The sequence below is a fragment of the Haloferula luteola genome (assembly GCF_014201715.1).
Lineage (GTDB): Bacteria > Verrucomicrobiota > Verrucomicrobiia > Verrucomicrobiales > Akkermansiaceae > Haloferula > Haloferula luteola.
Map to the genome: position 1 here is coordinate 115,057 of NZ_JACHFD010000012.1, position 56,768 is coordinate 171,824.

Below are 56,768 nucleotides of genomic sequence, written 5' to 3' on the forward strand. Positions count from 1 at the left end.
CGTAATGCCACCAAAATGACCTTCCAGGCTTCCGTCGCTGAGTCGCAGCAAATCCGGAGGCTCGGCGGAGGCCATGCCCAGGATCAAGGGAAGCAGCAGGAGGAGGCGAATCATTTTTCGTAGATAGGGAGGTAGCGGTAATTGAGGGCGATGGAGAGAAGGGCACCTGCGGTGCTGAAGGCCTCTCCCTTGTCTCCAGGCCATGATCCATCGGGCTGTTGAAGCACCCCAAGATAGCGAAGGTTTTTCTCATTCCATTCGGCCCACAATTGGTCGTTGGATTGGAAAAGCGCCTGCGACATATAGTATTCGTAGTAGTAGGGGTAATGCTGGTCGCGGTAGTCGAGATTCTCCGCAAGGTAGTCGACACTCTTGGCAAAACCTTTCCCCTCCCGTTGTTTAGCAAGGCCGAGGCAGGTGACGCCAATGGCTGTCAGTGTGGGCTTACCTCCGCCGGAGGAAGTGTAGCCGTAGGAGCCGTCTTCCGCGCGACACCGGGCCATGAACGCGAGACCTTTTTGGATGGCTTCCTGTGGGACGCCGATGCCGGCATTGCGGGCCCCCAGCAAGGCGACAAGTTGGCAACCGGAGACCGTGGTGTCGGCATCTCGGCTTTCCGGTGAATAACGCCAAGCGCTCGCGGGGTTGCGTTCTTGGGCATTGAGAATGAGATCGACCGCTTTTTTAAGGGCGGGAGCGAGCTTGGGCTCATCGACCATGCCGTAAGCCTCGGCAAGGGCGAGGGTACAGAAGCCATGGTTGTACATCGAGTTGCCGATGTATCCATTGCGGTCTTTTTGATTCTCTAGGATGTATCGAACGCAGCGATGAATGGCTTCGGCGTAGGGGCCGTGATTGGCGTCGTCTCCGTGGGCGAGAAAGGCTTTGAGGCAGAGGCCGACCACGGCAGGTTCGCCGCCCATGGTATCGTTCCAGGAGCCCCCTTCGTTTTGAGTGCGGACGAGGTAGGCAAGACCGCGTTCATACATCGATTCCACTTGGGCGGGGATCGGATCAGTAGGGCGGTTTGGAAGTACTTGGGCAGACAGGCCGGAGTTTCCTGCAACGATGATCCAGGTGAGAGTGACGATGCGAGGGATCATGGTTCTAGGCGCCGCAGCCCTCGGTTGTAGGCTTTCAGAGCCTCGCTGAATTCATCGGGCAGGGATTTTCCGGCCACACCGGCGCCCTTGGGCACACGTCGGGTTTCGGAAGCGCCGCTGGCGGTTCCCTGGACGTTCTGATTGGCGAGGTCGGAGTCACCGGTCATGCCTTCGCCGTCTCCTTGCTGGGAGGGTTGCTTGCCCTGTTGCGGTTTTCCGGTTTCGCCATCGATGCCGAGCATGCGTTCCAACATTTTCATCATGGCACCCGATTCGGGTGAGCCTTCGCCAGACTGTTGCTGACGTTTTTTGGCGGCTTGATAGATCTTCTCGATGACATCGGTTTGGGCCGCGAGGGTTTCGCCACCGGTTTCATGTTCCCAAAGTCGCTCGCTGGCTTCGTCCATGGCGTCTTCCACTTCGCGGAACAGGAGGATCACTTCCTCCGCAGTTTGCTCGATGGTCAATTGCTGCACATCTGCGGCCAGTTCGTCCTGTTGGTCCGAGAGCCGTTGCGAACTCTCTTGGTGGCGCAGCGTGGCGTCCTCGTGAGAGGGGGAGGGGACCGGTTCGGCGAAGGCCCAGGTGGTGGTGAGGGCCAGAATCCAATAGATGCATCTCATGGGTTTTCCTCCTTCGCTCGCCGCAGTGTTTCCAGAGCTCGGGTCCTTGCCCGCAGGTCTTGCTCTTCCTGCACCATGCGCATGACCCGCAGCATGAACTCGAAATCTTCGTCTTCGTCAGATCCGCCGCCACCACCACCGCCTCCTCCACCCCCGGCCTCGTTGGAGGCGCCTTCCAACATTTTGGCCCATTCGCGCAGTTGATCGGACCATTGGTGAGACGACGAAGCGGCGAGGTAACCTTGGTTGCGCTCGATTTGTTGGCGGATGTTCTCCAGTTCGATCTGAATCCCTGAGTCCTGCATGGCTTCGAAGACTTTGCCGTAGTCAGGATTGGCGGTTCGGGTGAAAAAATGGCCGAGGTCTTCCTGAATCCAGCGGATCTCTGAGCCGGTAGCCGACTGTAGGCGGACGAGATCATCGCGTTCTCCAAGTTCAGCGGGGTCGAGTTCGTCGGGTCGCAGGCCGAAGCGTTCGAAGCCGGCGAGGGAGGTGCGGGTGATGCCCTCTTGGTCGCCAGCGGCTTTCTTCAGTCGGCTCACGAAGGTGCTGGCCTCGAAGCGTTGATTGGCTTCGTTGGCCTCTTCGATGGTTTTGCGAATTTTCTCAAGGGCCTCCTTCTGGCGTTCGACGGCGTCGCTCATGTCGCGTTCGGACTTTTCATCAGAGTTCTTGGCGTCACCTGCTTCGCCGAGTTTGCCGCTGACACCGGGGAGGTCTTGGTTGCCGAGTTCTCGCAGCGATTCCATCATCTCACTCATCCGACGGAGAGTTTCCGGATCGATGGTGTCATTGCGTGCGCTGTCTTTCAGAAGCTCTTCGACTCGATCTCCGAGTTCTTTGAGGGCCTCGGCTTGGCGATCTTCCAATTGCTGCTGTGATTGGAGACGCAGGAGGTTTTCAGGGGTCCGGAGTTCAGTCGCGTCGAGCCGTTCGATGCGCTGATTTTCCTCGTAGAGACTGCGTTCCTTGCGGGCGAGGTCTTCCAGTTCACCCACGGTGCGGTCGAGGCGATTTTTGAGCATCTGAGCATGCTCGGCAGGTGTCAAAATATAGAGCGTCAGCGGCTGGGAATAGGTGCGTGTGCGACCAGGAAGATAGTCCGTGGACCAGGCCCGGAGGGTGAGCTTTTGCGGGGCGATGCCGAGGGTGTCTGGGGAAAAGGCTACGGGAAGTCCTGCTCGTGTGAGATCGGGTGACCCTTGTTGCAGGGTGAGTTCGCCCGAGGCGGATTCGGCGTCTCCGGGACGGGTGGGTTCTCCTTGCCACTCCAGTCCGATGGATTGGAGGCCGAAATCATCGGCTGCGGAAACGGTGAAATCGATCGTTTCGGAAGGCAGCATCGCACGGTTTCCGGAGAGGCCTTCGATGTAGACGATAGGGGCTTCGTCAGGAACCGCTTCGATTCGCAGTTCGAACCCAGGTGCCCCATCGAGACCGAGGGTATCCGTCCATTGCAATGGGATCTTCAAAGAGGTGGCGCCGACCTCGATCGACGGTGCGGTGGCCTTTGCCCCATCGAGTGTCATCGGTTGAGAGGGCGTGAGTTCAGGAGCTTCTCCAGAGCCGGCCTGAAGGGCGGAAATCGGGCCGGCGGAGGCTCGCACCAAGGCCCGGTCGGCCTCAACAGAAAGTTGCACGTTGGCCCCCTCGACGGCCCGGACGGTGCCGGTGGTGAGAACCTGGGATTCTTGTTCGCGCCGGAGATAGGTGGGAAATTCAATCACCGCCTGGCTGCGAATCAGCGAGGGGCGAAGGGATGGGGTGACGAAGATCTTATGGATGGCATCGCCGACCTCGAGGCGCAGAAATCCGGGCTGAAGTTGGCCGGGGAATTCGAAGTGGTAACGCTGGCCGTGGAGGGACGTTTCCAGCGGATCTTGGGAGGCAAAGCGAGCACGAGCCGTCGGGGGCTGCCAGCGGCTGCCCGAGGCCAAATGGAGTTCAAGGGAGAAGGCTTCGCCTACGGGAACCGCAAGTTCACTCGGCAGGGCTTCAAGCTGGGTGAATGTGTATCGAGGGGTTTCAGAGAGGGGGAACAGCCATCGCTTGAGGGAATTCAATCCTGCTTCCGGAACCGCGATCAGGGCGATGCCGGCGATTAGAAACAACAGGATGACCGCCAGCGACCAGCGCTTGTGACGGGAGAGCGGGAGCAGGTCGTCGAGTTTGCGGCGCTGGGTTTCTGCCGCTACTGCCTCCATGGCGGCGGCGCGCAGGCGCGGGGAAAGGGAGTCGTCGGACTCAATCTGATTGGCTAAGTCAATGACACCCAGAAGACGATCGCCCAGTCCGGAATGCTTTTTGGCAATGAGGCGGGCGAGTTGGTCATGATCGCGATGGCGCCAGACCCAGCGGTGCAGCCAAATGGGTGCGAAAATCGCGGACAGCGAGGTGCCGGCGAGAAGAATGATCAAGCGACCCATAGGAGGGGTGGCCGAAAAGCGATCGATGGCGAAGACGATCAGAAACGACAGCAAAAGCCCGAAGATTCCTGCAAACACGGCCTCGGCGATCTTCGTGCGCCAGAGCTGCCGACGGTATTCCTCCAGCTGCACACGGAGGGACTCCGGCAGTGGGGAGCGTGTCGGTTTCGGCTCAAGCATGGGCAGGTGAAAGTCGGGTCAACCGGGTGTGCGGCAAACTCCCAGAGGAGTGGTCAGTTTGCCAGCGGAAATGAGATGGCGTGATTTTCAGGAGATTGAAGATGCAGAACGGGGGTTGACCGGGTAAAAGAAAGAAAGCGGAAGGTTCCGGCTGTCCCTTCGAGATTTCCATGAACCCCTACGAAGCGTCTCGAGAAAGCATTTCGCAGACCGTGCTGGGCAAAGAGCTGCCGCCGAAGAGCCAACGGATGCTGCATTCCGTCAGGCTAGGATTGTTGATCGGGCAAGTTTTGCTCTCCTTTGTGGGGGGCTATGGGGTTGCCAAGGGCCGGGGGGATGCCCTCCTGGCGGTGGCGATGGTGGGGGTATTCCTGATGCAAGTGCTGTTGGTTTGGATTCCTGGAAGAAAGGCTGTGGAGGGTTGGCAGATGTTAAGGTGGGCGACGGCGGTCTTTTTCATCACCTTTCTGGGTTGGGGAGCCGTGTCACCGCTCGGCATGGGGTGAATTTTGTTCTCCTGAGGATTTCCGTTGAGCTTTCTCTGATCGATAGCAGGCTGCGGGGACCCTGGGAAAAGCAGATGAAAACCTATGAGCTGAAGATCAACGGCGGGGTGCATAAGGCCGAAGTGGAGGAGGACACACCCATGCTGTGGGTGTTGCGGGACGCACTCGGGCTGATGGGCACGAAGTTCGGCTGTGGAGTCGGCCAATGTGGGGCTTGCACCATTCACCTGAATGGCCAAGCGGTGCGTTCCTGTACGCTGCCGGTGGAATCCGTGGGGAATGCAGAGGTGACGACCATTGAAGGTTTGGCGGAGGAGGGTGAGCTGACGCCTCTGCAGGCGGCTTGGTGTGAGCACGATGTGGCTCAATGTGGATACTGTCAGGCCGGGCAGATCATGAGTGCGGCCGCGCTTCTCAAGGCCCATCCTCATCCTGAGGATTCCCAAATTGACGAGGCCATGGCGGGGAATTTCTGCCGTTGCGCCACCTATGCTCGCATTCGTGAAGCCATTCATACTGCTGCCGCTCGATGAACACGCTGGATCGTAGAAGCTTTTTCAAAGTGTCGGCTTTGGCCGGAGGTGGATTTTTTTTGGTGAGTGGGCTGCGGGCGGAAACCGAGCCGGAGCTTCGTGACTTCTCGCCTAGCGCCTTCATTCGCCTCACTCCGGATGGCCGGGTCACCATCATGGCTCACAAGCCCGAAATCGGGCAGGGGGTAAAGACCTCGCTGCCCATGATCGTGGCCGAGGAGATGGAGGTGCCGTGGGAAATGGTGACGGTGGAGCAGGCCCCCATCAATCCGGCTTACGGCGGGCAAACGGCGGGAGGGAGCACCTCGGTTCCGAGTAGCTACGAGCGCCTTCGGAAACTAGGGGCGGTCGCCAAAACGATGTTGATTGCGGCTGCCGCGGAGGCGTGGAAAGTTTCTCCTACGGAGTGCCACGCGGAGGCGGGAGAGGTGGTGCACGGTGCGAGTGGTCGCAAACGATCGTATGGTGAGTTGGCACTTTCAGCCGCCCGCCAACCTGTCCCTGCTGAGGATTCAGTGGTGCTGAAAGATCCGAAGGATTTCAAGATCCTGGGTCGCCGCATCGGCGGTGTCGACAATCGGGCGATCGTGACGGGGCAACCCCTGTTCGGCCTCGATCAAGTGCAGCCCGGAATGCTCCACGCATGTTTCCTGCGCTGCCCCGTATCGGGCGGGAAGGTGAAATCCGCCAATCTGGCAGAGGTGGCGGCCCTGCCGGGAGTTCACAAAGTATTCGAAGTCGAAGGCTCGGGGGACCGCTATGGACTTTATCCGGGAATCGCAGTGGTGGCCGATTCGACCTGGAGGGCGATCAAGGCCCTGCGGGCCTTGAAAGTGGAGTGGGACGATGGTGGCCATGGCGAAGAAAGCTCCGCTGCGCATGCCGCTAGGGCAACTGAGCTGATGAAAGGAGCTGGTGCCGCGCGACTCTCCGAGCGAGGTCAACCGGAGTTTTCCGAGGGGTCTCTGGATGTGGTCTATTCGTATCCGCATTTGGCCCACAACACGTTGGAGCCCCAGAATTGCACCGCGGTGTTTCGAAATGGGGAGTTCGAGTTCTGGGCGCCCACTCAAAATGGGGGAAGCGCCATCGATGCAGTGGCCCGGCAGTTCGGCGTGCCCAAGGAAAATGTGAAGATCCATCTGACTCGCATCGGGGGTGGTTTTGGACGGCGCTTGATGGTTGATTCGATGGTCGAATGCGCAGCGATCGCTCGGCAAATCGAAGGGATTCCCGTGAAGTTGACGTGGACTCGCGAGCAAGATCTGGCCCAGGATTACTACCGGCCGGGAGCTTGGCATCGGTTCCGTGGAGCCGTGGATGTCGAGGGCAAGCTATCGTCGTGGGCCGATCATTTTGTGACCTTCGGGCTCCATAGTGACCAGCGGCCGGGCAATGGTGCCGGGATCGGAGGCGATGAATTTCCGGCCCATTTCGTGCCGAATTTTCAACTCGAACAAACCGTGATGCCCAGCAACCTGCCTCTTGGTTGGTGGCGGGCCCCAGGTTCCTGCGGACTCGCGTTTGCCATCCAAGGATTCTTGGACGAGATGGCCCATGCGGCCGGAAAAGATCCCTTGGATTTCAAGCTCGAGCTTTTGGGCGATCAGGAGGAAGTCCACGGGTATCACGTGCTGAGGATGAAAGGTGCGTTGCGCGCAGCAGCGGAAAAGGCAGGCTGGGGGAGATCACTCCCGAAGGGGAGCGGTCAGGGCATTGCCTTCCACTACAGTCATCGGGGATACGTGGCCGTGGTTGCCGAGGTGACGGTGAGCCCGGATGGTAAACTCTCGGTGGATCGACTGATTGCGGGGGTCGATGTCGGGCCCGTACTCAATCCGAGTGGAGCGGAGAATCAGGTGCATGGATCGATGCTGGATGGCCTCAGTGCGGCGTGGTTTCAGCAGGTGAAGATCGAGGCCGGCTCGGTCGCGAATGCCTCCTTTGCGGCCTACCCAGTATTGCGCATGCCGGATGCGGCGCGGGTGGAATCCGTTTTCGTGAACTCCCCGTTTTCGCCAACCGGACTCGGCGAGCCTGCATTGCCTCCTACTGCCCCGGCGGTGTGCAATGCGATCTTTGCCGCGACGGGGAAACGCGTTCGTGATCTTCCCTTGCAGGGGCAGGATCTTCGCTGGTCTTGAGGAGCCCCTCGGTGTTTGCGCTTCGTCATGAACCACGATTGGACTCTCCTCAGCGCCTTTATCCGAAGGCATGCTCACGAGCCTCTGGCGATGGTGACGTTGGTGTCTCGGGAGGGAGCCAGCTATCGTCAGCCGGGTGCTCGGATGTTGGTTTCAGCAAGGGGCGAAAGAGTGGGTTCGTTGAGTGGTGGATGCTTGGAGGAAGGTCTTGCCGAAGTTGCCCTACGGGTTCTGTTAACGGGAGAAGTGCGGAAGGAACGCATCGACACCCGGCCGCACTTTGGCTGTCCAGGGGTACTCGAATTCCTGCTAGAGCGCGTTGAGCCCCGGGGGCTTTTCGAGTGCGTGTTGCGGAAGTTGCAGCATCGGGAAACATTTGAGGTCACCACGGGTCCCCGAGGAACGGTGGTGGGGCGCGCGGCGGGTTTCGTTGAAAAAGTCGGGCCTGCGCCGCGTTTGTTGGTGGTCGGTTGGACCTCGGATCAGGAACCCCTTTTTCAACTGGCTGCTGTGTTAGGGTGGGAATGTCATCGATTGATCCGCGATGCCCGGATGGAAGTGCCATTGGTCGCAGAAGAGCACGTGAGGGTCGGAGTTGCGGACGAGTTGATCCGTCATTTTCCACCGGATTCGATGACGGCGGTGCTGGTGATGAGTCATCATTTGGCAACGGATCTCGGCTATTTGCGGGCGGCATTTGGGGCAGGCTATGGTTATGTGGGTTTGCTGGGTTCGAGGCGTCGACGTGAAAGTCTTCTGGCTGAGCTGGGAGAATCGGGGGCTTTGGACGACGAACGGGCAATCGAGCGATTTCATGCTCCGGCCGGTCTTGATCTTGGTGCGGGGCACCCGGCGACGATCGCACTTGCGATCCTCGCCGAAGTGCAGGCGGTTTTTGCCGGCCACGATGGCGGGTTTTTGAGAGATCGCATGGGCTCAATTCATCGGGTGGTGGGAGCATGAGAATCGGTGCGATGGTTCTGGCTGCAGGTGCTTCCCGACGGTTTGGCCAGCCAAAGCCGTTGCTCATGTTGGATGGTGAAAACCTGGCTCAGAGGACATGCCGAGTGGCTCTTGAGGCGGATGGTTCGCCGGTCGTCTTGATGCTGGGAGCTCGTGCCGAGGAGGTGCTCCAGGCTGGCACGCCGAGCGGCGTTCGAGTGCATGTTCACTCCGGTTGGGCCGAAGGGATGGGAGGGACCATCGCCGCGGGCATGGACGGCCTCACGACCGATCCCCTCGACGCAGTGATGCTCCTTTTGGCGGATCAGCCAGCGATCGATGCATCCTGTTTGCGTCGGTTGGTGTTGGCTTACGAAAGGGGGGCATCGATTGTCATCAGCGACTCAGGCAGATCCTGGGGGCCGCCGGCATTGTTTGCTCGTCGACATTTTCGAGCCCTGCGGGCATTGAAGGGAGATCAAGGTGCCAAGGCGATCGTGCAAGAGAATCCCACCGATCGTGCCGTGCTTGCCATGCCTGAAGCGGCCTGGGACGTGGATGAACCTGACCGGTGGCAGGCGTTCCTCGTTTCACGGGGCATGGGGTGGGGGAATCGTCCCTGCGAGTCGATGGGAGTCGAACCTTAGCCGGCCATCAAGTATGGCGCCTGGCCTGCCATTTTCATAAAAGCACCATGGCAATCCATGCGCAGAGGAGGCTGCCCGCGATCCGCCATGAATGTTCTTCGTTGGGGAGCTAAGCGGAGTCAGATGAATTTCTGGGACGTTCGGGAATCGGAGTGCGGAGCAATAGAGTATTTCAAATAAACCCGTAGCCACAATAGGCAAACCCATGGGCGGCGTCCTTGGCGGTAACACGGGACAGGGCTTTCTCGATCTCCAGCAGCAACTGGTCGTTGTCTAGGGCCTCAGCTCCACGGAGCAGGTTCTTCACTTTGCTCCACATCAACTCGATCGGATTGAGGTCGGGAGAATACGGCGGCAGGAAACGCACCTCCACATCGCGGGCGGCGAGCATTTCAAGCGCGCGTGAATCCTTTTGTGCGCTGAGGTTGTCCATCACCAGGATGTCGCCGGGTTTGAGGGACGGCAGCAGGACCTCCTTCACGTAGGCTCGAAACACCTCGGCGTTGGTAGCGCCTGTCATGCAGGCGGTGCTGCCGTCGATACACACCGCGCCGATCATCGTGGTGGTCCGCCAGCGGCCGCAAGGCGCGCTGGCGTGGAGCCGCCTGCCGCGCGCGCAGCGGCCGCGCAAACGGGTCATGTTCGTTTTTGCCGCCGATTCGTCGAGGAAGACGAGCCGCCCGGGTTCGAGACCGCCCTGCGCTCTTTTCCACCTGCGGCGGTCTCGAGCGACATCCTCGCGGTCCTGTTCGGCAGCGCGGAGCGTCTTTTTTTATATGTCAGTCCCATGCCGGAGAGCGTGTAGTGGATTGCCAGCACGCTGCATTCCAGACCCGCCGCGGCGCGGATCTCCTCGAGTGTCAGGTCCGGATTCTCGACGAGTAGCGCCTTCATCATGCGGCGGTGCGAAGCCTCGATCTTCGGCTTGCGCCCGCTGCGGTGGTGCTGCGGCGCGATGTCTCCGGTATGGCGCCTTTGCTGGAGGAGCTTCTTGACCATTCCAAGCGAAACTTCGAAACGCTGGGCCACTTGGTCGCGCGTGACATCCCCGCGGTCGTAGGCCTTGAGGATTCTTTCGCGCAGGTCGATCGAGAGCGTTGCCAAACCTAGAGTGTATCAGAACGTATCTCACACGGCTACGGTAATAGTTAAAATGCTCTAGGCGAATTTTTGCGAGGGGGTGGTCAAAAACTCTGCTACCTCGGAAGCACCCACATGGAGTCGTCCAATGTCGCTCTTGCCCGAGGTTACGACGGGTTCATTTTTCCGGGCCTCGTCACCATCGAAAACGTCCGCCTTGAGCCGATCGGATGGGGCGAGTTCAGGAGCATCGTGAGCCCTTATCGCGCCGTGTCGTTTGCAAAGACGCCGGAATGGAGCTTCCTTCTCCGATGGGGTTTCCGCCGGTTGGTGATCGCTTGCGAAATTCCGAACTACGAGGGGGCTCGTACGACTCCGTTGCTCTGCCGTTCCAAGCCGATGGTGGTGGCGCCCCCGTGTCCGGGAAGCACCCGGGTATTCTCAGGAAGCGGGTAGAGTTTTTCTGTGATGCCGCGGCACAAGACTTCCATATCTCCTCCGGGTAGATCCCCCCGTCCGGTCGAGCCATGAAATAGAGTGTCGCCTGCAAACATCAGGTGGTGAGAAGGGAGGTGGAAGACGACGCTGTCCGTCGAGTGTCCGGGAACATGAAGGAGATCGAAGTTTAGCCCCTCCAGTTCAAGCGTGGTCTGACCTTCAAGGGGGTGGTCCACGGTATATGGGGTGACGTCGAAAGGCATGCCCCACTGGCGCACGACTTCCTCTAAGGTCAGCTCTCGAGCAAAGGGGTTCCATGCGTAGACAGGGACCCCGCGGGCAGCAATCGCCGCTGCGCTCATGACGTGATCGAAGTGTTGATGGGTCAGCAAGAGAGCACCGGGGAGGATGCCACGTTCGTCCAGCCACTGATCGGCATCGATGGGAGCGTCGATCATCAGGTGCCCCCCGGTGGGTGTTGCGATCAGGTAGGAATTGGTCAGGAGATACCCTCCTTCAAAACGTTGGATGCCTTCCACGGCGCAGAGCGAAACCGTGGAGGAAGGGGATGTCAAACTCCTGGGGGGAATACGAGGCCCATCATCGCGGAGCACGCTGCCGGCGGATGAGGAGCAGGGCTCCGGGGAGGGAAAGCAGGAAGATGGAGGGCTCCGGGACGATGGTCAGCGCATAGAGGTTCTGAGCGAGAGAGTTGCCATTGTCAGAGATGAGGAGGAGGGAGGTGGAGCCGTCGTCGAGTTCAGGCCCGAAGGCCATGCCTTCGAAGTTGGAGTCGGAAAAGTTTCCTTCCCAAAGCAGGCTCTTGGTCGCGGGCGAGTAGCCACCCGATGCGAGCGATGCCATTGAGCTGACATCACTGGCTGCAGAAAGGTCGACGAGGTAGAGTCGGGATCGAAAATCGGGAATCAGAGCCCCCCCGAACTCGCGTTCGAGAACGAGGAGCTCGGTATCGCTCCACGGTAGGAGGTCGACCACGCCGCTGCGTTCCGTCGATACCCACGGTGACATGCCGGTGATCGCATCGGTTTGATAGGCCCACTGTCCGCTGGGCGATAGGAGGGAATCGAAGCGCTGGATGCGTATCCAACTGCCGGATGAGGTGGTGGATTGCGCTCCATCGGGAAGCAGCGTCTCTTCATTGGCAGTCCAGAGGTTTCCGGCTCCGTATGCCAGGGATTCAAGCCCCATGTTGTTGGCGACGTTGGATGCTTGGAAGATCGATGGTAGGGCGACGGATCCTGTGGTGCTTCCGGAGAGGTCGTAGCTAAGAATGCTGGATCCGACTTCGTCCGAGACATAAAGGGTGCCGAGGGAGGGAGCATAGGCGATCCCCTCGGAGTCCGTTCCCAGTCCGGAGGCGGAAGTCCCCCCGGTGACGCCGGAAGAGGTGATCCAGCCTGTGGAAGGGTCTACGGAGATCGAAAGATTCCAGAAACTTTTGGCCCCATTGTCGCCCACGGCCCAATAGGTGTCTCCGCCAAGACGAGTGAATCCGCTCAATTGTTCAGCTGCCGTGGCCCCGGACAGAAGTTGTTGGGCCCCTTGTCCTGGATCGGTGACCATTACCCCTTGGGCGCCGGCATGGGCTCCGCAAAGGGTGATGCCAAAAGCCAGCAGTCGGCGTTGCCGTTGCGAACGTTGGATGGTGGATCGAGAAGATGTAATGTCAGCCAGAGGAGGGGATTGTGACATTTCGCGAGAATGTCTTGAGGAGGGCGAAGGTCAAGCATCTGGAAAGACATGTGGATCGGTGCGGGGAACCAGAAAAGGGGCTCGCCGAAGGTGCGGGTTTCGTTGGGGGAACGACTCCCAGATCGGTGGCTCGCGGAATCGTCGTGAGGGAAGTTCAGCGGGAAGGCTCGAACTTCGTGCTTTCCGTCATGGTAATCTCTCAGGTTTTTGTTGCCGGATTTCGGATAGGGGGCCTATCCTTCCGCCCCCCGAATCGACCTCGGATCGGAGAGGAAAGGGGTCCTCTCCCATCCGCGGTTGGCCGGGTTGTGATCAAACCATGAATCCAGACCGCGCGACCCTTAACTTCCTCAACGGATTTCCCGAGGAATCCCGCAAACTGGGAGAGACCCTGCAGCAAGACGGCATGGTCACCCAGATCTTCGGCAACCACCTGTTCATCCAAGGGCGCGTCGAACACGAATCAGGCACTTTCCGTACCAGCCTGCGCCTTCAGGGCAATCGTTGGTTCGGTTCATGCACCGCGGAAGATGAGATCATTTCCGGTGCGTGCCAGTATGCGACGATGATGGAGCGCATGCATCGTGGCGAGGCGCTGCCAGAATCTCCCAACGAGTTCGACGATACGCCGATTCTCGACATCATCGAAGACAAGCTGGGTCGGGAGCTCGACGACAAGGAGGCGGACTTCGTCTCCAAAGTGGAGAAGCGTTATCGCCGCTATGTGATCGAAGGTGAGATCCACGACCACGACATGGTGCGGCTGACTCCGCGCTGGGAGATTACCACCTACGAGCCGCTGGAGCTGTGGCCGATGCCGCCGGGGGATATCCTCGAGTTCTGGAACTACCTCGCCTACGCCTTCTACAAGCGGAAGCTCCCGTTCCCGGACTTCATGAACGTCATCACCGACCTGAACTACGTTCAGAAGAAGATGGCGGATTGGGAGCAGGAGCGCGAGGTGGCGGCTTGGTATGACCGGATCGAACAGGTCAATGAGCGCCCGCCCCAAGGTTCCCCCATGGATATTTCCTTCCGGTTGGTGGCGACCATCAACGAGGCCCGTTTGGAGGCCCAGGAAGGCAAGGGTGAGTGGATGCAGCTGCGCGAAAAGAATGAAATCGAGCGCTACCTGCCTCTGTTCGCGGAAGCGGCGCTGCGCATGGATGCACCCAGCCAAGTGCTGTGGGAGCACTTCCTTGCTTACTACCGCGAGACGGGTGAGACGACTTTCGACTTCGACCAAGAGAACGCCTGTCGGTTCATGAACCGCCTGTTCCGCCAGCCTGCTCTGCGCGGCTACTTGGTCAACCTTGATGAAAAGGAGTTCAAGGTGGTGGACCGGCCCTTGAGCTGGGTGTGTGAAGATGATCCGTATGATCCCAGCAGCTATGCTTTGCAGTTGGTGACTCAGGAAGGGGAGAATGTCACCCACTCGGTGCGAATGTTGCCGGGTCGCAAGGAGCTTTATCAGTCAGACGAAACCGTGTTCCCGGGGCCACCGCGTTGGCTTGAGGAAACGGAGATCATGCCTCGTTATCAGATCCCCAAGAAGGTCATCGACTCTCTCGAAGGTGTCGAGTTCCTCCGCAAGATCGGAGCGTCGCTGCCGGAATCGCTGAAGAAGCGGGTCGTGGATCTTGAGCTGAAACCGAAGTTTGAGCTGAAGTTGGTGGCAGGTTTGACGGCCGCGGAAACCGAACACTTGGTGGTGGAAGTCACCGCCATCGAATCGAAGGACCGGCGCACCGAAAAGCTGACCCGCGAGGGCTGGGAGGTGGTGGATCAGCAGTCATTGAAAGGCCGCCAGTTGCTGCGTTTTGCGCGGGAGGATCTCTATCCCGTGCCTTCGGTGCTCGAAGAAATGGGGCTTACCTACGACGAAAAATTGGGGGCCTTCAAGTCGCGCATCACCAAACAGTTCCCGGAGAAATTTGCGGAATGGATCGAGACGATGCCGGAGGCAGTGACGATGGACATCGATATCCGCCTGAAGTCGATTCTCGCAGACCCGGTGACGGCGGCGGTTCGTTTCGAGGTGGTGAATCAGGATATCGACTGGTTCGACCTGCGGATCGTCATCGACGTCGAAGGCGTCAATCTTTCGAAAGCACAAATTCGCCAACTGGTGGCCGCCCGCGGAGGCTACGTGCGGATGGAGGACGGGTCTTGGATGCGCTTGGAGATCAAGCTCGACCCGGAGCAGCGCGATGCGGTGACTCGTTTGGGCTTGGATCCGTTCGACCTATCGGGAGAAACGCACCGGATGCACGCGTTGCAGTTGGCAGATCCCAAGGCGGCCGAGGTGTTCGACCCGAAAGCATGGAAGCGGATCAAGGACCGCGCTGGCGACATCACCATCGATGTGAAGCCCGAGGTGCCGACGCGTCTCGATGCCACCTTACGTCCCTATCAGGTGGAGGGGTATCAATTCCTGGCTTACCTTTCCACGAACCGGTTCGGCGGCATTTTGGCGGACGACATGGGTCTCGGCAAAACGATCCAGTCGCTCACCTACATCCTCTGGTTGCTGGAGGAGCGGGAGCGCAACAACCTCAATCACCGGCCGGCATTGATTGTGTGTCCGAAGTCGGTGCTCGATGTGTGGGCCAGTGAGGCGGTGAAATTCTGCCCCGGGATCACGGCGAAGATTCTCCGCAATCGGGACGACCTGGATATCAAGGATACTCAGGAGAACATTGACATGTTGATTCTCAACTACGCGCAGCTGCGGGTGTGTGGGGATCTGCTCAATGAGATCAAGTGGCTCACGGTGGTGCTCGACGAAGGTCAGCAGATCAAGAATCCGGACTCGAAGGCTGCAAAGTGTGCCCGCGAGTTGGATTCGGAAAACCGCTTGGTGCTGACGGGGACGCCGATTGAGAACCGACTGCTCGATATGTGGTCGCTGATGGCCTTTGCCATGCCGGGGGTTCTTGGGAGCCGGGCTTACTTCAAGAAGCGTTTCGACAAGCGGAAAGATCCGCTTTCGCAAAACCGCTTGGCAGCCCGCCTGCGACCTTTCCTGTTGCGTCGGACGAAGCTCCAGGTCGCCCAGGATCTCCCGCCGCGGACGGAAGAGGAGGTGTATGCCAACATGGATGGAATTCAGCAGGAGCTTTACAAAGCGGAGCTGAAGCGGATTCAGAAGGCGTTGCTGGGACTCGATTCCGACGAAGCGGTGAAGAAGAATTCATTCGCGATTCTGCAGGGTCTGATGCGTTTGCGGCAGATTTGCTGTCACCCGGGTTTGATCGATCCGAAGTATCTGAAGGAGGAATCCGCGAAAATGGAATCGTTGTTCTACCTTCTCGATCAGCTTTACGAGGAAGGTCACAAGGTGCTGGTGTTCTCGCAATTCGTTTCGATGCTGGACCTCATCAAGGCGCGTCTTGAGCTTGAAGCGCGTCCCTTCCACTACCTCACCGGGCAGACGAAAGACCGTAAGGGTGAGATTGAGAGCTTCCAGACGACCAAAGATGCCTCCGTGTTCATGCTTTCGCTGAAGGCTGGGGGAGCGGGCCTTAACCTGACATCGGCGTCCTACGTGATTCTCTACGATCCGTGGTGGAACCCGGCTGTGGAAAACCAGGCCATCGACCGGACGCACCGGATCGGCCAGAAGAATAAGGTGATCGCCTACCGATTGCTGACTCGCGACACGGTGGAAGAGAAGATCCGGATCCTGCAGCACCAAAAGACCCAGTTGGTGACCAATGTTCTTGGGGACGAAGGCTTTGCTTCGAACTTAGGTCTGGAGGATCTGCAATTCATCCTGAGTCACGGCGGGGAAGACGAAGAGGATTTCGTTCAGCCCGCTCGCAAGACGACGAAGAAGGTGGCTCGTCCCGAGGAAGGTGAGGATTCCGCAGAAGCGAAGCCCGCCAAGAAACTTCCGAAGAAGTTGCCTAAGAAAAAGATCGCCAAAGGCGAATCGACCGAAGATTAGTAGCCGATCGGTTCAATCGATCCTAAAAACCCAGAAGAAAGAGCCCTGCCCTTCGGATTCCGGAGGGTGGGGCGCTTCATTTCATAGGGGTGTCCCAGCTGCGAGCTCGCAAGTGGAATTGGCAGGGATGTGGCTTGCCAAGCTGGGGTTCGTGTTCGCACATCGCGGTGTGCGGCGATTCGTTTCGATCCAGGAAGTCCAGGAGTCGGGGGTGCCGGTTCATCTCGCGTTGGGGGTTTTTGATGGCGTCCACCTCGGGCACCAAGCGGTGATCGGGCGTGCCATTCAGGCCGCTCGTGAACGAGGCGGGTGGGCTGGAGTTTTGACCTTTGATCCCAATCCTTTGCGTGTGCTGGCTCCGGAAAAAGCTCCCGCTCGCTTGTTGGCCTCGCTCGACCATAAGGCCGAGATTCTGGCGCCGATGGGGGTGGATTTCCTGCTTGCCCTGCCATTTGACCGGCAGCGTGCGGAGGTTGAGGCAAAAGCGTTTGTCCTGGAACTTGTGGACGCCGGCGCCATGACTTTGGTTTCGGGAGAGGATTGGCGATTTGGTCGTGATCGGAGGGGTTCGAAGGAGATGCTCGTCGAACTCGCTCTAGCCAAAGGATTTGACTACCACGCCATTCCACCGGTCATGGTGGATGGCGAGCGGATCAGTAGCACGCGGATTCGCCAAGCCGTGCGGGATGGCAACATGGATGCTGTGGAGCTCATGTTGGGCCGCCGCTATTCGGTGCGCGGAACGGTGATTCACGGCCGGCAGTTGGGGCGCCAACTTGGGTTTCCCACCGCCAATCTAGAGCCGGGAGAAGAGCAGTATCCCAGTGATGGGGTTTGGGCCGTGTGGGCCATCGTGGAAGGAAACCGGTGGCCTGCGGTGGCCAATCTCGGGGTGCGGCCGACGGTCGATGGGCAGTCTCGCCAGTTGGAGGTGCATCTGATGCATTTCGACGGGGATCTCTATGGCAAGGAGTTGGAGGTCGAGTGGGTGCGTCATCTGCGGGGAGAAAAGCGTTTTGCTGACGTCGCGGAGCTTGCAGAGGCGATTGAGATCGATCGGGCAACCGCAGCGGCTTGCCTGGGAGTGGCGCCTGAAGCATGAAATTTCCCGGATTTTCGGCTTACGCTGTCCGTCGTGCCTCCCTATAAGCCTCCGAAAACCCCGGCATGCTTGAACCAAATATTGCGTCCCATCGCGGTCTAATGCGCCATGTCCTGTTGATGACGGCCCTGCTTTGCGGTCCGTCGCTGACTTCTGTTTCGGCACAGGGAACTTCCCTTGCGGATTCGGAAGTGCTGCGTCGGGCGAATGCCTCGGCCGAAGCCCAACAGTTGCTGGTCAATGGCGATGAGGCATACGAGAAGGAGAATTACGAAGACGCCGCCGCCGCGTATCGCGGTGCCGTGGAGTTGTTGCCAGAAGGGGCGCCTGCCTTTGCGGAGCAGCGACAGGCAGCCGTGCAGCGCTTTGCCCAGGCTTCGGTTGAAGTCGCGCGCAAGGCTCGCCGCCTCGGTGATCTTGAAAAGGCGGAGTCGGCCCTGAAGGCGGTCCTGCAACCCGGGATGGCTCCGGGAGATCCGTCGGCACTGGCCGAAAGTGAGGCTCTTTTGGATCCGATCCGCACGAATCCTGCCTCAAGCAAGGAGCACACCTCGAATATCGAGGAGGTGAAATTCCTGCTCTACCGTGCCGAGGGGGCCTATCAATTGGGCAAGTTTGACGAGTCTCAGGCCGTGTATGAGGACGTGTTGCGCATCGACCCGACCAATACGGCAGCCCGCCGTGGCATGGAGAGGGTCGCGAGTGCTCGTTCCAGCTATTATCAAGCGGCCTATGATCACACCCGGGCAGAAATGCTTTCGATGGTGGATGGCGCCTGGGAGTTGCAGCCGCCGGCGCCGAGCGATTTCACTTTCGATGACGTGCGCATTGATGGAGCTGGGGAGACCGTCGACTATTCCCTGAAGGTTCGCCAAATGGAGATTCCGGCCGTGGTGATGGACGATGTGACCATTGGCGAGGCCGTGGAGTTTGTGCGGGGCCAGGCGACCGCGTTGGACAGCACTGAGGTGGATCCGGCTCGTCGAGGCGTGAATATCGTGGTGGATGTGGGAGGCAATGAAGAAATTCTCAACCGCCGCTTCAGCCTGAATTTGCGGGCAGTGCCCATTCTTCAGGTTCTCCAATACATTTGTCAGGAGACCGGAACCGTGCTGGTTGAGCAGCCGTTCGCCATCGTGATCCGGCCGGCCGGAACCCAATCGCAGGACATGGTGAGCCGTGTTTTCCGCGTGCCCCCTGATTTCCTGAGCTCGGGAGCTGGGCAAGCATCTTTGGGTTCTTCAGCATCCAACGACCCGTTTGGTTCGGGCGATGATGCTTCGAGCGGCTTGGTGGCACGCCGTTTGACGGCTCAAGAGGTGCTGGAATCCCGTGGTGTGACTTTCCCTGAAGGTGCCATGGCGACTTTCAATGCGGCACGCAGTGAATTGCGGGTGCAGAACACCATGTCGAATCTTTCGATGGTGCAGCAGGTGGTGGATGCATTGGCCAGCAATGAGCCGACTTCGGTGATCGTGGAGGTCAAGGTGATCCGGACCAGTCAGCGCAATCTGGAAGAACTGGGCTTCGATTGGTTGATGAGCTCCTTCGGCTTTGCCGGAGAAGGGGGGCAAGTGGGCATGAAACAGCTCTTTCTCGCCGGGGGAACCCAAGGCAATGGTGGCAGCCTTTCCGACGTATCCGTGGGGAGCATCTACGAGACTCCCGTGACGGCCGGAAATCGCAGTGGCCAAGAGGCGATCCCCTTGAACTCGATTGATGATCTGATCGCGAATCGCGATCGGATCAGTCAGAGCACGGTCCCACGGGCCCCTGGATTCCTCACCGTCAATGGGTACATTGATGATGGACTGGTGACGATGCTGATGCGTGGCATGAGCCAAAAGAAGGCGAAGGATGTGCTGGTTCAACCCTCCGTGATCACCCGCAGTGGCCAAGCCGCTTCGGTTCGGGTGGTGAGGGAGTTGATCTTCCCATCGGAGTATGAACCGCCGGAACTCCCCAATTCCGTGGGCGGATCGGATTTCGTCGATTTCGGGACCGGTGGCGGTGGACTCGGCACCAGTTCGGGATCTGCCGGTAGTTTCCCGGTCACACCGTCCACCCCAAGCAGCTTTGATATGCGGGAAGTCGGGATGGTTCTCGATGTGTTGCCGACGGTCAGTGCCAATAAGGACTATGTCGATATCACCTTGAAGCCCAGCCTCGTCGAATTTGATGGGTTTGTGAACTATGGTTCTCCGATTACCTCGGGCAGTTCCTCGACATTGACGATGGGCACCGGCTTTGTGCCGAGTTTCTCTTCTGAGCCCCAAGTGCTCACCAGAAACGAGATTCTGATGCCGGTGTTTTCTCCGATGCGAACGGAATCTTCGCTGACGGTGGCGGATGGAGCGACCATCGTCGTTGGTGCAATGCTCGATGAACATCGGCAAAGTGTTGACGACCATACGCCTATTTTGGGAGAGCTACCTCTGGTGGGTCGCCTTTTCCAAAGTAAGGTGGACGCGCCGGTGAAAACCGCCGTGATGTTCCTCGTCCACGTCAAAGTGGTGGATGCGGCAGGGCGGCCGTTCAAGAATAGGAACTGAGGAGGGTGGATCGTCCAGATACAACATGTCGGAATCGGAGAAGGAGAATTACAGCATCGATGAGATGCTTGATCGGCTGAAAGGCCGCTCAGGAGGACAAAGCGAGAACGAACCCGAATTGGTCACACGACCCGACGGTTCCCAAGTTTACCGAGTGCGGAAGCGCAAGCGCCGCAGCAAGCAGCCCCATAAAGAAAAAGAGACTCGTCGTCGCCGTCAGGTGATGGTGGGGGTGAGCTTGGGCACGCTCGCCGTCATCGCTGCTGGGGTCGGAACCTTGGGATGGGTGCTCTATCTCAATGGAAGCGGCTACGAGTCGAAAGTTCAGAGCCGGATCGCTGAGGTCAGTGGCGCTGAGGTCGACCTGTTGAATTTCCGTGCGACGCCCATCGGCGCCGAATTCACCAGTCTGAAGCTGGACTGGGGGGATGCCTCGCCGGTGAAGAGTCTCACGGCCCTGATTGGCAATGGAGATCTTGATCTCACCAGTCACCTCACCGGAACCTGGAAAGGGGACTTATTCGGGGCCAATTCGGTGAACCTCGTCTTAGGGAAATCCACGGGTAAGACCACTGACGCAGAATTCTCCGGTCGTTTCCCATTCCTTTCGCCGATGCGTGCCCGAACGCTGGCGGTGAAGGCGGGGAATCCCAGCTCTCCAGAGTTTGATTTTTCCGAAGGGTTGGGAACCCTCACTGTCACCGACGCGGATCATCTCCAAGCGACTCTTGTCGTCGAGGGGGGAAAATTGCGGTTGGTCAATTGGGGCAGTTTCAAGCTCTCCGTTGCGAGTTTCAAGCTCACTCGTGAAGGCCTCTATTTGGGAACTGCGGTGTTTAGTCCTTCCGGGGTTAAAGATGCCGAATTCCGGCTCCATGGTTCGGAGAATCAAGCTCTTCCTCTCGATGGAGGGGAGTCGCATCTTGATTTGTTCGTGAGCGGAATGCCGTCTTCTCAACTTCTGGGGGCAGGCATGGGCGAGCTTTTCGAATCGACCCTTGAAACCGCCAGCCAAAGCGAGCCCTGCCAACTTACAGTCGACTTGAGTGATTCCCGTTCGATCCATCTTGAAGGTTCGGTTTCCAGTCTCTCCAGTTCCTTGGTTTATCTCAGGAAATTACCGATGTTCAGCAGCCTTGCTCGGTTGCTTGAAAATACGAGTTATCATGAGCCGCGCTTGGAACTGAAACAGCCGGTGTATTTCACCCGCGATACGGAAAAAGGAACGCTTCTTCGTGATATCGATTTCGAGGGCCGAGGCGGCGCCGTCCGGATTCGAGGTGAGATCTTGGTTGGGCCTGATCATGCCCTTTCCGGACAGCTGGAATTGGGGGTGCACGAGTCGGCGCTATTGCTGGTTCAAAGTGCCGCCATCCCAGGGGTTCTACCTCGGCAAGGCGACGGTTATCGCTGGGGTTCCGTCAAGCTGTCAGGATCGGCCGACAAGCCCCAAGACGACCTGCAGGCTCAGATCGATGCGGTCCTTCAAGAGATTCCTCCGGCCACCGGTGGGGGAGATCGATTGGAAGATGAGTTTGAGAGTTTGACCCAACCGGATCATTGAGCCCTCGGAAAGGCTTCTAAGCTTGAGCGGGGTGGGGGTTTGACGGCAGTCTGCGGGGGTTACGGAACCATGAGCTCCCCATCCCACCCCCAACCGTATTTTGAGCACTTCGGGCACCCTGGAGCGGTTCACGCTCCAGGTGTCAATGATCAAGCTGAACGCAAGCTTGGGCGGATACTCAGCCAACCGGTGGAATCCCTTGGAAAAGGGATCCTCTTGCGGGCCCCGCGGGCGGGTTATGGCAAAACCCATGTCCTGGAAAGAGTGCGTCAACAAATCGGCGAAGGTCATGAGTTCATTCCATTGAGACCGGTAGACGGTGCGCGTCCGAATCCGGGCGCGGCCATTGAGGATGCCCTGCGTCGACTTACTCGTCAGCTGCCGGCCTCGGGTGGTCTGACCCTTCTGGACATTTACAGTCGCCACCTCTTCGCGCTGGGACTTCGGCCATTAGTGATTTCTGGGGAGGTTCCCTGTCAGGATCGTGAGGCGGCGGCTCAAGCATTGGTGAAACGGCCAGTGGAAACGTTCAATTTTCACCATCCCCAAGCGGTGACCGCGCATTGGACTCGAGAAAACTTTGAGGTTCTGGGCCCCCGGATTTCTCTGGAAATCAGCCAAGAGACCGGCTGTTCCCTCAATCAGGTGGCCTTTTGGGTCGCTGCCTTGTTCCGTTTCGCCACGGCTTCCCCCGAACAGGCTGGGCGAGGAGGACTTCTATTTCAGACGGCAACGGCCGATGCCGAACCTGAACGCTTTGGCATCTTGTTGGCGCTGCTAGCCCGCCTGCGTCGAATCGTATTGGTGGTCGATGATCTGGAGGGAGTGCATGGGGATGTTTCTGGTGCACGGGCGATGGCTGGATTCCTGTCGACCATCCGCCAGGAAGCCCCTCGCGTGGATATCGTGGTCTCGGTGAATGACGACGTGTGGGAGAGTGCATTTGTTCCAGCTCTCAGTGGAGGTCTTTTGGATCGGCTCTCCGAGGTGGTGATTCGCTTGGATGGATTGGATGACGCCGGGGTGATCGCGCTTTTGCAGGCTCGGGGCTATGCTCAGCCCGAAGAACTGGCGCGCCACATCGCCGGGGAGGGGATGGAACGCCATGCCCGCGCCGTCTTGCGGCGAGCCTCGGAGATGGCACCCCAGCTCGGAGAGTCACAAGGCTCCTGAGTCGAGTCCGTCGCGGGCAAAAAAGCTGCGGGATTAATGACATTTTTCCCTTGCTTCGACCGGGGATCTCCCCTCATCTTCCGCGCGCCCCGCGAGGGGCGGAACCCTATCAACATTCCGGTGTAGCTCAGGGGTAGAGCGGGTGGCTGTTAACCACTAGGTCGTAGGTTCGATCCCTACCGCCGGAGCCAATGAAGGGCGCTAACTTACAAGGAGTTAGCGCCCTTCGCCTTTTCTGAGGGAGGGCGATGGGGACTGTCTCATGGGCAAAAAGCATCGGACCTGGGATCGAAATTCGCGGTCGAACTGCATGAGGGGCTGCTTTGCCATCGGTGAAGGGGATGGCTGCTGCTGAGTCGCACCTAAAGGGATTCTAGAGACGATTCCCGGTTCCGATCAGCGGTTCACAAGCGTCCCTTAGCCTCCAAGACAAAATCCCGGAATTTTTGGGCTGCAATGGAGTCCTCATGGATACGGGTGGCCACGCCAAAGGAGATGTTGAAGCGCTCAGATTCACGCACCGGAATCCCTACCAATTTTCCCTGAGAATGGCCGTGAAATCCCTTTTGAGCAAGGGTCACTCCACGCTGGGCTTCCAGCATGACGACCATGCTTGGCACCGTGTCGCACTCGGCGTAGATATGCCATGACTTCTCCGAAGAGAGCATCCGCTCAAGCCACTGGATGTATTCCGGGTAGCCTGATTTGCTGAATGCAAGAAGAGGAAGTTGAGCAATTTCTTCAATGGATACCTGTTCGGCCAAGGCGAGAGGATGATTCTTGTGTGTAACTAACTCTGGTTCATGGCTCGATACTTCATGATAGTCCAGACCCTCTAGGGCGTTACCGAAGGGGTTCACGAGCAACGAGACGTCGAGCTGTTTGTTGATGAGTCCGGTCATCATTCTCTCCGTGCAGAGATCGTACAGGCTGATTTTGACGGAGGGAAAGGTGGCCGCCATGTCTTCCAGGACTTTTGGAAGGAAGGAGGCGGTGAAGGCTGGGACGTAGCCGACATGCAATTCGATGGTCGTCATGGCATCGAACTGCCGGACTCGCGCAAAGGCCTTTTCGAGGCGGTGGATTACGGCCTTTGCTTCGATGAGAAAGAATCTTCCCGCCTCGGTCAGGTGGATGGATTGGGCCTGGCGGGAGAAGAGTTCGACCCCGAGTTCGTCTTCCAACTGACGGATTTGCCGGCTTACTGCAGGCTGGGCGACGTGGAGCTGCACGGCGGCTCGGGTGACGTTCTCATATTCCGCCACCGCCACGAAGTATTTGAGCCAACGCAAATGCATTCACCCATAGTCTGTTAGGCGGATTTTAGGGGGAAGATCAAAGTGGTTTAGAAACCTGAGAATTATGAGTTCAGGATCTGCGCAATGATCTGATAGTGAGTGCTGAAGAAGCGTTTCGTGGATGCAGGTTGCTGAGTGCGCATTATTTCGTGAGTTTCGCGGGAAAATGGCAGATGAATCTAACGAAGTCTCTCGGGATCAATGGTCTAGGAGTATTTGAGCGCTCATGAGGAGTGGTTGGTCGTCTTCATTCCTTGAGGAGGATGGGGATGGATGATCTGACCTATTCTATCACAATGCTTTAGAGGTATGCTTAGGAGAGTGAATAAGTATTTTGAGAATCGTGATCAATTTGTAGAATGAACGGGCAAAGAAAGTTAAGGATGAGCTGGTTGGTGAGTCCCTCCTTTTCCCCTAACGGAGCCTATTCCCCCTGGGCCCCGAATCCCCCGTAAGGGGCTCCACCTGAGCCGCGCGTCTTCCCCTGGGCGCGCGGCTCTTTTGTTCCTGGCGGGGACACGACAGGCTGCCACCACGGGAGCGCTTCGGGTTGGCCTCGTGAGGTTTCTCGGCGGAAAGGGCTCGGTTAATGAGAGCCGATCGGAGCCAAGTCACGGCCGCTGCCGCAATGTCTGAGAGGGGCGGTGAAGGGAGGAGCCGACGACCCTGCGAGTCAAGAGTCGGCACACGGAGAGCAAGCCGAGCCCGATGGCTGCGATTAGGCCTAGTGCGAGCGCCAGAATACCGATGACGAGACCGAGCAAGAGCCATACTGGCCACCATCGGCGGTCGAAGGTGACCCGAAAGGAGCGAGGGACATCAAAGCTTCGAAACGAGGCAAAGGGTGATCGTGCGCGGTCAGCCTCTGCCGGTTTCGGACGGCGAGAATGGAGGGGTTCGGGAGGTTTGCCGTCGATTTCAACGACCTCGGCTTCCAGCGTCTGCGACATTGGAACCAGCATGCCGCGGGTGGCGGGAGGATCAATGGAAAGATCGGGCGGATTTTCCAAGTGGCGTGGACCTGAGTCAGCCCAGGCAACCGGGGCAGTTCTGTGCCCAGTGTTGGGGTTCGACCTCTGCGAGCTCGGGGGATCGCTCGGTCAAACAAAGCTCAGGTTTGCCCATTCGATTGCGCGGATGAAAGGCGCAGCCCTTGGGAGGATCGGACATGTCCGGGGGCAGACCGGGAATGGTGTAAAGTTCCTCTCCCTTGCGATGTCGGGCTGGGATGCTCTGGAGCAGCGAGCGGGTGTAGGCGTGGAGGGGCTTGCGGAAGAGAAGGGATTTGGGAGCACTTTCCACGATGCGTCCGGCATACATCACGTTCACTTGGTCGCAGACTTGAGAGACCACTTCCAGGTCGTGGGTGATGAAGATCACGGCCGTGCCGAGTTCACGTTGGCGCTCGCGAATCAGATCGAGGACCTGCTTTTGAACGGTGACGTCGAGTGCTGTGGTGGGTTCGTCACAGATCAGCAATTCGGGACGGGTGATCAGCGCCATGGCGATCATGACTCGCTGCCGCATGCCTCCGGAGAATTCGTGGGGGTAGGACAGGATGCGTTTTTCAGGATCGGGGATCCCGACTTCGGCGAGTGCGGCGACGGCGCGGTCCACGGCCTTTTTTCCGCGGAGACCCTCGTGGAGGGTGAGAGGTTCGGTGAGTTGCTCCTGAATCCGCATGAAGGGATTGAGGGAGGTCATCGGATCCTGGAAGATCATGGAGATCCGTTTGCCGCGAATTTGGCGCAATTGGCGTTCTCCACAGGACAGCAAATCGATGCCGTCGAAGAGCGCGGTGCCGGCATGGATTCGGCCCGGTGGCTGAGGGATGAGGCCGAGGAGAGAGTAGCAAGTGACCGATTTTCCAGAGCCGGATTCACCGACGATGCCGAGGGTCTGGCCGGGTTCGACGGAGAAGGAAACGTCTTCCACGGCATGGACCACGCCATTGCGGGTGTGGAAACGGGTGGTGAGGTTTTTGACGTCGAGCAGCGGCATGGAGGATGAACGGGAAACCACGGAGGAACCTTGTAAGCACGGAAGGTTCCGCTTTGGGATCAAAGTGCGTGAGTTTGAAAATCGGCAGGCTTAGTCGGCATGTCGATCTTCGCGGCGTCGGGAGCGAACGGAGAGGACAACGGGGATGCCTGGGGCGGGATGGTCCTGGCGGAGTTTGTTGGAGAGGTACTGCTCGTAGCTGGAGGTCATGAGGGTCTTGTCATTGACGAACAGGACGTAGCTGGGGACGGGAATCGTCGCGTAGCGCTCGTTGATGGCAGTGGTGGCGTAGTAGAGCTTCAGCCGCTTGGTGGATTTGCCCACGGTGGGTGGGGGATTCACCTGGAATGCGAGTTGGAGCATGCGATTGAGAACGCCTGTGGAGGGCACCTTTTGGGCGCTCTTGCGGATGGAGATGGCCTGTTTCAGGACCTGATGCACGGCTTGCCCTTCTTTGGCGGAGACGCAAAGGAAGGGGGCGTAGTGGAGGAAGAAAAGTTCCCGTCGGACCTGCTCTTCAGCCTCTTTGCGCCGGTATTTCATGGCGGCGCCAGGGTGGAAGAGGTCGAATTTGTTGAGAACGATGAGGCAGGGTTTCTTTTCTTTGAGGATGAGCTGAGCAATTTTGCGATCTTGGGCACTGACTCCGGCGGCAAGGTCGATGACGAGAATGCAAAGGTCCGCGCGTCGGATGGCCTTCTCGGTGCGCATGGCGGAGAAGACTTCCACAGAGGTATCGCGGCGTCCGCGAGGGCGGAGCCCGGCGGTGTCGATCAGGGTAAATTGTTCGCCATCGAAGGTGTAGGGAAGATCGATCGCGTCGCGTGTGGTGCCGGCGATTTCAGAAACGATGGTTCGTTCGTCCTTGAGGATGGCGTTGACGAGGGAGGATTTGCCGGCGTTGGGCTTGCCGACGATGGTCAATTTGATGCCGGATTTGACGGCTTCGACGGTCGCTTCCTCGATTTCTCCTGCGAGGGGGGCCAAGTGGCGGTCGATTTCTTCGACGAGGGCAGACATGTTGCGTCCATGCTCGGCGGAGACGAAGGTGCCAGCACCGAGACCGAGAGCTGCCATTTCACCAAAGGACGATTCATGTTTGGCGTCATCCACTTTGTTGATGACGAGCATGACCGGCCCGTCTGCCTTGCGAAGCTTTTGGGCGAGGGCGTGATCAATGGGAGTGAGTCCCTCGTGAGCATCGACCACGAAAAGAATGAGGTCGGCGGTTTGAATGGCGATGTCGGCCTCGAGAGTCACCTGTTGGGCGAAGCCATCGTCGAGCGTCGCACCGATGCCGCCGGTATCGACGATGGTGCAGGCCGTTTGGGTGGCCATGCAGGGGGCGGCGAGCCGATCACGAGTGACGCCAGGCTGATCGTGGACGATCGCGATTTTCCGCTTTGCGAGGCGGTTGAAGAGAGCGGACTTCCCGACATTGGGGCGGCCGACGATGGCGACGGATGGCATGGCGAAAAACTCGGGGAAGGAGAGAGGCTTGGGAATGCGGAAATTCCGTTAAATCTCTGATGAGGCGAGAATTTGTCGGCGGGCTTCGAGGAAGTAGCGTTGGCCTGACCAAAGGGTGAAGAAAGCAGCGATGGCGCAGGGATAGACGGGAGGGAGGATTTTGACTTTCAGCATGACCCAGCCGATCGCGACCATTTGGGTGACGGTGCACATTTTTCCCGTCCAGTGGGGCTGGTAGTGCACGAGGTGAGCTTGGCGTTTGACGAGGATGATGCCGATGACGATGAGGGTGTCGCGCAGGACGACGAGCCAGGCGAACCAGATGGGAATCCGCCAATCGTCGTGGTCCCAGGGAAAGGCGCTGAGGAAGACGATGGCGGTGATGAGGAGGAATTTGTCGGCCAGGGGGTCGATGAATGCTCCAAACTTGGACTTTTGATTGAAGCGACGGGCGATCCAACCATCGAGTCCATCCGTGGATGATGCGAGGATGAAGATTCCCAGTGCGATCCAGCGCTGGGTTTCAACCGGCTGGTTGGCCGCGATCCCGAGACCGTATTTTGCCACGTAGACCGCGAAGACCGGCACCAGAGCGATGCGGGCGAGGGTGATCTTGCTGGCGAGGGTCATTGCCGCACCATGGTGCAGGGGAATGAGAATGGCTAGCAAGGAAGAGGAAGTTTCCTCAGATCAGGGTGGCGGGAATCAAAAAAGGCGCGATGTCGACGAGGACACCGCGCCTTGAGATTTTATTGCCCGGGGGATCAGGGCTTCCCGGGAATTGAGTGATAGATCTGCTCGAGGGCCATCACGGTGTAGGAGGTTACGAGGATGGGATTGGATTCCATCCAGCGGCCGTTTTCATTGATCCAGGAGCCATCCGACTTTTGGGTGGCGAGGAGTTTGCCGGCGAGATCGCTGCGCCAGTCAACCGCCTTGCCGTCAGCGAGCGGGAGTTTGTCGACCTTGGCGGCGGCGAGAGCCTTGGACATGGCCTGATAGTAGTAGTAGAGGCCCTGGAGACCCATTCCTGGGTTTTCATCGAGCGTCCAGTTTTTGCCAGCCCACTCCTTGACGGCGACCACGCGGGCGTCGTTGGGTTCGAGTTTGGCATACACGAGGGAGAGCAATCCGGCATAGGAGATGGATCCATAGGAACGGAGGGCGGTGCGGCCATCAGGCAATTCGACTTCACCGGCTTTGGAATCGCCGGGAGTATAGATGAAGCCGCCTTTGTTCTGCTCGTCATCGGATGCCCACTCCTGGTCGTTGGTGGCTTCGAGATTCTGGCAGCGGGAAAGGAAGGTGATGGCGGCGTCCCAATCGAGGTCGGGTTGATCGCCGAAGTTGCCGTCGTCGACCACTTGCTTGGAAAGGGCAAGGGCCTCGATGGCGAGATAGGTGTTGGAAAGGTCGGTGTGGTCGTTGTGGGAGCCGTAGCCGATTCCGCCGTCGTTGGCATTGTCGGTTTCCTTGGCTTTGCCGATGTCCCACTGTTCTCCGATGAGATACTTGCGACCCCGTACGATGGCGGGTTCATCGACATCGCGACCGCCGGCAGTGAGGGCGGTGACGGAGGTGGCGGTGTTGTAGACGCCGAGGCCTTTGTTGTAGATGCCGCCGTCTTCTTTTTGTTGTTCCTTAAGCCATTCGAAGCCTTTGGCGATGGATTCAGGGAGTTCCTTGGCGGGATCGACGGCGGGGTCCCGGACGGCGGCGGTGAGGGCTAGCGCAGTGAGTGCTGGAAGGTCTTCGGTGTCCCACCAACCTTGTTCTTTTTGCTGCTGGGCGAGCCATTCGTTGCCACGAGCGATGGCCAATTTCATCTCCTGTTGGAGTGAAAGGTAGGGATTGGGAGGGGCGTCTTGCGCGGCGGCGGGCAAGGCGGAGGCGACGAGGGCGGTCGCTCCGAGGGTGGAGACGAGGAGCTGCTTCATGATGAGTAGGGTCGAACGATGACGGTGACGGGAGTTCCCAAGTCTGGGACGCGGGTGGCGTGGGGCAGCCAGACTTCGTCATTCTGGTTGTCCTTGCCGGAGAAATTGAACAGGGCGGAATTGCTGAGGAAGATGGCCATGAGGTCGCCTGAGCTTTCCGCAAGAAAACGACCTTGGTTGAAGGTGGAGCCTCCATAGACCCAGGGGTCGGAGGGCATGGTTTTCTCCGTCGATTCGTAGGCGATCCAATCGCTGGCTGGGACGGGCTGGGTGGCCCCTTTCGCAAGCAGGAGAATTTGGACTCGAGAGCCGGCCTTTTCCTCATCGGTGGCGGGCTGGAATTCGGAGGATGCCGTGCCGTCGTCTTTGATGCGGAGATAGAGTTCCCGGGAGGCCTGATAGTGGAGGAGCTTGAGGGCGATGTTCAGGTGGACGGCCGAGATGCGGGTCGAAAGCAGGGATTCGTGGATTTTCCCGTTCTCGTGAACGAGTAAGAATTCGAGCAAGCCCTCGACTTGGTTGACCTGGGCCGGGAATTGAATTTCGCGGGTTTTCGGATCGAACTCGATCAACCCGATTTTCATGCGGCCGTCCGGGAGCTTTTCGATGGCCGGCTCGGTGGGGGCAACCGTTTGATCTGGGGCGGGCAGGGATTTGGGTTCGACCGGGGCGCGATCTACGGATTCTTCCGCTGCGAGAGGAAGGAAGAGGGAAAGGAGGAGCAGGTTCAGGCAGGATTTCATCGGGCGAAGAACCGAACGCGTGCACAACGTGCCCGTCCAGAAGAGTCTTGGGGGAAATGTCAGGGTTCGTCCGGGTGGGTGACTTGGGGGACGAAGTGGGACCAAGCTCGGCGAGTGATGCGGTGCGCAAGTGAGTCGTCGGAGGGTTCTCCTTCCGGGGGCTGAGAAATGGGTCTGAGGGTAGGGTCGAGTGCCAAAGTGGAGGCGACCAGGCGGAAGGCCGCGGAGAGGAGGTCTTGGCGTAGGCGATCGACATCCTCGGTCACGACGACTTCGGCACTGGCCGGTTCCTCTTCGCCGGGCCGCTCAAGGGAGAGCGTGAGGTGCTCGGTCTTTTTGCGGTCAGGGGTGATCCAGGCTTCAAAGCGGAGTTGGCGATGGGAGGCTTGAGCAAGTGCTTCGGCGGCGAGTCGGGCTGCCTTTCGCGTGGCGCTGACCTGGGAGGAAGGGGTGTGGATCTTGAGTTTGACCAAAGGAGCCCCTGCAGGCGCTTCTTCGGGAACGGAGATCAAAGCGCGGGTTCGCCGCATGCCTTTGAGCGCGGCGCGAAGCTCCTCGTCGCTAGGATTTAGGGCGTCGAGGACGCGTTCGTAGGCGGTCAGTGCTGCGGTGGCTTGTGATTCGGCCTCCAGCGTTTGACCTGCTTGGAGGAAGGAGCCGGCAGGGTATTGAGATTGGCCGACCCAAAAGTCCTGAGGCAGCGGCTCGGGAAGATGGTCGAGCGGAAGCGTGGGCGGCGGTGGCGGCGGCGGGGGCTCTGATTGGAATGGCTCAGGGGTGGTCTCTTCGACGGGAGCTGTGGGGGGCGTCGCTGGGAGTGCGAAAAGATCGGAAGGGCGGGCGAGCTGCTGAGTGGCTTTGATTTTCGCCCGTGCGATGACTTCCGGGCTCGGGGGAGTCATGAAATCGCGGCCCCAGGTGCCACGGATCCACACGCCGGCGACGACGGCGATGCAGAGGAGAAAAACTATCCAGAGGGGAACGCGGCGCACGTTTGGAGCATTTCCGAGCGCTGCGATCTCGCCAAGCAGATTGTCGGGAGCGTCCGGTGAAGGGTGATGGGCGTACATGAATCAGCGCGCCGACGAGCGATGTCGTGGGCGCGCTGAAAAAAAGAAACGGGCGGATCGTGGATCAGCTTGCGCTCTTCACCGCGGTGGCGCGCTTACCAACGCGGCCGCGGAGGTAGTGAAGCTTGGCGCGACGGACCTTGCCACGAGAGGTGACTTCGATCTTGGAGATCCGAGGAGTGTGAACGGGGAAGACCCGCTCCACACCTTCGCCGTAGGAAATCTTACGGACCGTGAAGGCGGCGTTCACGCCTGAACCGCGCTTGGCAATCACGATGCCGGCGAAAATCTGGATACGCTCTTTGCCACCTTCCACCACGCGGGTGTGAACTTTCACGCTGTCACCGACGTTGAAGTTGACGACGTCTTGTTTCAGCTGCTCTTGCTCGATCTTGGTGATGATGTCCATGGCGGTCCTCCTATCTGGGAAAATGGGTGTCTGGCGCCTGCCCGGCGCGAGGGGCGGGAGAACTAGAGGAACTCTCCCGTCTTTGCAATCGCGAAATTCACCGAATTTCGATGGATGTCAAAGTCTGCGTGAACCTTGTCAGTGACGAGGGATTTGGGCTGGGATCACTTTTTGCCATAGACGGCATCGGGATCAAACTTGCGGCCTTCTTCGGTGAACGAGAGGGATCCATTGGGCTCGATCTTGCGGTAGAAGCACCCGCTTCGTCCGGTGTGACAGGCGCCTTCGCCCCTTTGGTTGACGTAGAGGATGATGGCATCCTGATCGCAGTCGGTCCGGATTTCGCGGACTTTCTGGACGTGGCCGGAGGTCGCTCCCTTGTGCCAGATTTCTTGGCGGCTGCGGGACCAGTAGACGGCTTCGCCCTTTTCGAGTGTCAACTGCAGCGACTCGGCGTTCATGTAGGCGAGCATCAACGGCTCGCGAGTGTCGGCATCGATCGCCATTGCCGGGATCAGGCCGTCGGCATCGAATTTTGGAGCAAAGGCGCTTCCTTCCTCGAGCTCCTTCTTATCGCCACGGGGTGCAAATGAGGCCATGCGGGGCGTTTAGGCTGGGTGAGGGTGGGGGGCAAGCCGCAGTTGCCTGTGCTGCCAAGATTTGCGTTGGCGGAAAGGGTCGGTCGGGTGTTTCCTGCCGGCCCTTCCCGCCCCTTTTTCAGAACTGCATGAATCCACTTACTGTCATCAAGGCCGGCACCGGAGTGCTCACCCGGGTCAGCGATGGAACGCTCGACGGCGGATCGCTGGTCCGCTTGGTGACGGCGATTGCCGGGCTGTTGGAGGAGGGGCATCGGTGTCTGCTGGTCAGCTCGGGAGCTGTCGGGGCGGGAGTTTCCGCCTTCGGGCTCGAGGGTTATCCTTCGGATCTGACGACTCGCCAGGCCTGCGCGGCGGTGGGTCAAGCGCGATTGATGCACACCTACGAGAATCTGTTCCGGAATTTCGGCCTGTCGGTTGCCCAAGTGTTGCTGTCGGGGGATGACCTGCATCGACCGGAGCGCGCGGCCAATGTGCGCAATACGTTGGACCGATTGCTTTCCGAGCCCGGTATCGTGCCGATCATCAACGAGAATGATTCGGTGGCAGTGGAGGAGCTTCGAGTGGGAGATAATGACATGCTCTCTGCGGCGGTGGCTCGGTTGATGGGGGCCAGCCGACTGATTTTGCTCACCAGCGTCGACGGATTGCTCAACCCGGAGACTCATGCCTTGGTTCCCGAGGTGTCCGAGTTGGACGGGATCGAATCGCTGGTGAAGAATGAAAAAGGTCGCTTTTCGATCGGCGGCATGGCCACCAAGCTCTCAGCCGTGAGAGGGGCGGTGGAAGCAGGCATCGAGGTTCACATCGCCCACGGCCGTAAGCCCGAGCGGTTGGCCGGCATCCTCGCCGGTGAAAAGGGCATTTCCACTCGCTTTCCCATCAAGGCATGACTGAGGAAGACATCCGAAATGAGATCGAACTGCTGGCCCGACAGGCCCGTGCAGCATCGTATCAGCTGTCGCAGCTGAGCACTGAGGAGAAGAACACGATTCTGGTCGCCATGGCGGAGGGGATTCGCGCCGCGGCCCCTGTCTTGATGGCGGCAAATGCCGAAGACTTGAAAGCGGCGGTCGAGAAAGGACTCAGCGGTGCCATGGTGGATCGCTTGCGATTGGATGAAAAGCGCATCGAGGCGATGGCGGTTGGCATTGCCGAGGTGGCGGAGTTGCCCGATCCGGTGGGGGAAGTCATGGAGAGCTGGAGCCGACCGAATGGGCTTCGTTTGGAGCAGGTCCGGGTGCCGATCGGAACCATCGGAATCATCTATGAGAGCCGTCCGAATGTGACCAGCGATGCCGCCGTGCTTTGCCTGAAGACGGGAAACGCCACGATTCTGAGAGGGGGGTCGGAAGCGATCCATTCGAATCGAGCGATTGCGGAAGTGCTGACTCGCGCCGGAGAGGCGGCGGGCTTGCCGTCCCATGCGATTCAGCTGATTCCGTTTACCGATCGATCCAGTGTGTCCGCCCTGTGTAGCATGGACAAGTGGCTCGACGTGATCATTCCCCGAGGAGGTCGCGGTCTGATCGAAACCGTGGTGGCACAAGCTCGGATGCCGGTGATCAAACACTATGATGGCATTTGCCACACGTTCGTTGATCAAGCTGCGGATCCAGACATGGGAGTGGCCATTACCGTCAACGCGAAAACCCACAAGCCGGGAGTCTGCAATGCGCTGGAGACCTTGCTGGTGCATGCTTCGATCGCCGAGAGCTTTTTGCCGAAGGTGGCGGCTGCCTTGCAGGAGAAGGGTGTGGAGCTGCGGGGGTGCGAACGAACCCAGGCCTTCATCGAATGCGCACCGGCGACCGAGGACGATTGGTCGACGGAATACCTCGATCTGATTTTGTCGGTCAAGGTGGTCGACTCTCTCGACGAAGCCATTGCGCATATCAATACCTACGGATCTCATCACTCCGATTGCATCGTCACCCAGGATGGAGCGGCAGCGGCGAAGTTTCTCTCGGCGGTGGATTCGGCCTGTGTCTTTCACAATGCCTCGACGCGATTTGCCGATGGAGGAGAATTTGGATTCGGAGCTGAAATTGGGATTTCGACTGAGAAATTGCATGCACGTGGGCCGATGGGGCTGCGCGAGCTGACCAGCTATCAGTACCGGATTCATGGCGAAGGCCAGGTCAGATGAATTTCCACCATTGCGCTCAAGAGTGGGGGCGTTAGGGGTGGAGTGTGTCCGAAATGGCCATCGAAATTGAATCGCTCGCCAAGCGCTATGGCCGATTTGAGGCTTTGGCCGGGGTATCGCTATCGGTCAAGAGTGGTGGAGTCTTTGGACTTCTTGGGCCGAATGGGGCGGGGAAAAGCACCTTGGTGAAGTCGCTGCTGACCTTGGTGAGGCCGTCGCGCTGCCAGGGGACATTGCTCGGGCGGCCAATTGGGCACCGGGCGACGTTGGCGAAGGTGGGCTATTTGCCGGAGCATGCCCGCTTTCCTGATTACCTGACGGGGCGGCAGATTGTGCGGATGAGCGCAGGTCTGTCCCAAATGGCTCGCAAGCTGGCCTTGGCGCGGGAAGAGATGTTGCTGGAGCGGGTGGGCATGGCGACTCGAGCGGATGATGTCTACCGCCACTATTCGAAAGGCATGAGGCAACGCATTGGGATTGCCCAGGCGTTGATTCACGATCCGCAGTTGGTGTTTCTCGACGAACCGACGGATGGGGTGGATCCGCAAGGCCGGGTGGAAATTCGGCGGATGATCGAGGAGATGAAGGCCGAGGGGCGCACGGTTTTCGTGAACAGCCATCTTTTGGATGAGGTCGAGCAGGTGGCAGACGAAGTGGCGATTTTGTGTGGGGGGAGGATGGTGGAGCGTGGGCGGACTGCAGATCTCACCCGCCGGGAAGTCTCGTTCGTTGTCCGTAGTCAGGGCCCGTTGCCTTTCGAATTGAAAGCGGCGTTTGAGAAAGAAGGTTGGCTGGTGGGAGCAGACTCGATCGAGGTGCGGGGAGAAGCCGCCGAGGTGGTGCAACCGGTGATTGATGCGCTGAGAGCTCGAAATGTGTCGATTCGTGAAATCCGTGAATCCCGCCGCTCGCTGGAGCAGGTGTTTTTGGAGGCGGTCAACCGGAAGGAGGAAGCATGACCCAATTTGGCGCCATTTTTGTGGATTCGTTGCGACTGTTGCGAGGTCGTTCGTTGTTTTGGATCACCCTGGGCATTTCTTTGTTCGCTGGGCTGATGTATCTATCGATTGGGTTCACCGCTACCGGCTACAGTGTCGGATTTGGATTGGTGGCTGTTGATCATCCTGCGATCCGTGCCGGATCTCCCATGGCGGGGATGTTCTACTTTGCGATTTTCTCGGTGTTTCTGGTGAACGTGTGGCTGTCGTGGGTCGCGGTGGTGTTGGCATTGATCACCTGTGCGCCGATTTTTCCTGAGTTCATGGCCGAAGGGGCTGCGGGATCGGTACTGAGCAAGCCGATTTCCCGATGGAGGTTGTTCGCTTACAAGTATGTGTGTGGTCTTTTGTTCGCGTTGATCCAGACCGCTGCTTTCTGTGTGCTGGTGTTTTTGGCGATGCGATGGAGGGTGGGGAGTTGGAATCCGACGATCTTTTGGGCGGTGCCATTGATCACGCTGATGTTTTCCTATCTTTGGGCCGTCATGGTGGCCGTGGGGATCAAGACTCGTTCCGTGATGGCTGCCTTGCTGTCGGTTATGGTGGTGTGGATGAGTTGCTGGATGGCGAAGGTCGTGGACGACTTTGCTTGGTCGGCCTCGGAGAGCGGGGAAATCCCCACCATCAGTGGTGGAGAGCGGCTCTCGACTTCGGAGCAGGCGACGTGGAAGCGCTACCAAGCTTTGGCGGAGTTGCCTTATCGTTCGCTGCCGAAGACCACGGACACCGTGAATCTTCTCCAACGGTTCGTTCGGCTGGAAGGGGACCGAGAGTTCTCGATGAGTGAGGTGACGACGGCGACTCTCAACGGGGTCCCGGCAAAAGACACTGAAGTGGATGCCTCCATGACGAGGGGGTCTCCGCAATGGATCATCGGTTCCTCACTAGTCTTCGAGTTGATGGTCGTTGCTTATGCCGGTTGGCTCTTTTGTCGGCGCGATTTTTGAATGTCGCTGGATCTGAAAGCTCGCTGGTGAGGAGGGCACGGCGGCGATCCACCACCGTGCCTTAACGGGCGAGAAATCAGCCTTCCATGCGCACGAGCAGGTCGTCGCTGTCGACTTGGTCGCCTTTTTTGACGAGGACCTCCTTGATGGTCCCTGACTTGGCAGCGCTGGCGGTGGTGAGCATTTTCATCGCCTCCAGAACGATCAGCTTCTCTCCTTCGACGACTTCCTGGCCGGGTGAGATGGCGACTTCGGAAACCATCCCGGGCATCGGTGCGCACGCTTGGCTGGTATCGTCTGGATCGCCCTTGAGGCGTGCTGGGCCGGTGGATTTGGCAAGGGAGGCGTCGGTGACGAGGCTTTCCCGCGGCATGCCATTGAGCTCATAAAACAGCGTGCGGCGGCCTTCGGAATCGGGTTCGCCAATGGAGACGAGTTTGATGAAGAGCGTTTTACCGGGGTCGATTTCGACCTCGATTTCCTCACCGGAGCTGAGGCCGTAGAAAAATGCCGGTGTCGGAAGGCCGCTCAACTCGTCGTATTGGGCGAGGGAAGCTTGGAAGTCGTCAAACACCTGAGGATACATCAGGTGGGAATAGAGGTCGTCGTCGGAAGCGGGCCGTTTGAGCGATTCGCTTAAGGCAGCTCGCGTGCGGTGGAGGTCGACGGGGGCTGCAAGTTCACCGGGGCGCTGGGTGGTGGAGGGCTTTTGGTTAAGGACGACTCGCTTCACGTCCTCGGGGAAGCCTCCATCGGGTTGGCCGAGGCCACCGGCAAGCATGTCGATGACGCTTTCCGGCCAGTCGATGGAGCCGGGTTTGAGCTTGGGAACATCGGCGGGCTTGATGCCACGCGTGATCAGGAACATGGCCATGTCTCCGACCACCTTGGAAGAAGGGGTCACCTTGACGATGTCTCCGAAGAGTTGGTTGACCTCGGCGTAGGTGCGGGAGATTTCCCGCCAGCGGTGGCCGAGGCCCATGGCATTGGCTTGCTCGCGCAAGTTGGTGTATTGGCCGCCGGGCATTTCGTGTTCGTAGACTTCAGCTGTGCCGGCACGGGGGGCGGAAATGAAGGGTTCGTATTGGGCGAGAACCTCTTCCCAATAGTCCGAGATTTCGTTGAGGTGGTCGAAGTCGAGTTGGGGATCGCGCTCGGAATTGGCGAGAGCCGCCGCGATGGAGTTGAGGTTTGGCTGCGAGGTGGAGCCCGACATGGAAGCCGTGGCGAGGTCGACGATGTCGACGCCCGCCCGTGCCGCGGTAATGACCGACGCGGCGTTGAGTCCTGAGGTGTCGTGGGTGTGAAAGTGGATGGGGATGCCGATCTCCTGCTTCAAAGCGTGCACCAATTCATAGGCCGCCTGGGGTTTGCAGAGACCTGCCATGTCTTTGATGGCGAGAATGTGAGCGCCCATTTTCTCCAGCTCTCTGGCCTTGGAGAGATAGTATTTCAGGGAGAACTTATCGCGTTTGGCGTCGAGAATATCGCCGGTGTAGCAGACGGCGGCTTCGCACAGGACTCCGCCGTGCTCGCGTGCGGCTTCCATGGCCACGCGCATGTTGGGCAGGTAGTTGAGTGAGTCGAAGATCCGGAAAAGATCCATTCCGGAGTCGGCGGCGTGCTTCACGAAGCCCGCCACGACGTTGTCGGGGTAGTTGGAGTAGCCGACCGCGTTGGAACCCCGGAAGAGCATCTGGAAGAGGATGCCAGGGATTTTCTCGCGAAGGCGGCGGAGCCGCTCCCATGGATCCTCTTTGAGGAATCGCATGGCAGTGTCGAAGGTGGCCCCACCCCACATTTCGAGCGAGAACATCCCCGGGAGCCCGTTTTGATAGGCTTCGGCGATGTGCAGCATATCGAGGGTCCGCATGCGTGTAGCCATCAGCGATTGGTGCGCATCGCGCATGGAAGTGTCGGTGATGAGCAGCCGCTTTTGATCAAGAATCCACTGGGCAAACTTTTCCGGGCCGAGTTCGTGAAGGAGGTGGCGGGTTTGGGGGAGGTTGCCGCCGGAAGGCTCCACGTGAGGGATGCGAGGAGAAAGTATCGGGGAAGCCGGCTTCCAGCCTTTGGCAGTGGGGTTGCCATTGACTGTCACGTTGGAAAGATATGAGAGCAGTTTGGTGGCTCGGTCTCGACGGGGTTTGAATTGGAAGAGCTCCGGCTTGGTGTCGATGAGCTTGGTGTGGGCATCGCCCGCTCGGAAAGTGGGATCGGCGATGACGTTCTCCAGGAAGGGAATGTTGGTTTTGACCCCACGGATCCGGAATTCGCGCAGAGCGCGGTCCATCCGCTGGCAGGCGATGGGAAAACTACGGCCCATGGCGGTGAGCTTTACCAACATGGAGTCGTAGTAGGGAGTGATGACGGATCCCGCGTCTCCGGATCCTGCATCCAGGCGGATGCCAAAGCCGGCGGCGGAGCGGTAGTTGAGAATGCGGCCGTAGTCGGGGGCGAAGCTGCGAGCGGGGTCTTCGGTGGTGATTCGGCATTGGATCGCGTAGCCGATGCAGGGAATGTCTTCCTGGGCAGGAATCGCGATTTCCTCATCGTGGAGGGAATGGCCCTTGGCGACGAGGATTTGGGAGCGGACGAGATCGATGCCGGTGACGCATTCCGTGACCGTGTGCTCGACTTGAATCCGGGGATTCATCTCGATGAAGAACCAGTCCTTTTTGTCCATGTCGTAGAGGAACTCGACGGTGCCGGCGTTGTTGTAACCGATGCCTTGGGCGAGCTTCACGGCGGCCTCACAGAGTTCTTTGCGGACGATGGGGTCGAGGTCAATGGACGGAGCCACTTCGACGACTTTCTGATAGCGGCGTTGGACGGAGCAATCGCGTTCGTGAAGGTGGACGACGTGGCCGTGCTGGTCGCCAAGGATTTGAACCTCGATGTGTTTGGCTCGAGAAATGTAGCGTTCGAGGAACACGGCTGGATTGCCAAAGGCATTGCCGGCTTCGTCTTGGGCTTCGGTGAGCAGCGGAAGCAGTTGCTTCTCCTCCATGACCACGCGCATGCCGCGTCCACCGCCCCCAAAGGCGGCTTTGATGATGAGGGGGAAGCCAATCTCCTGTGCAATTTTGAGCGCCTCCGCGGGATCGGTCACGGGCTCTTCCGTGCCGGGGAGCACAGGCACTGAGAACTTTTGGGCCAATTCGCGGGCAGCCGTTTTGTCGCCCATGTTTTCGAGCAGATCGGGCGACGGACCAACGAAGGTGATTCCTTCCCGCGCACAGGCCCGGGCGAAGGCTGCGTTTTCGGAGAGAAACCCATATCCGGGGTGAATGAGGGTGACGCCTTTCGCCTTCGCAACCGATACGATGCCTTCGACGTCGAGGTAGGCACCGACCGGCCCCTTTTCGCGATCAAGGAGGTAGGCTTCGTCGGCTTTGAAACGGTGGCGGGAAAAGCGATCTTCTTCGGCGTAGATCGAGACCGTGCGCAGACCCAGTTCGTTGGCGGCGCGGAAGATCCGGATCGCGATTTCTCCGCGATTGGCAGCAAGAAGCTTATCGTAACTCATGTTGTGCCGATTGCTAAGGGATGACGGGGGATTCAGCCAATGGGAAATTGGCAGGAGACACGATCGGGCGAACCATGAAAAAAAATCTCAATTTTCCTCAGAAAAGGATTGACGATCCCTAGGGGTCGTGTAGTTTTCGGGCGTCGCGACAACGCAAGCGGCCCGATTGAGAACGCCTTTGGTTTTTGGGTTTTTCCAGAGGAGAATCGATCGGGCCGCTTCTTTTTTGCCCTTTTGGGCCTCTTTGGTCAGAGGGGCGCGCGGACGCAGGAAACGAGGTGGGCGAGGAAGTCTAGGGGTTGGGTGAAGGTGCGAGGACTTCAGCGATGCGAGCTGAATCGAAATCAAAAGGGGTCAGTTCCACTCGGACTTGCATGCCTTCCGTGAGGGTGGGGGGATCTGCTGCGAGATCTTTGGAGAGGTGGCCGAGGGATTTCTTACCGTTGGGTAAGGTGACTTCGAACAGGCCTTCTTTCAGGACTTGGGAGATGCGGGCGACCGCCTGGACCGGAGTTTCGTACATGCCGACAGCCATGAAGGAGTTCAGGCGGGTGGACAAGAACCTTAGACAAGCGACCGTGGGCTCGTCGCTCCTCGTGCATTCGTGAACTTGTGGTGACTTGACCTCAGCACCACTTGAACGGAAACTGGCCCAGCTTTGACGGAAAACCTCTCCCTCCCCGAACGATCCATGAAACGACTTTCACTCCTTTCCGCTGTCGCGCTTGCGGCGGTTCTTGCGCCTTCATGCGTGCCCTACGTGGAGGAGCCGCCTGTGCCGCCTCAGGACGTGGGTCGCAATGTGCCGCCTGCGGGTGGTGTTCAGAAGACGGAGGCGGAGCGTCAGCGTGAACTTCAGGCGGAGCGTGAGCGAGACCTCCGTGAGGCCAACGGCGGTGGGAGCCAAGCGACCGAGCCGGATCGCGAAGTGATCCCTGACCGGACGCCGGATCCGGAACCGGCAACCCCGGAACCGCGCAATCGAGCCCGGGTGGCGCGTGCCGTGCCGGGTAAGCCGGGATTTGTGTTCAGTCCTTACAACAACAAGATCATCGACGTGAAGGGGATCCCTAGCGGGACCTTGGTTCAGGACCCCACTTATCCGGCCTCGGACAAGAAGTATTTCCGAGTTCCCTGAGCCCTGAGAATTTTCTGCTTTGAAGTGTTGCAGGCCGGGCATGAAGTCCGGCCTGTTGCATGTCTGGGAAGAGAGTGAATTGGATGGAAAGAATTGCGGTGATCGGAGGAGGCCTGCTGGGCGGGTCCCTTGCCCTGAGATTGGCGGGTGAAAAAGACGTTCGCCTTTGGGCGAGAAGAGAAGCATCGGTCGCGTTGGCTCAGGAGCTGGGCGTGGAGCAGGCCAGTACCGACTTGGCGGCCACGCTCGCCGGGGTCGAGTTGGTGGTGCTGAGTGTTCCGGTGGGAGTGATGCCGGGATTGGTGGATCGCATGTTGGAGGCAGGCTTGCCGGAAGATTGTTTGGTGACGGATGTTGGAAGTGTGAAGGCGGTGGTGCACCGGGAGGTGGCTCCACGGCTTCGTGAGCGAGGGCGGGTATTTGTGGGCAGTCATCCGATGGCAGGAGGCGAAAAACAGGGAATGGAGGCGGCCCGGAGGGATTTGTTTGAGGGGGCGATGTGTTTTTTGACGGGCCGCGAGGGAGCTCAGACGGGGGAGGGAGAGTGTCTTGAGACCTTTTGGCGGGAGTTGGGATGCCGGACGGAGTGGATCGATCCCCTGGCGCACGATCGAGTGGTGGCGCGGATCAGTCATTTGCCCCATGTGATGGCGGCAGTGACGGCGCGCGCGGCCTTGGCCAATCCTGAGGATGCTCGCTACGGGGGCGGTGGTCTGCGTGACACCACTCGAGTGGCGGGAGGTCACCCGGGGATGTGGGCCGAGATTTTGTTGGAGAACCGCGAGGCGGTGGGACGTTCACTGGTGGAGGCGAGGGATTTCCTCGGTGAAATACTTGCCAGTCTTGAGTCCGGCGACCATGAAGCGGTGCTCCGCTGGCTCACTGAGGCAAGCGAACTCCATGCTTCAGGCCGAGCGGTGATTCAAAATGAGTGCGGTTGATACGATGAGCCATTTCGAGGTGAAGCCGATCAGGACCTTTGACGTCGCCCTAGAGGTGCCGGGGGATAAGAGCATGTCGCACCGGGCTGCGATGATCGCGGGGCTGGCCTCGGGGACGTCAAAGATTACGGGGTTTTTGCCGAGCGAGGACTGTGTGAACACACTTGGCGCCATGCAGGCGTGCGGGGTGGAATGCCAGGTTTTGGAGGAGCTTCCTGAATTCGGTCCCGTCGCGATGGAGATCGAGGGTCGCTCGATGAAGCTATCGCCTTCGCTTCGGCCGATCGATTGCGGCAATTCAGGAACTGGAATGCGACTGCTGGCGGGCTTGTTCGCGGGGCAGGATTTCTCCACCGAATTGTTTGGGGACGCATCGCTGTCTGGGCGACCCATGGGGCGCATCATTCGCCCTCTCGGAGAGATGGGAGCACGGATTGAGGCTCTTGGGGCGAAAGAAGGTTGCGCGCCGCTCAAGATCTCACCGGGAGAGTTGGAGCCGATTTCCTATGTTTTGCCGATGGCCAGCGCTCAGGTGAAGAGTGCGGTTTTGCTGGCGGGTCTTTTTTGTCAGGGGGTTACCGAGGTGGTTCAGCCCGCGCTGACGCGAGATCACACCGAACGCATGTTTGAGGCGTTTGGGGTGAAGGTCGGAACGGACGAAACGGGTTTGAGAATCACCCTTGAAGGAGGGCAGGTGCCGAAGGCGCGTGAGTTTCATGTGCCGGGGGATATTTCGAGTGCGGCTTTTTGGGTGGTTGCTGCTGCTGCGCGCCCGGGAGCGAAGTTGGTGATTCGTCGGGTGGGACTCAATCCGACTCGCACGGCGATCCTGGATGCGATTGAGCGGATGGGAGCGACGGTGATCCGCCGTCCCGCGGCGGATATCCAAGGGGAGCCCTATGGTGAGATTGAGGTTCATGGAGCCCATCTGAAGGGCACGGATTTGTTGCCAGAGGAAATCCCGAATCTCATTGATGAAATTCCGGTCTTGGCGGTCGCTGCTGCCTTGGCAGAGGGAACCACTCGAATTCGCCATGCGCGTGAACTGCGGGTCAAAGAGACCGATCGGGTGGCGACTACGGTCACCAATCTCCGGGCGATGGGTGCTCAGGTCGAAGAGTTCGATGATGGGATGGAAATCGTCGGAGGTCGGCCGTTGAAGGGCGCGGAAATGGATAGTTTTGGAGATCATCGGATCGCCATGGCATTCGCGATTGCTGGGTTGTTTGCCGATGGGCCCAGCCGGATTCTCAACACGGAGTGCGTGCGCACCTCCTATCCTGGTTTTGATCATCATCTGGCTGCGGTGTGCCGGGAAGCCACCGAGGAAACCGATTATCAACTTCCGACTCGAGCCCCGCAGGCATGAAGGTAGGTCATTTTGCGATTGCGATTGATGGTCCGGCAGCGTCCGGAAAGAGCACCTTGGCTCGAGAGTTGGCGCAGCGCCTGGGTTTGGTGATGGTGAACTCCGGGGCGATGTATCGAGCGGTGACGTGGCAGGTGATGCAGGCCGGAGTGGACCCAGAGAATCCAGCCGCGGTGGCGGAGGCCTTGGAGCACATGGTCTTGGACTGCGGGGTCGATGGGCTGGATTCTACGCTGACGATCAATGGTGTGGATCCGGGTGAGGCTCTGCGGAGTTCCGAGGTGAATGCCCATGTTTCGCAGGTGTCGGCGGTGCCGGAAGTGCGTCGAAAGCTCGTGGAGCTCCAGAGGAGCTATCTGGATCACTCCGATGTGGTGATGGAAGGTAGAGACATCGGAACGGCGGTGTTTCCGGAGACGCCTTATAAGATTTACGTCGATGCCGATCCTGCCGTGCGGCAGGAGCGGCGCTGTGCCGCGGGTGAGGTGGATTCGGTGAGCGACCGCGACCGCCGCGACAGTCAGCGCCAGACGGATCCTTTGCGCGTGGCGGATGGAGCTCGGGTCCTCGACAACTCGGGCCACACGGTGGAATCGGCCGTCGAAGAAGCCTTGGTCATTCTGCGAGAGCAAGGATTGGAAATTCCCCTATTGGAGCCATGATGCGTTGGATTTATTGGTCGGGTTGGTTGTTGTTCCGGAGTGCATTTCAGACCTTTTTCCGGCTGCGCCTTCGGAATGGCGACAAGTTGTTGATGGAAGGTCCCGTCTTGGTGGTGTCCAATCACGAGAGCTTTTTGGATCCGCCTTTGATTGGGGGATTGTACCACGATGAGATGGTCTTTCTGGCTCGCAAGACCCTCTTCAAGGGTTTTTTCAAATGGCTGTATAGCCAGTGGAATGCTGTGCCGGTGGACCAGGAAAAGCCGGATATGAGCAGTCTGAAGACGATCATCCGCGAACTGAAGTCGGGTCGTCGGGTGTTGGTTTTTCCCGAAGGGGCGAGGACCTTGGATGGTGCCCTTGGGGAAGCTCAACCAGGGGTGGGATTGATCGCGGCGAAAGCTGGCGTGCCGATTCAGCCGATCCGCATTCGGGGAGCCCGTGAAGCTTTGCCGCGGGGAAGTGGTCGCATTCGGTTGGCGACCATCGAGGTGACGATCGGGGATCCGATCGATCTCGCTGCCGAGGGCTTGGCGGGATCGAAGGACAAAGAAGCCTATCAGCGAATCGCCGACCGATTGATGGCGGCGATTGCTGAGCTGTGATCGCTTCTCACTCGATTTCCAGGCTGACCGGGCAGTGATCGGATCCTGTGATATCGGCGAGGATGCCGGCGCTTTTGAGGCGAGGGAGGAGCGTGGGGGAGACGCCAAAGTAGTCGATTCTCCATCCCACGTTGCGGGCGCGAGCCCCGCCGCGGAAGCTCCACCATGTGTAGGCTTCCGTTTGATCGGGGAAGAAATGGCGGAAGGTGTCGATGTAGCCGGCTTTTAGCAGTTGGCTGAACCCGTCGCGTTCCTGATCGGAGAATCCGGCGCTGAATCGGTTGGCCTTGGGGCGCGCGAGGTCGATTTCCTGGTGGGCGACATTCAGATCGCCGCAGAAGACCACGGGTTTTCCGGTGGCTTCGAGGGCGAGAAGGTGATCGCGAAATGCAACATCCCAGAGCATGCGGTAGGGGAGTCGCTTCAGCTCGTTCTGAGCATTGGGGGTGTAGACATTGACCAGATGGAAATCCGGGAATTCGAGGGTCAGGACGCGGCCTTCCTGGTCGTGTTCCTCCATGCCGATGCCATGGCGAACCGAGAGGGGGGCGAGACGCGAGAAGACGGCCACACCGGAGTAGCCGGGTTTCACGGCGGAGTTCCAGTGGGCGTGGTAGCCGGCGAATTCGAGGGGAAGCTCAACCTGTTCGGCACGAGCTTTGGTCTCCTGGAGGCAGAGGATATCAGGCTGTTCGGAGGTGAGGAGATCGGGCAGGCCCTTGTTGAGGCAGGCGCGGATGCCGTTGACGTTCCAGGAAAGAAGTTTCATGCGGAATGGAGAGTCCTTGGGTGGAAAAGAAAAAGACCGCGGCCGGGATGGCGCGCGGTCTTTTTGAAAGGTTTGTCCCTTGGGATCAACGCTTGGAGAACTGGAAGCGCTTACGGGCACCTGGGCGACCGGCTTTCTTCCGCTCTTTCATGCGGGGATCGCGGCGCAGGAAACCGTGAGGCTTGAGTTCCTTGCGGAGCTCGCCATCGGAGATCGTGAGAGCGCGGGCGATGCCAAGGCGAATCGCGGAAGCCTGAGCATTGGTGCCGCCTCCCTTCACCACGACGTTGAGGTCGAAGCGGTTGACGGAGTTGACGGTCTGCAGCGGAGCCAGAACGGTGTTCTGAAGTTGCAGGGTCGGGAGGTATTCTTCGAAGGGGCGACCATTGATGGTGATGGTGCCGGAGCCTTCGGTGAGGCGGACGCGGGCAACGGCGGTCTTGCGACGGCCGGTGGCGGCGAGAACGGGAGTGGCTGCTGCTGCGCTCATGATCAAATCAGGGAGTCGTGGGTGGGGCTCAGGCGACTTCGTAGGTCTCCGGCTGCTGGGCTTCGTGCGGGTGAGTGTCACCGGCATAAACCTTGAGCTTGCCATACTGGGCGCGACCGAGCGGGCCCTTGGGAAGCATGCCCCAGACGGCGCGTTCGACGAGAAGCACCGGGCGGCGCTTGCGGACCATGCGGGGAGTTTCCACCTTCTGGCCGCCGACGTAACCGGTGAAGCGGGTGTAAATTTTTTCGCGCTCCTTGTTGCCGGTCAGGCGCACCTTGTCGGCATTGATCACGATCACGAAGTCACCCGTGTCGATGTGCGGGGTGAAAATGGCCTTGTGCTTGCCGCGCAGGAGGCGGGCCGCCTCGACGGCGACTTGGCCGAGGACTTTGTTTTCGGCGTCGATCACATACCACTTGCGTTCGACGTCGGTTGGTTTGGCGGAAAAGGTCTTCATGTCGTTGGCGTTGATTTCCACGGGTCGGTCCGGGCTGCGCGAGCACCTGGGCGCGGAAGGGCGGGCAAGCTATGGAGCACCCCGGAGGGTGTCAATCGGAAATCCGGGACGGGAGGCGGGAATTTTCAGGTTTTTGGGGGATTTGCCTGCTGGAGCCAGCTTTGGATGTCGGACTCAAGGGCCATGCGGCCATGGTGAATGGGTCGAGCCTGCCCGGTGATTTGCAGGCTGAGGTCGGGATGGATGGCTTCCAAGACGCCGCAGGCGAGGGGCGGACGATTAAGGGGAGGACTCGGCAGATCCTGCCAAACGCGGACAGATTCTCCGATTCCGCAGGCGTGGGCTCGATAGCGATCGAGTAGGAAGCCACCACCCTCGGAGGCCAGCCGGTCGAAGGTTCGGAGAAGCCGCCGCAGGAGCTCTAGAGCCACCTGGGACAAGGGCGGTGCAGGGGTCCAATCGCCGAGGCAGGTGGTGCCGGGAACGAAAACATCAGCGTCGATCTCGGGAGCCACCTGAAGATTGAGGCCGATGCCCAAGAGGCAATCGTGGAAGGTCGACCCTCGAATGGAGCTGGAGGCAAGAACTCCTCCGATTTTGCGGCCTCTGAGGGTGATGTCGTTGACCCATTTGATCCCGGGCTTGACGGAAGAAGGGAGGATCTCCTGCAACCAATCGGCGACAACGACGGCGGGAAGCATGGAGAGTCCGGCACCGGTGGTGGCGATGGGAAGAGGCCGCCGGATCAGCACGCTGAGATGAAGATTTCCGCGGAGCGCGGCCCAGCGACGGTCGTGATGGCCGCGAAAGCCGCTTCCTTCCTCGGTGAGCACGACGGTTGTGTCCGGAAGTACGCCGCCGTCGGCGAGAGTTTGGCGCAGGGCGTCATACATCGAGTGGGGGGCCTGTGATCGGTGAATGAACCATCCGTCTGGCGGTAGGTCGATGGACGATTCTCTGGCCGTAAAGGTGCGGCGAGGGAGGAGAAGGGGCAGAGAGGGGTGATGGGGAAGTGGCTGTGAGGAATCGCTCCCACTCTCGCCGCCAAATATCGCGAGAAAGTCGTCGGGGGCATCCGTGAGCCATTGCATGGGGCGAACATGACGAATCTTGGAAACTGGAACAGGGGGAAGTCGCTGCGCAAAAATGAATCAATACTGCGCAAGGGCGGGGTTGTCGTGCTTTGGGGTCAGGGTGTTGTCTGATGGGGCATGGTGGGTTTTCTAAAGTTTGAGGGATCGCATGGAGTCGCCGGAGGGATGATCCGATCGATTCGGAAACGGATGACGGGGTGGAGACGATTCCCTGGAGGCTGGCTAGGAATTGTGGGAGGGGTGTTCCTTTTGGGCGGTGGGATTCAAGCGGCGACGGAGTCGACAACTGACCGGGATTTTGATGGCTACGGCGATGGGGTGGAGTTGGCGGCGGGAACCCGTCCTGACGATGCGAAGAGTCATCCGTTGGCCGATACGGCCAATCCGCGCTCACTGCCCGAGCGGGTCGACGCTCCCGTGGTGGGAGGGTTCACCCTGGTGGCAGGCGGGAGAGCGGTTCCTTTGGTGTGGGATCCTCAAGACGCCACGGTGGTGGGGAAAGCAGTGAATTTGTTGGCGGGGGATCTGGAGGCCGTGACCGGGGTGCGACCCGAGGTGACGACGGGCGAGGAGCCTTTGGAGGGCCCAATCGTGCTGGTGGGCACCTGGGGACGGAGTGCATGGATCGAATCCTTGGTGGACCGTGGGAAACTCGATGTTGGCTCGATTCAGGGCAATTGGGAGTGCTACCGGATGGTCGTCGTGTCGGATCCGCTTCCTGGGGTGCCGGAAGCATTGGTGATTGTGGGAAGTGATCGCAGAGGGACGGCCTATGGCGTGGGAGCCGTCAGCGAATCGATGGGAGTATCGCCATGGACTTGGTGGGCCGACGTGCCGCCTCCTTCGTTGAAGGCCGTGCATCTGGCAGGTCTGCCGCTGGATTCCTCTCCGCCGAGCGTGAGATTTCGTGGGATCTTCATCAACGATGAGGATTGGGGTCTGCAGGAGTGGGCAGAGAAGAATTACGAGTCCGGTCCGGGAGAGGCGAAAGATCTGGGACCCAAGAGTTACGCCAAGATTTTCGAGCTACTGCTGCGCTTGCGAGCCAATCTCTGCTGGCCGGGCATGCATCCCAGCACCAAAGCCTTCCATTTTTATCCGGAGAACAAGCAGGTGGCGGATGACTACGCGATTGTCATGGGGAGTTCGCATGCGGAGCCCATGTTGCGCAACAATGTGGATGAGTGGGAGCGCTTCGTGACGGAAGAAGGCGCCTCGGACGATTGGAGCTATGCCAACAATGCCGAGACGATTGATCGGTATTGGGATCGACGCGCAGAAGAAGCTGGGCCCTTTGAAAATGTCTACACCGTGGGGAAGCGGGGTATCCATGATTCGGGGATGGTCGAGGGATCGACGATCGCTGAGAAAGCCGAGTGGTTGAATACCATTTTCTCTGCTCAAAGGGGAATTCTGGAGACCCGTGTGAACGCGAATGTGGCTCAGGTGCCGCAGATATTTGTTCCCTACAAAGAGGTCTTAAGCATCTACGACAGCGGTGAAGTCGAGGTTCCGGATGACGTGACCCTGGTGTGGCCGGACGACAATCACGGCTATATCCGCAGGCTCTCGAGCGAGGCCGAGCAGCTGAGGAGTGGAGGTTCAGGGGTCTATTATCATCTGTCCTATTGGGGCGCTCCCCAGGACTATCTGTGGTTGTCGACGATTCCCCCGTCCTTGATTTGGGAGGAAATGACCAAGGCGTTTGAGAACGACGCGCGACGGCTGTGGGTTTTCAATGTTGGCGATATCAAACCGGCCGAAATTTCGATGGAGTTCTCATTGCGGTTGGCGTGGCGGGTGACGTCGTATGGTCCGGATGCGCAACGAGCATGGTTGCGGGAATGGGCGGCACGGGAATTTGAGCCCTCGCGGGCGGGAGCGATAGCCTCGCTGATGAACGACTATTTTCATCTTCATCATCTGCGCAAACCCGAACACATGGACTGGAGAGATCGCGATCCGGGGAGTTCGGCGCCTGCCGAAGGCAATGCGTACTCGTTGTTCAGCCAAGTCCATGAAGGGGATGAGTGGGGGCGGCGACAGGCAGCTTTTTCAGAGATGAAGGAGCGTCAGCAAGCGATCGAGCAAACTTTGCCCCGTGAGCTCCGCGACGCCTATGCTGAGTTGGTCGGCTACCCGGTCCGAGCCTCGGAGGCGATGGCACGGAAGTTTTTCCATGCTGCGCGGGCGTATCGGGCAATTTCACAAAAACGGCCAACCGTGGCGGACCATGGAGCGGCTTCCGCTGCGGCCTGGGATGATATTGCCGCGGAAACGACGGTCTACAACACGCAGGTGGCGGGAGGAAAATGGAACGAAATGATGGATTCCCAACCGCGCGGACTAGAGGTGTTCCGGATGCCTGCTCTGCCCCAAGATCCCGGACCGCAGGAACGGGGCTTGGGCGTGGCGGTGGAAGGGCGCCTGAAGCCAGTCTTTACCCGCATGGGAGAGGGGGATGTCTCAGGGGTAGAGCTGCATGCGGTGGACGATGCGGATGCCATCGTTGCGCCCATGCAGGAGGCCCACCTCGATGGGCGGCGTTGCTTGTGGACTGCGGGGGCAGATGGCGTTGCCAGTGCGGGCGCGGGAGGCCGTGCGAGCTACTCTTTTCAGATCATGGAGGCGGGGCGGTATGCGATCCGCTTCGAAGTGAGGACGCCGACGCCTAACGATGATTCTTGGTTTCTTTCCCTCGATGGGTCCGTTCCTGAGGTGTGGAACAATCTGGGAGTGGGAGATCCTGTGGGTTGGCGATGGCAGACATGGAAAACCGTGGAATTGACTGCGGGTTCGCATGCTCTTGTGGTGCATCAGCGAGAGGATGGAGCGGCATTTTCTTCGATTCAGGTTTCGAATGCTTCGACGGTTCAGGAACTTGGAGAAGACCGCAGGTTTGCCGAGTTTCGATTGCCGGAGCTCAATCCACTCACCCATCGGAGAATCTTTGTGGATCTGATCAACACGGAATCCACGCCACTGCCGTGGTCGGTGGAGGTGCCGGTACCATGGCTTAAAGTCACCAAGACGGAGGGAGTCTTGGAAACCGAGGAGAGGCTATGGGTTTCTCTTGAGGAGGCGGGGCTCCCAGAGGCTGTGGAGACCTTGAGTTCCGTTCTTCGGGTCCACCAAGGGGACGATGTGATCGAAGTTCCGGTGACCGTTTGGAATCCCCAGCCGCGACCGGAAGTGGATTTTATTGAGGAGAACGGGGCCGTGGTGATGGAGGCAGAGGATGCCACGCGAAAGGTGCCGGGCGCGATTGCCGAGTGGATCGAGGTGCCGGACCTTGGGTCGGGAAAGGGAGCGCTGATCGTGCAGCCGACGGATGCTCCGAGCTTGGAAACCCAGGAGGCGATTCTGAACGATGCGCCCTGTCTCGAATTCGAGTTTGAGCTTCGAACGGCGGGGCAGCATCGAGTTGAGGTGGCTTTTGTCCCGGCACTTTCTCTCAATCGTGACCGGGGGAGGCGATATGCGGTCGCATTCGATGGGGGAAGTCCCACAGTGGTGGCCTTGTCAGGAGAGTCGGGGAGCGGCAATACTTGGTCCCGTTCCGTTCTCCGGTCATCGGTGGTAGGAGCCTCGCTCCACGATCTCGCTGTCGGGCGTCATCGTTTGGAGATTCGCATGGTGGACCCGGGGCTCGTGGTGGATCGGGCCACAATTTTTACGGCACCGGGGCCGACCACCTATGCGGGATTGAGGGAAACATCGATCCAAGGATGGGACGACCTCGTTGTGGAGGCCGGGGAAACCTGGGAGCTTGGGGACGGCGTTCGAAAGTATCGACGTATTTTGAACCGAGGAACTTTGGTGATCCGTGGAGGAGAGACCACGGTGGCTGGGGATGTGATCAATTTCGGGACCTTGCGTGTGATCGGCGAGGTCGCGTTTTCGGTGGGAGGTAATCTGTCGAATTTTGGCCTCTGGGATTCGATGACCTGGGAGGCTCCAGAGGGAGCAGGTCCTCTCGATCTTTCGGACTTTGGCAGATCGTTGGAAAGCAGCCAATGGAGAACCGGCATTCCTTGGTGGGAAAACGGTGCGTTCTATTTGAGTGTCCCGGGATTCGATGGGCATCACTACGGCCTCCAGAAAAGTCCCAGCCTCGCTGCAGGGGATTGGATGGCGACGGGCGACGTCCGTCCCGGGCTTGGATCATGGGATGTGCCGGAGTGGCTGGTATTTGAGTGCCCGAGCGAAGAACCGACGATGTTTTTTCGAGTGGAAGCGGATGGCGCAGCGGCCTCGGCTTTGCGGCGATGATTCAGCTGGAACTGAGGGAAAGTTGATCCCGGTATTGGCTGGGAGTTTGCCCGGAGTGGGAGTGAAACGCGTGGACGAAGGCGGGGTAGCTGGAGAATCCGCAGTCTTTGGCAAGCTGCCGCAGAGAAGGGGGGCAGGCTCGCTGCAGTTGCTTGCAAGCGTGAGAGATGCGGGCTGCCGTGAGAAATTGATGGGGAGATTGCCCCGTGAGGGCCTTGAAGCGCATCTCCAAGGTGCGTCTGGAAACTCCCGCATGACGGGCCACGGCATCCATTTTCGGGCGGTCTTTGAGGTGGCGCAGCATGAAGGCGACCGCGAGTTGGATGATTTCGTCTGGATGGTGGAAAAGATCGGTGCTTTGACGCTCGACAATGCCAAGGGGGGCAATCTGAAGATCGGCGGAGCTGAGATCCTCTCCCTGCATCATGCGATCGATGAGAGCGGCCGCCTCCCAGCCGATTCTGCCGGAATCGCGGCAGACACTGGTGAGAGTGGGAGTGCTGTGCTCGCAGGCGAGCAAGTCATTGTCCATGCCGATGATCGCGAGGTCTTTGGGGACTCGAAGCCCTGCAAAGGCGCAGGCTTCCATGACTCGCTGGGCGCGGTAGTCATGCACCGCGAAAATGGCACAGGGAAGAGGAAGAGATTGAAGCCAAGTGGCGAGGGTTTGGAGTTCTTCTATCAGCCGGACTTCCCGAGCACTTTCCGCAGGTTCGAGATGCACATGGAGATCCTCGCTGTGGTGCCCAAGGCGTTCCTGAAATCCTGCGAGTCGTTCCTGCGAGTAGTGAACATCCTCCCACCCGACGTAGCCAAAATGACGAAATCCACGGTCGAGAAGGTGCTCGGCTGCGAGGCGTCCCGCCAAGTGATTGTCCACTCCGACCCGCGGAATCCCGTAGCGCTCTTTCTCCCAGCCGGAGAGGTTGACGACCGGGAATCCGAGTTCCTGAACTAGACGGCGATCTTCATCATTACGAATGGCGGCAATCGCGGCGTCCCCTGGCCAGCCAAGGAGCGAGGGAAGGTTCCGAGGAGATTCGCCAGAGGCCGCGAGGGTGGGGGGGCAGGTGGTAAGATGCCATCCCCCTTTTTGGAGACCATAGCGGCGGACGCCATCCATCACCTCTGCCATCCAGGGGAGAGAGGTGGGATAGACGAGGGCAATGCGAAGCGGGGTGGCCATGGCGGGCGGGGATTTTCTCCCCAGTGACCGCCACGCCAAGTACCGAAATCGGGTGAAGTCCCCAGAAAACCTGCTGGGAGTTAACTCTCTTTGAGCGTCGTCATATCGATGACGAATCGATACTTCACATCACTTTTGAGCATCCGCTCATAGGCATCATTGATCTCATCCATGCGGATCATTTCGATGTCGGCGGTGATGCCATGCTCGCCGCAGAAATCGAGCATCTCTTGCGTTTCGGCGAGTCCACCGATGAGAGATCCGGAGAGGGATTTTCGCCCCATGATGAGACCGAAGGACGCAACGGGTAGGGGCTTTTCCGGGGCGCCTACGAGCGTCAGATTGCCATCGACTTTGAGCATGGCAAGGTAGGCATTGATGTCATGATCAGCAGAAACCGCGTCCAAAATGAAATCGAAGGTGCCCGTGTGTGCCTCCATCTCTTCAGCATGACGGGAAACGACGACTTCGTGCGCCCCGAGGCGCAGGGCATCCTCAATCTTCGCGGGCGACGTGGTGAACACCACAACGTGGGCTCCAAATGCACGGGCAAATTTTACGCCCATGTGGCCCAATCCTCCGAGTCCGACGATGCCGACTTTTTGACCCGGGCCGACCTTCCAGTGGCGGAGCGGAGAGTAAGTCGTGATGCCCGCACACAGCAAGGGTGCGACTCCCGCGAGGTCGAGGTTTTGGGGAATCCGAAGCACGAAGTGTTCGTCGACGACGATGCTTTCAGAGTAGCCTCCGTAGGTAGGGAGATTGAGGTGCTTGTCGTGCGACCCATAGGTCATGACCATCGAAGGAGAGAATTGCTCAAGGCCTGCTTTGCAGTGAGGGCAGGAAAGATCGGCATCGACGAGACAACCCACGCCTGCAAGGTCTCCCGGCTGAAAGCGGGTGACGGCGTCTCCGACCTCCGTCACGCGGCCAACGATTTCATGGCCGGGAACAGCGGGATATTGGGTGAAACCCCATTCATTGCGGGCAAAATGGAGGTCAGAGTGGCAGACGCCGCAGTAAAGGATCTCGATTTTGACATCGCGAGAGGTCGTCTCGCGGCGTGGAATGGTGGAGGAAGCGAGGGCCTCGGCGGCGCCCGTTGTGGCGAAAGCGGTGATGGTAGGCATGGGATGAGGTATGGTTCGAGCAGGTGGCCCTTTCGGAGGGGCCGCGTAACGACCGTCCTGATCGGCCCTCGCGCAAGGGAGGATTTTTCGGGAAAGGGAATTTCCGTAAGGAGGGACGCTTCGAACCCAAGTGGGAAGCTCCACGGAAAAAGTCGTCCAGTTGTCGGTCTGAGCGACAGCATGGTCGACGTCCCGGATCACGGGAGTTCTCGAAGAATGGCCCCATGGGCAAGGGATAGAGGGAGCGGGAGGCCTGAATCGCGATCCAGTTGGGTGACTTGGGGCATGGCCGAGGGCATGGCGGTTCCAGATGGCTTCCCGAGGAGCAACAGTGTCCGTCTCGGAGCGGCTTTCCTCGCGGTCAGAATCGTGGAGAGGTCCTCCTCTTCGTTGCAGTCGCCAGAACTCCTCACCTAGAGAGAAATGGGCGGAAGGAGACCTTTCGTGTGTGATGATTTTTATTGTTAAATTCGCGAAATTGCGAAATGAAGATCTCGGGATGAGCGCTTCCTCAAGAACTCCAAATCGAGTTGTCATCGATCGTCAGGCCGAGATTTTCAAGGCGCTCGGTCACCCGACACGGATGGCCATGATCCATGCTTTGGCAGGTGAGCCGGTATGTGCGTGCGATTTGGCGCGAGCGGCCAGCTGCGGCCTCTCGACAGCTTCAAGGCATCTGACCGTGCTCCGCCATGCGGGTCTCATCGAGGACGAGCGCCGAGGCCAACAGATCTTCTACCGTCTCGTTTTTCCCTGCGTGTTGAGCTTTGCCGAGTGCTTGGAACGTGTTGAAGCCGGCGAGACGGTTCGCTCGCTCCGGGTGGGGTGCTGCGGATGATCCGGAGAAGCACCATGAAAATGGATAGAGCCGCCTGCTTTATTTCATATTTTCGCGAAATTGGAAATTTAATTTCTCCTCCTGCATTCCATGAAATCGTCTTTCCTCTCTTCCGAATGGCGTTGGGCCGCTTGCTTGTGCGGCGTCTTTTTCGCCATTTGGTGGATGCCTCTGGAATCGCCGCGCTTTCATCAGGGGATCGACGAAGCTCTTGCTCTGACCCAATGGTATGCGCGGGAACACGTGGTGCCCTGTTTGCTCCCCGCATTCTTTATTGCCGGGGCGATGGCGGTTTTTGTGAACCGGGGTTCGGTCACGAAATATCTGGGGGCGAGTGCGAACCGGACCACCGCCTACGCGGTGGCCTCAGTCTCGGGAACCTTCCTTGCGGTCTGTTCCTGTACCGTTCTGCCGCTTTTCGCCGGCATTTATCGGATGGGGGCGGGCTTGGGACCAGCGACTGCCTTTCTCTATTCCGGCCCGGCCATCAGTGCATTGGCCATGGTGATGAGTGCCAAGGTGCTAGGGGTCAAAATGGGGCTGGCCCGCGGAATCGGTGCGGTGGTTTTCGCGATGATCATCGGTCTGCTCATGCAGTGGATCTTCCGTCGCAGTGAACGCCTTCGCGGAGGCCAAGTCATGCAAGTGCCGGAATCGGGTTCGAGCCGGCCGTTGTGGCAGGTTGCCTTGTTCTTTACCACGCAGGCGTCGATCCTTGTCTTCACCAATTGGAGTGACTCCGAGCAGCCATTTTTCGCCGCGCTCTTCCAATGGAAGTGGAAAATCGTGACGCTCTCGGCGGTCGGCTTGGCGTGGATGTTGGCGAGCGGGTTCGAGGTTCGTCGTGGCCGCCTCGCAGTGGTTGCCTTAGGGGTGATGGTGGGTGCATGGAGTTCGTCAGGGCAGCCGCTCATCCCCATCGCTCTGGGTTGGGTCGGGCTCGTCTGGATCACTGCCGGTGCGCCGGGGGAAGTGGGAGAATGGTGGCGCCAGACCTGGAATTTCATGAAGCAGGTCATGCCTTTGCTGCTGAGCGGAGTTTTCGTCGCCGGATTGCTGCTAGGGAGGCCGGGACACGAAGGCTGGCTCCCCTCGGCATGGATCCAGGCCACTCTCGGCGGCAATGGACCGATCGCGACCTTCGCGGCCGCGTTGGCGGGTTCGTTGATGTATTTTGCCACCCTGACGGAGATTCCGATCGTCGAAGGTCTTCAGGGAGGCGGCATGGGCCAAGGCCCCGCCCTGGCGCTGTTGCTCGCGGGTCCCGCGCTGAGCCTTCCGAACATGCTCGTCATTCGCACCGTCCTCGGCACAGGCAAGATGCTCACCTACGTCGGGCTGGTGGTCGTGTGCAGCACGGCCGCAGGTCTGCTTGTCGGCCCGCTTCTCACTCACTGAATCCAACGACCGAACACATCATGAAAAAATTGACGATCCTCGGATCCGGCTGTGCTCGATGCCAGCAACTTACCGAGGCCACTCGCGCCGCTGCGGAGGCCTGCGGGATAGCCTACGAGATCGAGAAGGTGACCGACCTACTCGAATTTGCCAACTACGGCGTGATGATCACCCCGGCGCTGGTCATCGATGGTGAACTCAAGGTGTCCGGCAAGGTGCCGACTCTAGCAGAACTGCAAACCCTGATGGGAATGGAGACATCATGAGATGAACTCTTGAGGCAGGGGCACTTCTCTTTTGTGGGTCGCTTCCAAGTTCATGAATGCTCCTCCTTCCATCAGAGAGGGAGCGCTCTGCTGGAGGCAAATTTTCCTTAGGGTGCCCGTGAAATTTGACAGGGGCGTCGGCGAGGATCGGTTCTCCGGGGAGCAAGATCGCAGAGGGCTCATTTCCTTGATTTCTTGGGGAAGAACTTCATTTCAATGAGTTACGACATCTTTCCAGGTTGACCGGATTTTTGATTCGGGGTAAGCGTCTGATAACCAGACAAATCCATGCTTCCCGCGAATCTCCCCCCTACGTTCGCGAGAG

At 59.1% G+C, this 56,768-nt stretch carries 47 protein-coding genes, 1 tRNA gene and 1 pseudogene (1 of these 49 running past the window's edge); 24 read left to right on the forward strand and 25 right to left on the reverse strand.

The window, feature by feature from the left end; translation table 11 throughout:
* The 4 genes in view from HNR46_RS12820 to HNR46_RS12835 are tightly spaced (each overlapping or abutting the next) and all read right to left on the reverse strand, a layout consistent with a single transcriptional unit that may run on beyond the window.
* Positions 1-114 carry the 5' end (the start) of a hypothetical protein gene (locus HNR46_RS12820; RefSeq protein WP_184019422.1) on the reverse strand. It extends 1,320 nt beyond the left edge of the window, so 114 of the gene's 1,434 nt are visible here — the first part of the coding sequence; the start codon lies at positions 112-114; the stop codon falls past the left edge of the window.
* On the reverse strand, positions 111-1,103 hold the full coding sequence (locus HNR46_RS12825) for a prenyltransferase/squalene oxidase repeat-containing protein (protein WP_184019424.1): 993 nt from the start codon (positions 1,101-1,103) through the stop codon (positions 111-113). Before HNR46_RS12825 ends, HNR46_RS12820 begins: the two co-directional genes overlap by 4 nt.
* On the reverse strand, positions 1,100-1,726 hold the full coding sequence (locus tag HNR46_RS12830; RefSeq protein ID WP_184019426.1) for a hypothetical protein: 627 nt from the start codon (positions 1,724-1,726) through the stop codon (positions 1,100-1,102). The genes HNR46_RS12825 and HNR46_RS12830 overlap by 4 nt, the downstream gene beginning before the upstream one ends.
* Positions 1,723-4,332 (reverse strand): GtrA domain-containing protein, encoded by a 2,610-nt coding sequence (locus HNR46_RS12835; RefSeq protein ID WP_184019428.1) that lies wholly within the window; start codon positions 4,330-4,332, stop codon positions 1,723-1,725. Before HNR46_RS12835 ends, HNR46_RS12830 begins: the two co-directional genes overlap by 4 nt.
* A 170-nt stretch (positions 4,333-4,502) precedes the next feature.
* On the opposite strand from HNR46_RS12835, the gene HNR46_RS12840 reads away from it, so the two are divergent.
* From HNR46_RS12840 to HNR46_RS12860, 5 genes are all read left to right on the forward strand, one after another.
* Positions 4,503-4,838 carry a hypothetical protein gene (locus HNR46_RS12840; protein WP_184019430.1) on the forward strand — a complete coding sequence of 112 codons (336 nt, stop codon included), beginning with the start codon at positions 4,503-4,505 and terminating at the stop codon, positions 4,836-4,838.
* A 74-nt stretch (positions 4,839-4,912) separates the two neighbouring features.
* Positions 4,913-5,371 (forward strand): 2Fe-2S iron-sulfur cluster-binding protein, encoded by a 459-nt coding sequence (locus HNR46_RS12845; RefSeq protein ID WP_184019432.1) that lies wholly within the window; start codon positions 4,913-4,915, stop codon positions 5,369-5,371.
* Positions 5,368-7,515, forward strand: a complete 2,148-nt coding sequence (locus tag HNR46_RS12850; RefSeq protein WP_184019434.1) for a xanthine dehydrogenase family protein molybdopterin-binding subunit — start codon at positions 5,368-5,370, stop codon at positions 7,513-7,515. The genes HNR46_RS12845 and HNR46_RS12850 overlap by 4 nt, the downstream gene beginning before the upstream one ends.
* A 27-nt stretch (positions 7,516-7,542) precedes the next feature.
* Positions 7,543-8,478: an XdhC family protein gene (locus HNR46_RS12855; protein ID WP_184019436.1), complete on the forward strand. Its 936-nt coding sequence runs from the start codon at positions 7,543-7,545 to the stop codon at positions 8,476-8,478.
* Entirely contained in the window at positions 8,475-9,104 is a 630-nt protein-coding gene (locus tag HNR46_RS12860) for a nucleotidyltransferase family protein (protein ID WP_184019437.1), read from the forward strand. Before HNR46_RS12855 ends, HNR46_RS12860 begins: the two co-directional genes overlap by 4 nt.
* Before the next feature lie 172 nt (positions 9,105-9,276).
* On the opposite strand, the pseudogene HNR46_RS12865 reads toward HNR46_RS12860, so the two are convergent.
* The 4 genes and pseudogenes from HNR46_RS12865 to HNR46_RS12880 form a co-directional block, all read right to left on the reverse strand.
* Positions 9,277-9,807 (reverse strand): annotated as a pseudogene (locus tag HNR46_RS12865) (IS630 family transposase); the annotation flags it as partial.
* The gene (locus HNR46_RS12870) at positions 9,741-10,208 is read right to left on the reverse strand and encodes a helix-turn-helix domain-containing protein (RefSeq protein WP_184019439.1); all 468 of its coding nucleotides are present in this window, start codon (positions 10,206-10,208) and stop codon (positions 9,741-9,743) included. The gene HNR46_RS12870 and the pseudogene HNR46_RS12865, both read right to left, overlap by 67 nt.
* 329 nt (positions 10,209-10,537) lie before the next feature.
* On the reverse strand, positions 10,538-11,197 hold the full coding sequence (locus HNR46_RS12875) for an MBL fold metallo-hydrolase (RefSeq protein WP_221285152.1): 660 nt from the start codon (positions 11,195-11,197) through the stop codon (positions 10,538-10,540).
* A 25-nt stretch (positions 11,198-11,222) separates the two neighbouring features.
* Positions 11,223-12,335, reverse strand: a complete 1,113-nt coding sequence (locus tag HNR46_RS12880) for an esterase-like activity of phytase family protein (protein ID WP_184019441.1) — start codon at positions 12,333-12,335, stop codon at positions 11,223-11,225.
* A gap of 319 nt (positions 12,336-12,654) precedes the next feature.
* On the opposite strand from HNR46_RS12880, the gene HNR46_RS12885 reads away from it, so the two are divergent.
* From HNR46_RS12885 to HNR46_RS12910, 6 genes are all read left to right on the forward strand, one after another.
* Positions 12,655-16,284 (forward strand): DEAD/DEAH box helicase, encoded by a 3,630-nt coding sequence (locus HNR46_RS12885; protein ID WP_184019442.1) that lies wholly within the window; start codon positions 12,655-12,657, stop codon positions 16,282-16,284.
* Positions 16,285-16,435: 151 nt separating this feature from the next.
* The gene (ribF, locus tag HNR46_RS12890; RefSeq protein WP_184019444.1) at positions 16,436-17,386 is read left to right on the forward strand and encodes a riboflavin biosynthesis protein RibF; all 951 of its coding nucleotides are present in this window, start codon (positions 16,436-16,438) and stop codon (positions 17,384-17,386) included.
* Positions 17,387-17,487: 101 nt separating this feature from the next.
* Positions 17,488-19,938, forward strand: coding sequence for an Amuc_1098 family type IV pilus outer membrane protein (locus tag HNR46_RS12895; protein ID WP_184019446.1), 2,451 nt, complete (start codon positions 17,488-17,490; stop codon positions 19,936-19,938).
* Between the two features lie 25 nt (positions 19,939-19,963).
* The gene (locus tag HNR46_RS12900; protein ID WP_184019448.1) at positions 19,964-21,502 is read left to right on the forward strand and encodes a hypothetical protein; all 1,539 of its coding nucleotides are present in this window, start codon (positions 19,964-19,966) and stop codon (positions 21,500-21,502) included.
* Positions 21,503-21,571: 69 nt separating this feature from the next.
* Positions 21,572-22,675, forward strand: coding sequence for a hypothetical protein (locus HNR46_RS12905; protein ID WP_184019450.1), 1,104 nt, complete (start codon positions 21,572-21,574; stop codon positions 22,673-22,675).
* A 116-nt stretch (positions 22,676-22,791) separates the two neighbouring features.
* Positions 22,792-22,866 (forward strand) — tRNA-Asn (locus HNR46_RS12910).
* 213 nt (positions 22,867-23,079) lie between these two features.
* Here HNR46_RS12910 and HNR46_RS12915 read toward each other — a convergent pair.
* The 9 genes from HNR46_RS12915 to hisI form a co-directional block, all read right to left on the reverse strand.
* The gene (locus tag HNR46_RS12915; RefSeq protein WP_184019452.1) at positions 23,080-23,973 is read right to left on the reverse strand and encodes a LysR family transcriptional regulator; all 894 of its coding nucleotides are present in this window, start codon (positions 23,971-23,973) and stop codon (positions 23,080-23,082) included.
* A 1,026-nt stretch (positions 23,974-24,999) separates the two neighbouring features.
* Positions 25,000-25,974 carry an ABC transporter ATP-binding protein gene (locus HNR46_RS12920; protein WP_184019454.1) on the reverse strand — a complete coding sequence of 325 codons (975 nt, stop codon included), beginning with the start codon at positions 25,972-25,974 and terminating at the stop codon, positions 25,000-25,002.
* 90 nt (positions 25,975-26,064) lie between these two features.
* Entirely contained in the window at positions 26,065-27,444 is a 1,380-nt protein-coding gene (gene der, locus HNR46_RS12925) for a ribosome biogenesis GTPase Der (RefSeq protein ID WP_184019456.1), read from the reverse strand.
* 48 nt (positions 27,445-27,492) lie between these two features.
* Positions 27,493-28,113, reverse strand: coding sequence for a CDP-diacylglycerol--glycerol-3-phosphate 3-phosphatidyltransferase (gene pgsA / locus HNR46_RS12930; protein ID WP_184019458.1), 621 nt, complete (start codon positions 28,111-28,113; stop codon positions 27,493-27,495).
* A gap of 95 nt (positions 28,114-28,208) precedes the next feature.
* Positions 28,209-29,381 carry a prenyltransferase/squalene oxidase repeat-containing protein gene (locus HNR46_RS12935; RefSeq protein ID WP_184019460.1) on the reverse strand — a complete coding sequence of 391 codons (1,173 nt, stop codon included), beginning with the start codon at positions 29,379-29,381 and terminating at the stop codon, positions 28,209-28,211.
* On the reverse strand, positions 29,378-30,124 hold the full coding sequence (locus tag HNR46_RS12940) for a YdjY domain-containing protein (RefSeq protein WP_184019462.1): 747 nt from the start codon (positions 30,122-30,124) through the stop codon (positions 29,378-29,380). Before HNR46_RS12940 ends, HNR46_RS12935 begins: the two co-directional genes overlap by 4 nt.
* Before the next feature lie 59 nt (positions 30,125-30,183).
* Entirely contained in the window at positions 30,184-31,194 is a 1,011-nt protein-coding gene (locus HNR46_RS12945; protein WP_184019464.1) for a hypothetical protein, read from the reverse strand.
* A 64-nt stretch (positions 31,195-31,258) separates the two neighbouring features.
* Positions 31,259-31,603: a 50S ribosomal protein L19 gene (gene rplS, locus HNR46_RS12950; RefSeq protein WP_184019466.1), complete on the reverse strand. Its 345-nt coding sequence runs from the start codon at positions 31,601-31,603 to the stop codon at positions 31,259-31,261.
* 164 nt (positions 31,604-31,767) lie between these two features.
* A complete protein-coding gene (gene hisI / locus HNR46_RS12955) occupies positions 31,768-32,202 on the reverse strand; it encodes a phosphoribosyl-AMP cyclohydrolase (protein WP_184019468.1) in 435 nt (144 codons plus the stop codon).
* 128 nt (positions 32,203-32,330) lie between these two features.
* On the opposite strand from hisI, the gene proB reads away from it, so the two are divergent.
* Genes proB through HNR46_RS12975 form a run of 4 tightly spaced genes read left to right on the forward strand, consistent with a single transcriptional unit; the run spans position 32,331 to position 36,296 of the window.
* On the forward strand, positions 32,331-33,095 hold the full coding sequence (proB, locus tag HNR46_RS12960; protein ID WP_184019470.1) for a glutamate 5-kinase: 765 nt from the start codon (positions 32,331-32,333) through the stop codon (positions 33,093-33,095).
* Positions 33,092-34,351, forward strand: a complete 1,260-nt coding sequence (locus tag HNR46_RS12965) for a glutamate-5-semialdehyde dehydrogenase (RefSeq protein WP_184019472.1) — start codon at positions 33,092-33,094, stop codon at positions 34,349-34,351. The genes proB and HNR46_RS12965 overlap by 4 nt, the downstream gene beginning before the upstream one ends.
* Before the next feature lie 53 nt (positions 34,352-34,404).
* Positions 34,405-35,310, forward strand: a complete 906-nt coding sequence (locus tag HNR46_RS12970) for an ABC transporter ATP-binding protein (RefSeq protein WP_184019474.1) — start codon at positions 34,405-34,407, stop codon at positions 35,308-35,310.
* Positions 35,307-36,296: a hypothetical protein gene (locus HNR46_RS12975; RefSeq protein WP_184019476.1), complete on the forward strand. Its 990-nt coding sequence runs from the start codon at positions 35,307-35,309 to the stop codon at positions 36,294-36,296. The genes HNR46_RS12970 and HNR46_RS12975 overlap by 4 nt, the downstream gene beginning before the upstream one ends.
* Positions 36,297-36,372: 76 nt before the next feature.
* Here the strand turns inward: HNR46_RS12975 and HNR46_RS12980 are convergent, their stop codons facing one another.
* Positions 36,373-39,825, reverse strand: coding sequence for a pyruvate carboxylase (locus HNR46_RS12980; RefSeq protein ID WP_184019478.1), 3,453 nt, complete (start codon positions 39,823-39,825; stop codon positions 36,373-36,375).
* A gap of 292 nt (positions 39,826-40,117) precedes the next feature.
* Positions 40,118-40,384: a S1 domain-containing protein gene (locus HNR46_RS12985; protein WP_184019480.1), complete on the reverse strand. Its 267-nt coding sequence runs from the start codon at positions 40,382-40,384 to the stop codon at positions 40,118-40,120.
* Between the two features lie 132 nt (positions 40,385-40,516).
* Between HNR46_RS12985 and HNR46_RS12990 the strand changes: the two genes are divergently transcribed.
* Genes HNR46_RS12990 through HNR46_RS13010 form a run of 5 tightly spaced genes read left to right on the forward strand, consistent with a single transcriptional unit; the run spans position 40,517 to position 44,540 of the window.
* A complete protein-coding gene (locus tag HNR46_RS12990) occupies positions 40,517-40,963 on the forward strand; it encodes a hypothetical protein (RefSeq protein WP_184019481.1) in 447 nt (148 codons plus the stop codon).
* 59 nt (positions 40,964-41,022) lie between these two features.
* Positions 41,023-41,904: a prephenate dehydrogenase gene (locus HNR46_RS12995; protein WP_184019483.1), complete on the forward strand. Its 882-nt coding sequence runs from the start codon at positions 41,023-41,025 to the stop codon at positions 41,902-41,904.
* Positions 41,891-43,273, forward strand: a complete 1,383-nt coding sequence (aroA, locus tag HNR46_RS13000) for a 3-phosphoshikimate 1-carboxyvinyltransferase (protein WP_246418076.1) — start codon at positions 41,891-41,893, stop codon at positions 43,271-43,273. Before HNR46_RS12995 ends, aroA begins: the two co-directional genes overlap by 14 nt.
* Positions 43,270-43,935, forward strand: coding sequence for a (d)CMP kinase (gene cmk / locus HNR46_RS13005; protein WP_184019485.1), 666 nt, complete (start codon positions 43,270-43,272; stop codon positions 43,933-43,935). Before aroA ends, cmk begins: the two co-directional genes overlap by 4 nt.
* The gene (locus HNR46_RS13010; protein ID WP_246418077.1) at positions 43,932-44,540 is read left to right on the forward strand and encodes a lysophospholipid acyltransferase family protein; all 609 of its coding nucleotides are present in this window, start codon (positions 43,932-43,934) and stop codon (positions 44,538-44,540) included. The genes cmk and HNR46_RS13010 overlap by 4 nt, the downstream gene beginning before the upstream one ends.
* Positions 44,541-44,547: 7 nt before the next feature.
* Here the strand turns inward: HNR46_RS13010 and HNR46_RS13015 are convergent, their stop codons facing one another.
* The 4 genes from HNR46_RS13015 to HNR46_RS13030 all read right to left on the reverse strand — a co-directional run bounded on the left by HNR46_RS13015 (position 44,548) and on the right by HNR46_RS13030 (position 47,350).
* A complete protein-coding gene (locus HNR46_RS13015; protein WP_184019487.1) occupies positions 44,548-45,309 on the reverse strand; it encodes an exodeoxyribonuclease III in 762 nt (253 codons plus the stop codon).
* A gap of 85 nt (positions 45,310-45,394) precedes the next feature.
* The gene (rpsI, locus tag HNR46_RS13020; RefSeq protein WP_184019489.1) at positions 45,395-45,799 is read right to left on the reverse strand and encodes a 30S ribosomal protein S9; all 405 of its coding nucleotides are present in this window, start codon (positions 45,797-45,799) and stop codon (positions 45,395-45,397) included.
* A 28-nt stretch (positions 45,800-45,827) separates the two neighbouring features.
* Entirely contained in the window at positions 45,828-46,259 is a 432-nt protein-coding gene (gene rplM, locus HNR46_RS13025; RefSeq protein ID WP_184019511.1) for a 50S ribosomal protein L13, read from the reverse strand.
* A gap of 125 nt (positions 46,260-46,384) precedes the next feature.
* Positions 46,385-47,350, reverse strand: a complete 966-nt coding sequence (locus HNR46_RS13030; RefSeq protein WP_184019491.1) for a biotin--[acetyl-CoA-carboxylase] ligase — start codon at positions 47,348-47,350, stop codon at positions 46,385-46,387.
* Between the two features lie 168 nt (positions 47,351-47,518).
* On the opposite strand from HNR46_RS13030, the gene HNR46_RS13035 reads away from it, so the two are divergent.
* Positions 47,519-51,625, forward strand: a complete 4,107-nt coding sequence (locus HNR46_RS13035) for a glycosyl hydrolase 115 family protein (RefSeq protein WP_184019493.1) — start codon at positions 47,519-47,521, stop codon at positions 51,623-51,625.
* Between the two features lies 1 nt (position 51,626).
* Here the strand turns inward: HNR46_RS13035 and HNR46_RS13040 are convergent, their stop codons facing one another.
* Entirely contained in the window at positions 51,627-52,811 is a 1,185-nt protein-coding gene (locus HNR46_RS13040) for an AraC family transcriptional regulator (RefSeq protein ID WP_184019495.1), read from the reverse strand.
* Positions 52,812-52,891: 80 nt separating this feature from the next.
* A complete protein-coding gene (locus tag HNR46_RS13045) occupies positions 52,892-53,941 on the reverse strand; it encodes a zinc-binding dehydrogenase (protein WP_184019497.1) in 1,050 nt (349 codons plus the stop codon).
* 499 nt (positions 53,942-54,440) lie between these two features.
* On the opposite strand from HNR46_RS13045, the gene HNR46_RS13050 reads away from it, so the two are divergent.
* The 3 genes from HNR46_RS13050 (at position 54,441) to HNR46_RS13060 (ending at position 56,443) form a co-directional block, all read left to right on the forward strand.
* Positions 54,441-54,779 (forward strand): ArsR/SmtB family transcription factor, encoded by a 339-nt coding sequence (locus tag HNR46_RS13050; RefSeq protein WP_184019499.1) that lies wholly within the window; start codon positions 54,441-54,443, stop codon positions 54,777-54,779.
* Positions 54,780-54,869: 90 nt separating this feature from the next.
* Positions 54,870-56,177 (forward strand): permease, encoded by a 1,308-nt coding sequence (locus tag HNR46_RS13055; RefSeq protein ID WP_184019501.1) that lies wholly within the window; start codon positions 54,870-54,872, stop codon positions 56,175-56,177.
* A gap of 20 nt (positions 56,178-56,197) precedes the next feature.
* Positions 56,198-56,443, forward strand: coding sequence for a thioredoxin family protein (locus HNR46_RS13060; protein ID WP_184019503.1), 246 nt, complete (start codon positions 56,198-56,200; stop codon positions 56,441-56,443).
* Positions 56,444-56,768 lie beyond the last annotated feature (325 nt).

Coding starts and splice junctions, on each gene's coding strand:
- der (WP_184019456.1), bottom strand. CDS start 27,444: ATGCCATCCGTCGCCATCGTCGGCCGCCCCAATGTCGGGAAGTCCGCT.
- HNR46_RS12905 (WP_184019450.1), top strand. CDS start 21,572: ATGAGCTCCCCATCCCACCCCCAACCGTATTTTGAGCACTTCGGGCAC.
- HNR46_RS13015 (WP_184019487.1), bottom strand. CDS start 45,309: ATGAAACTTCTTTCCTGGAACGTCAACGGCATCCGCGCCTGCCTCAAC.
- HNR46_RS12835 (WP_184019428.1), bottom strand. CDS start 4,332: ATGCTTGAGCCGAAACCGACACGCTCCCCACTGCCGGAGTCCCTCCGT.
- HNR46_RS12945 (WP_184019464.1), bottom strand. CDS start 31,194: ATGTACGCCCATCACCCTTCACCGGACGCTCCCGACAATCTGCTTGGC.
- hisI (WP_184019468.1), bottom strand. CDS start 32,202: ATGGCCTCATTTGCACCCCGTGGCGATAAGAAGGAGCTCGAGGAAGGA.
- HNR46_RS12990 (WP_184019481.1), top strand. CDS start 40,517: ATGAAACGACTTTCACTCCTTTCCGCTGTCGCGCTTGCGGCGGTTCTT.
- HNR46_RS12965 (WP_184019472.1), top strand. CDS start 33,092: ATGACTGAGGAAGACATCCGAAATGAGATCGAACTGCTGGCCCGACAG.
- HNR46_RS12995 (WP_184019483.1), top strand. CDS start 41,023: ATGTCTGGGAAGAGAGTGAATTGGATGGAAAGAATTGCGGTGATCGGA.
- cmk (WP_184019485.1), top strand. CDS start 43,270: ATGAAGGTAGGTCATTTTGCGATTGCGATTGATGGTCCGGCAGCGTCC.
- HNR46_RS12860 (WP_184019437.1), top strand. CDS start 8,475: ATGAGAATCGGTGCGATGGTTCTGGCTGCAGGTGCTTCCCGACGGTTT.
- HNR46_RS12920 (WP_184019454.1), bottom strand. CDS start 25,974: ATGCCGCTGCTCGACGTCAAAAACCTCACCACCCGTTTCCACACCCGC.
- HNR46_RS13045 (WP_184019497.1), bottom strand. CDS start 53,941: ATGCCTACCATCACCGCTTTCGCCACAACGGGCGCCGCCGAGGCCCTC.
- HNR46_RS12840 (WP_184019430.1), top strand. CDS start 4,503: ATGAACCCCTACGAAGCGTCTCGAGAAAGCATTTCGCAGACCGTGCTG.
- HNR46_RS12935 (WP_184019460.1), bottom strand. CDS start 29,381: ATGAAGCAGCTCCTCGTCTCCACCCTCGGAGCGACCGCCCTCGTCGCC.
- HNR46_RS12855 (WP_184019436.1), top strand. CDS start 7,543: ATGAACCACGATTGGACTCTCCTCAGCGCCTTTATCCGAAGGCATGCT.
- HNR46_RS13035 (WP_184019493.1), top strand. CDS start 47,519: ATGATCCGATCGATTCGGAAACGGATGACGGGGTGGAGACGATTCCCT.
- HNR46_RS13040 (WP_184019495.1), bottom strand. CDS start 52,811: ATGGCCACCCCGCTTCGCATTGCCCTCGTCTATCCCACCTCTCTCCCC.
- HNR46_RS12970 (WP_184019474.1), top strand. CDS start 34,405: ATGGCCATCGAAATTGAATCGCTCGCCAAGCGCTATGGCCGATTTGAG.
- HNR46_RS12980 (WP_184019478.1), bottom strand. CDS start 39,825: ATGAGTTACGATAAGCTTCTTGCTGCCAATCGCGGAGAAATCGCGATC.
- HNR46_RS12825 (WP_184019424.1), bottom strand. CDS start 1,103: ATGATCCCTCGCATCGTCACTCTCACCTGGATCATCGTTGCAGGAAAC.
- HNR46_RS12895 (WP_184019446.1), top strand. CDS start 17,488: ATGCGCCATGTCCTGTTGATGACGGCCCTGCTTTGCGGTCCGTCGCTG.
- HNR46_RS12830 (WP_184019426.1), bottom strand. CDS start 1,726: ATGAGATGCATCTATTGGATTCTGGCCCTCACCACCACCTGGGCCTTC.
- HNR46_RS13030 (WP_184019491.1), bottom strand. CDS start 47,350: ATGCAATGGCTCACGGATGCCCCCGACGACTTTCTCGCGATATTTGGC.
- HNR46_RS12915 (WP_184019452.1), bottom strand. CDS start 23,973: ATGCATTTGCGTTGGCTCAAATACTTCGTGGCGGTGGCGGAATATGAG.
- HNR46_RS13055 (WP_184019501.1), top strand. CDS start 54,870: ATGAAATCGTCTTTCCTCTCTTCCGAATGGCGTTGGGCCGCTTGCTTG.
- HNR46_RS12885 (WP_184019442.1), top strand. CDS start 12,655: ATGAATCCAGACCGCGCGACCCTTAACTTCCTCAACGGATTTCCCGAG.
- proB (WP_184019470.1), top strand. CDS start 32,331: ATGAATCCACTTACTGTCATCAAGGCCGGCACCGGAGTGCTCACCCGG.
- HNR46_RS12940 (WP_184019462.1), bottom strand. CDS start 30,124: ATGAAATCCTGCCTGAACCTGCTCCTCCTTTCCCTCTTCCTTCCTCTC.
- HNR46_RS12850 (WP_184019434.1), top strand. CDS start 5,368: ATGAACACGCTGGATCGTAGAAGCTTTTTCAAAGTGTCGGCTTTGGCC.
- HNR46_RS13010 (WP_246418077.1), top strand. CDS start 43,932: ATGATGCGTTGGATTTATTGGTCGGGTTGGTTGTTGTTCCGGAGTGCA.
- HNR46_RS12900 (WP_184019448.1), top strand. CDS start 19,964: ATGTCGGAATCGGAGAAGGAGAATTACAGCATCGATGAGATGCTTGAT.
- rplS (WP_184019466.1), bottom strand. CDS start 31,603: ATGGACATCATCACCAAGATCGAGCAAGAGCAGCTGAAACAAGACGTC.
- aroA (WP_246418076.1), top strand. CDS start 41,891: ATGAGTGCGGTTGATACGATGAGCCATTTCGAGGTGAAGCCGATCAGG.
- HNR46_RS12975 (WP_184019476.1), top strand. CDS start 35,307: ATGACCCAATTTGGCGCCATTTTTGTGGATTCGTTGCGACTGTTGCGA.
- HNR46_RS13050 (WP_184019499.1), top strand. CDS start 54,441: ATGAGCGCTTCCTCAAGAACTCCAAATCGAGTTGTCATCGATCGTCAG.
- HNR46_RS13060 (WP_184019503.1), top strand. CDS start 56,198: ATGAAAAAATTGACGATCCTCGGATCCGGCTGTGCTCGATGCCAGCAA.
- HNR46_RS12845 (WP_184019432.1), top strand. CDS start 4,913: ATGAAAACCTATGAGCTGAAGATCAACGGCGGGGTGCATAAGGCCGAA.
- HNR46_RS12880 (WP_184019441.1), bottom strand. CDS start 12,335: ATGTCACAATCCCCTCCTCTGGCTGACATTACATCTTCTCGATCCACC.
- rplM (WP_184019511.1), bottom strand. CDS start 46,259: ATGAAGACCTTTTCCGCCAAACCAACCGACGTCGAACGCAAGTGGTAT.
- rpsI (WP_184019489.1), bottom strand. CDS start 45,799: ATGAGCGCAGCAGCAGCCACTCCCGTTCTCGCCGCCACCGGCCGTCGC.